Below are 57671 nucleotides of genomic sequence, written 5' to 3' on the forward strand. Positions count from 1 at the left end.
ATTACGGGGTGGATCGTTACAAACGCCCTGCACCGATTTCAGCAGCGGAAGAACAAAATCGCCAAAAAGAACGTGAATTGTATATCCAGCAACACTTGAATGATTTATGGCGTACCTTGCCGCACCGAGGGCGCGAGCGTGATGAAGATAAAGTAGCACGACATTTCCCCGCCGACCCGCAAGAGAACTTACTGTATTTTATCGAGAAAAACTCGCCATCGTTGGAAACGTGGCAGCGTGAAATCATTCGTATTGTGCGGAAGGTGTCGCAATATTTCTACCCACAACGCCAGACGCAGGTGATGAATGAGGGCTGGGCAACCTTCTGGCATTACACCATTCTCAACGAGATGTATGACGAGGGGTTGGTGAACGAAGGTTTTATGCTGGAGTTTCTGAGTTCCCACACCAGCGTAGTAATGCAGCCCGGTTTTGATAGCCCGTATTACAGTGGGATTAACCCGTATGCGTTGGGTTTTGCAATGATGAGCGATATTAAGCGCATTTGCGAACACCCAACGGCGGAGGATAAGCAGTGGTTTCCCGACATTGCGGGCAGCGATTGGCTGACGACGTTAGATCAGGTCATGCGTAATTACCGTGATGAGAGTTTCATCCTGCAATTTTTATCACCGAAAGTAATTCGCGATTTCCATTTTTTCGCCTTGGAAGACGATGACCGCAAGAACACCATTGATGTGACCGCGATTCATAACGATGAAGGCTATCGGCGCGTGCGCGAAAAGCTCTCGCAGCAGTACAACCTTAGCCAGCAAGAGCCGGATATTCAAATCTATAACGTGAATGTGCGCGGGGATCGTTCGTTGACATTGCAGCATGTGTTGAATGAGCGTCGCCCGCTGAGTGGTGAGGTGAACGAAATGCTGCGTCATGTGTATCGCTTGTGGGGCTATGATGTACATCTGCATTCAGTTGAGACGGAAGGGCGGACGGTGCGTAGTTACCATTTGGTGAGTGAATTCCAGCACTAGTGCAACTTGGGGCTGGCATGTTATTTGCACGACTTTGGGGCATAACCCTTATTCCTCAAGGTACACATGTACAAACTTATGTTGGTCGATAACGACTCCGAGCGCACCGACAGCCTCGAATCCGCCCTTGCGGCTATTGGTTACGCGCCCATTATCCGCGTTGGGCAGCACGACAACCTGCTGAATGCTGTCCGCACGCACCAGCCCGACATTATTCTCATTGACATGCAAAGCCCTGACCGCGACACGCTTGAATCGCTGCGCAATGTCAGCCGCGAAACCCCCAAGCCCATCGTGTTTTTTGCCGAACAAAGCGACCTTGAAACTACCCGTGCCGCCATCAGTGCTGGTGTCAGCGCCTACATCGTCGATGATTTGCCGAATAAGCGCTTGAAATCGGTGCTAGAAGTGGCGATTGCCCGCTTCCAAGACCACCAAAAGCTCAAAGAAGAACTCGAAGACTACAAATCGCGCTTGCAAGACCGCAAAGACGTGGACAAAGCCAAAGGTATCCTCATGCAGCACCGCAACCTGACGGAAGAAGAGGCATACCAACTCCTGCGCAAAATGGCGATGGATCGCAATATGAAAATCGGTGAAGCTTCTCGCAATTTCGTTGCCGCAATGGCATTGTTAGGAGGGAAATTCTGATGAAACAAGACCTACGCATCGGCTTTTTGCCTCTCACCGATTGCGCCGTATTAGTAACGGCGTTGGAGCGCGGCTTCTTTGAAAAATATGGCTTACATGTCACCCTGCAACGCGAAGTGTCATGGGCAAATATCCGCGACCGTGTGGCGTTTGGCGAACTGGATGCCGCGCATATGCTTGCCCCCATGCCCTTGGCGGCAACCTTGGGCATCGACGGTTTGGGGATTCCCATGCAAGCTGCGTTCAGCCTTGGTCTGAATGGCAGTGCCATTACTGTCGCCAGTCCGTTGATGGAAGCCATTCGGGAACATTACCCGCAAGAACTATGCACCGCGCCAGTGCGGGCGCATGGTCTCAAACGTTTTTTAAGTGCGCAAGCCCCGCGCAAATTGGTATTCGGTTGCGTCTACCCTTTTTCGCAGCACCACTACCTATTGCAAGCTTGGTTACAAGACGGTGGTCTGGTGTTGGGGCAGGATGTGGAAATCCGCGTCATACCCCCGCCGCAAATGGTTGAGTCCTTGGCGCAAGGTGACATTGATGGCTATTGCGCGGGCGAACCGTGGAATCAGCAAGCGGTCAGCCGAGGCATTGGGCAGGTTGCCGTCACCAGTTACGATTTGTGGAACAATGGCCCCGAAAAAGTGCTGGGCGTAACCCAAGCGTGGGCGGAAGCCAACCCTGAAACGCATCAAGCCTTGCTGTGTGCCTTGCTCGAAGCCGCGCAATGGTTGGATGAGCCACACAACCGCGTGCGTATTGCCGAACTACTGACCCGACCGGAATATTTGGATGTGCCGCTCGCTTTGATCCAACCGCCGTTGTTGGGGCGTTATCGTTACGCGCCGGATGAGCCGGAACGCTTATTGCCCGATTTCAATGTGTTTGCACGGTATGCTGCTAATTTCCCGTGGCATTCGCATGGTGCGTACTTTTTGGCACACATGCACGCAACAGGGCAGTTGACGACGTTGCCTGTTGACCCTGCGGCATTATTGGCGAAGGTGTATTGCACCCATTTGTACCGCTTGGCTGCCGAAACCCTGAGCTTGCCCTACCCAACGGTGGATTATTTGCCATCGACACATTGCCTCGCGCCGTGGGTATTACGTGATGCCAGTCAGCCGATAGCGATGGGGAATAGTTATGTGGCGTTGGAATCGCTCAAGTCGCTTGATTAGTGTTTATCAGAAATCGCGTAAAACCCCGTCGTTCATGGCGGGAATGTAAGCGTCTTCGGCATTCTCTTTTTTTGCTATACTCATTCCCATGAATGTTACCCCACACAGCTTGAAAACCCTCAAAGTCCGCATCAGGGACATTTGGTGTTGGAAGGTGAATTCGGGCTATTGCCCATTGAAATCAAATACAAACTCAATATTCCGTTTAGGTATGTGTAAATGATCGGCATCCTCGGCGGCACATTCGACCCCATCCACCACGCGCACCTCCGCACTGCGCTAGAAGTTGCAGAACACTTCGGCATTACCGACATGCGCCTTATCCCCGGCAACGTCCCACCGCACCGCCCGCAACCGCTTGCCACTCCCGCCCAGCGTTTCGCCATGTTGCAAGCTGCCATCGCTGCCGAACCGCGTTTGCACGCCGATGATCGCGAACTACGCCGCGCAGGGCAATCCTACAGCTTCGACACATTACAAACCTTTCGTGCTGAAAGTGGCGACGAATGCCCACTCCTGTTCACCCTCGGCTTCGATGCCTTCCAGCATTTTCAGCGTTGGCACCGTTGGGATGAAATTTTAACCCTCACACATCTGGTCGTGGTGCAGCGTCCAGCGTATAGTCTGCCCCCTAACGCGTGGTATGAACCTTACCTCAGCACAAACCCCGACGATTTACGCACCACACCCGCAGGCAGGATTTACCTATTACCCGTCACCGCATTGGATATTTCCGCTACACAGGTGCGCGGGCTATTGAAACAGGGTAAAAACCCCCGATATTTGTTACCAGACAGCGTTCTGGACTATATTCAACGACATCAACTTTACTGTGAATAATTAATGGAACTCGAAACACTTAAACAATTAGTGGTTACCACACTGGATGATATGAAAGGTCAAGACATCAAGACGATTGATGTGCGTGGCAAGTCTTCCATTACCGACATGATGGTGATCGTGACCGGTAACTCGAATCGCCACGTCAAATCCCTCGCGGATGCGGTCGAACTGGCGGTGAAACAAGCCGGTCAGCAGCCGTTAGGCGTTGAAGGCGACGCGCAATCGGATTGGGTATTGCTCGACCTCAACGACATTATCTTGCACGTCATGCTCGCCAGCACGCGTGACTACTACAATCTGGAAAAGCTTTGGGAAATGGGCGAAGGCTTGCCGCAATTCCGCCCCGGTATGTTGGATGCCGCAGCGGCTGATCACGACGACTAAATGCGTATCCACCTGCTCGCCATCGGCACGAAAATGCCGAGTTGGGTTAACACAGGCACGGATGAATACGCCGGACGGATGCCGCCACACTGCCAACTGTTGATTCGCGAAATTGCCGCCGAGAAACGCACTAAAAACAGTGATTTAAACCGCATTCGTCAGAGTGAAGGTGAAAAGTTGCTGGCAGCGATTCCCGACGGCAATCTCGTGATCACGCTCGACGTGAAGGGTAAACCGTGGTCAACCGAACAGCTTGCCCAGCAACTCGATAGCTGGATGATGTCCGGTCGGGATGTTAGCTTGCTGGTCGGTGGTCCCGAAGGCTTATCGCCTGCGTGTTTGCAACGTGCCGAGCAAAGCTGGTCGTTGTCACCGTTGACTTTCCCACATCCGCTGGTGCGGATTGTGGTGGCGGAGCAATTGTTCCGCGCATGGAGCATCCTGACCAATCACCCTTACCATCGCGGGGACTAAATGCACGCACCGCAGCTTATTCTCGCGTCTGCCTCACCGCGCCGTCGCGAACTGCTGGCCCAAATTGGCATCCGCTTTGTAGTGCAAACCGCCGATGTCGATGAAACACCGTTGCCGGATGAAACACCAGAAGCCTTGGTGAAACGGCTAGCTATCCTCAAAGCGGAAACGGTTTCCCTTCGACTTCGCTCAGGGAACTTACCCGTCCTCGGTTCGGACACCATTGGCATTCTCAATGGTGAACTCTTGGTAAAACCCCGTGACCTTGTTGACGCTCAGCAAATGCTCCGTAAAATGTCAGGGCAATCCCACGATATTTTGACGGCTGTTGCCCTAACCACTCCTGCAGGGACGCGGGTTAAGGTTAGCCGTAGTATAGTGACATTCCGTACCATCACTGATGCGGAAATTCTGGCATACTGGGCAAGTGGCGAACCACACGACAAAGCTGGGGCGTATGCGATTCAAGGGCTTGGTGCAGTTTTTATCGAAAAACTCGCGGGTTCGTACTCCGGTGTCATGGGGTTGCCTCTGTTTGAAACGGCACAATTGCTGGCAACAGCAGGCATTGAAACTTTATAAAAAAATAACGATTACCACCACAGGCGAATTCATGAGCGCAGAACTGTTAATTAACGTCACCCCGCAAGAATCGCGAGTGGCATTGCTCGAAAACGGCATCTTGCAGGAAGTGTTGATTGAACGCACCTCCCGTAAAGGCATTGTCGGTAATATTTACAAAGGCAAAGTTAGCCGCGTCTTACCAGGGATGGAAGCGGCTTTCATCGACATTGGTTTGGAAAAATCGGCGTTTTTACACGCGTCTGATTTGACACACCCTTCATTAGAAGAATTTCAAGGCGATACCATCCCGCGTCCTACTGTGCAAATCAGTGAATTGCTGTACGAAGGCAAAAAGCTGTTGGTACAAGTGATCAAAGACCCGCTGGGGACGAAAGGCGCACGCCTTACCACGCATGTCACCATTCCTTCCCGCTTTTTGGTCTTGATGCCGGACAATAGCAATGTGGGGGTATCGGGCAAAATCGAAGAGGGGGCGGAGCGTGAACGCTTGCGGGCAACCCTCGAACACTTACGCACCGAATTTGGTAGCCAGCATGGCTATATCGTGCGTACTGCTGCTGAAGGTATTAGTGAAGACGATTTGCGCCGTGACATGATGTTTCTGTGCAGACTCTGGGAAAGTATTTCCAAAGTTTCGCTAGAGTCACCTGCGCCGACCTTGGTGTATGCGGATCTGCCGCTGGTGCTGCGGGTATTGCGCGATATGGTGGGCGAGAAAATCAGCAAAGTGCAGATTGACTCCCGCGAAACGGCGACTAAAGTCATCGAATTCAGCCAGAAATACATCCCTGATTTGGCGGGTGTGATTGATCATTACCCCGGCGAACGCCCGATTTTTGATTTGCACGGCGTGGAAGAAGAAATCCAGAAAGCCTTGCAACGCAAAGTGCCGCTTAAATCCGGCGGCTATTTGATCATCGACCAGACCGAGGCGATGACCACGATTGACGTGAATACCGGTGGTTTTGTCGGCAGCCGCAATCTGGAAGAAACCATTTTTCGCACCAATCTGGAAGCCGCGCAAACCATTGCCCGTCAACTGCGGTTGCGTAATTTGGGCGGCATTATCATTATCGACTTCATCGACATGCTGCAACACGACCACCGCCAACAGGTGCTGAAGTTGCTAGAAAAGGCGTTGGAACGCGATTACGCCAAAACTTACGTCTGCGATGTGTCGCCGCTGGGCTTGGTGGAAATGACCCGCAAACGCACGCGTGAAAGTTTGGAACATATTCTCTGCCAACCGTGTCCTTGTTGTAATGGCAACGGTTTTGTCAAAAGTGCGGAAACGGTGTGTTACGAAGTGTTCCGCGAAATTTTGCGAGCGGTGCGCCAATTCGATGCGCGTGAATTGCTGGTGCTGGCTTCTATGGAAGTGGTGGACTTGTTGCTGGATGAGGAATCCGACAGTCTGGCAGAATTACAGCAATTTGTGGGGATCGGTATTCGCTTACAAGTAGAAGCACTTTACAAGCAGGAGCACTTCGACGTTGTACTTCTCTAGGAGGCAGGGCGGTTTTGTATTACGCCTCACCTACTTGCTACTCACGTTCTTTTTTCACTGGGCTATTTTTCTGGTTGCGCTGTTTGGGCTGGCGCAGCTCTGGTTGCCGATGGTTAATGACTATAAAGGCATACTGGAAAGCGAATTGTCGGATTTCGTCGGCAATCAGATCAATATTGGGCAAATTCGTGTCGATAGTGACGGCGACGGTCTGCTGTGGGTGCTGGAAAACCTGCAATTAACCGAACCTTCTGGGCAATCCCCCATCCAAATCCGCCAGCTCGCATTAACGGTGGATTGGCGCGAAAGTTTGCGCACCCTGCGTTTACAACCTGCCGAGATTAAGTTAGAAGGCGTGGAATTTATTTTGCGTCAGCAGGCGAATGCGTTGCCGGATATTCAGGGCTTACGTTTTCCCTTGCCGGGGCAGAAAAACACAGTACTGAATATTGAACGTCAATCCCCCATCCGTATCAGCATCAATAGTGGCTTTGTGCATTGGATGGATGAAACCAATCACCGCAGTTTGGCGCTGAGCGATTTACAGTTCATGGGCGAGATTTTGCCGAACGAAATTACCTTGCAAGCTGATGCCTTATTTCCGCCTGCGATTGGGGAAACCTTGGGGGTGGATGCGGTGTTGCACCAAGCGCCAGCCCCCGACGGTAAGCCGCAATGGGAAGGGGATTTGCATACCCGTACCCAAATATTCAACCTTGCGGCGCTACCATCCCCCGTGCTCAAGTCCTACGGGGTGACGGCGGGTGGTTTGAAGTTGGATGCCACCATTAGCGCGGTGGCAGGCAAGCCGTTACAGGTCAGTGGCGAAGGGGAGGTGACGCACCTGAGTTGGAGCGGCAATGCCGATGTGCCTGCCTTGCAAGGCGTGAATGCGACCTTTGCTGCCAATAATGCAGGCGGTAAGGTTAAGGTGAACATCAGCGATAGCAGCCTTCAGTACCCGAAATGGTTCGAGAAGCCTTTGCGGGTTGACACGCTAGCTGCTGACCTGAATTGGACGGTGCAGCCGGACGGTTGGCACTGGCAACTAGCACGTCTAAATGCTAAAAATCCTGACATAACCCTACAAGGGTCTGGCAAGTTCGATTTACCTCACCAACAGCCGCCTAACATTGACTTGGCTATGACGTTTGCGACGCAACGTACCGTCGATAATGTACGCGATTACATTCCCGCACTGCTTCCCGATCATACCGAACAGTGGTTGAAAACGGCGATTGTGCAAGGTTACGTGCCGAAGGGGGAATTTGTATTGCGGGGCAATCCGGCGGATTTTCCGTTCCAGCATAAAGCGGGGGTATTCGACATCCGCTTTGATATTGAAAACGGCGTGTTGGCGTATTTGCCGGAATGGCCGCAAGCCGAAGCGGTTAATGGCGAGTTGCATTTTCACAATGCGGATATGAATGCCACGGTACGCAGCGCCACGATTATGGATTTGGATGTGCGGGGCGGCACGGTGGCGATTCCGAATATGCACACCAAGGATAACCATCTCTTGCTCGACTTGCAGACGCAAGGTGATTTGCAAGCGCACATGAATTATTTGCGGGATGCGCCGATTGGGCGCAGCTTGCGCGATTTTATGCAGGTTGCCAGGTTTGCAGGCGACTCTGATTTGCGTTTGAAACTCGATGTGCCGTTGAAAAAATCTACGTTGGATGCGCAAGGCGTGGCGGTGGATGGGCTAGTTAGCCTGCACGGTAATCGGTTTGCGATTCCTGATTACGACCAATCCTTCACCCAGCTCAACGGTCAGGTGCATTTCGATCAGTATGGCGTGAACGTTGAAAATGCTACGGGCGAATATCGGCAACAACCGCTTAAACTTTCGGCGAAAACCGATAAGGCTCACGGCATTATTCGTGTCGGTTTGCAGCAGCAGCAATCCCCTAGCGTATTTTTGCCGGAAAGCCTTGCCAGCCTGAAACCGTATGTGCACGGCAAAACCACGGTGGAGACATTATTGGAATTACCCGCATTCAACGCGGCTAAAGACAAAGCGTTGAGTAGTCTGAGCATACAATCACGCAGTCAGTTAGCGGGCGTGGCGATTGATTTGCCCCCGCCGTTTGGTAAAGCGGCTGAGACGGCACGCGATTTACAGGTGGACGTGGATTTGCCTTTTGATTCCAACCAGCCGTGGCAGGTGGATGTGGATATGGGCAAATACTTAAGCGTAAAAGCGCGTTTGCCCCACAAAGGCAAGCAGCCGACGGCTATTGGGGTGAGCGTGGGCGGCACAGCCGTGACCTTGCCGGAGAGTGGTATTCTCGTTGGCGGTGAGCTTGAGGAGTTGGATTTATTGGCATGGCAAGGATTCGGTGCGGCAATGAGCGGTGGTGCGCCTGATGCAGCTACCCCCCCTAGCGTAATCGCCAATCTTGGTGTCTCTAACTTGATGTTGGGGGCGCAATCCTTGGGCAAAGCCAGCATCAACGTGGAGCAGGGTGACATTCTTAAAGCCCATGTGCGTGCGGAACGGCTGCAAGCGAATGTGTATTTACCCCGCAAAAAGTGGGCGAATGGGCGCGTCAATATCGACTTCAATCACATTGATTTGGATAAGTTCAGTGCCAGCTTGCCGAAACGTTCAACGGGGAAGGCGGGCAGTTTGTCTCCGGCGGATTTTCCGTCGCTGCGCGTGACCTGCCGTGATTGCCAGAAAGACGATTTTCCGATTGAGCAGTTGACGCTTAATCTCAATAAAGTCCGCAATGATTTGCAGATGGATACGTTTGAACTGCGCAATTCGCTGCTTACCTTATCTGCTACGCAAGGGCGTTGGTATAGCACTGCCGCTAGTTCTTCGCAGACGGAATTGACGGTCACGGCGAGTATTCCCGAACCCGGCAAGCTTCTCTCAAAACCTGACAGTGAGGCTGGCTTGCAAGGTGGGGCATTGCAAGCTACCGCCAACCTGCATTGGGACGGTGCGCCGTTTAACTTCGCTTTGCCGACAGTGAAGGGAGATATTCAGGTGCGTTTCGGTAAGGGTAGCTTGAGCGAGGTTGACCCCGGTTTGGGGCGTTTGCTCGGCTTGTTGGATGCGCAGCGTTTGCCAGAGCGCTTAACTTTGGATTTTCGGGATATGATGGCGAAAGGGGTGGCATTTGATGCGATCACCGGCAATTTCAACTTGGAGCAGGGCATCCTTACCACGCACGATACCATTATCGAAGCGGCGGCGATGAATGCGGGAGTTAAGGGTAGCGTAAACCTAGTACGCAAAACCCTTGATCAAACGTTGATAGTGATCCCTAACCTGCGTTCGACCTTGCCCGTGGTAGGGGCGGCGGTTGGGGGAATTGGTGGTGGTGCGGCAATGTTATTGCTCAATTCGCTGACGGAGAAAACAGCGGCGCAACAGTTGCAAACTGCCGGAGGGTTGCGTTACCGCGTCACGGGTGCGTGGGAAAAACCGGAAATCGTCGAATTAAAGCTACCATTCAAAAAGACGGATGTTGATGTTTTAACGCATTGAACAGACAATGACAGCACGTAATCAGTAAGGGGAGATAAGCATGGCGTTAATCGCGGCACTACAGATGGCAGCGGGTCCACAGGTACAAGCGAATCTGATGGAAGCAGGGCGTTTGATCAAGGAGGCGGCTGCGCGTGGCGCAGGCATGGTGGTGCTGCCGGAAACCTTTGCCATGATGGGTGAGGATGAAGCTGATAAAGTAAAAATTGCGGAAACGTTTGGTGAGGGGCCAATTCAAACCTTTATTAGTCAGCAAGCCCGCAAGTACGGGGTGTGGATTGTGGCGGGTACTATCCCGTTGCGTTCTGATAACCCAGCCAAGGTGTACGCCGCTTCCCTGATGTATAATGCCAAAGGCGAGGTGGTGGCGCGTTATGACAAAATCCATTTGTTTGACGTGGTGTTGAGCGAGAATCAAGAAATTTACACCGAGAGCGATACCACCGTGCACGGCAAGCAGCCCGTGGTGGTGGACACGCCGTTTGGGCGCGTGGGCATGTCAGTGTGTTATGACTTGCGTTTCCCCGAACTCTACCGGCGTTTGTCGGAACAGGGGGCGCAAATTTTGCTGATCCCTTCCGCGTTTACTGAATTGACGGGTAAGGCGCATTGGGAAGTGTTGATTCGGGCGCGGGCGATTGAGAATTTGTGTTACGTGGTTGCACCCGGTCAAGGCGGTTATCACACCAGTGGGCGTACCACTTACGGTCATAGCATGATCGTGGATTACTGGGGGCGGGTGCGGGATGTTCGCGAAAAAGGTGCAGGTGTGGTGTTGGCAGAGATCGACCTCGATGCGCTCGAACAAACCCGTAAAACCTTTCCGGTGCTGTCGCATCGCTGCCCCAAAGAGACAACTATGCAAGGAACATTATGAGTACGACAACATCCGCATACGATTTCGCTCGTGAGGCATTTTTTGCCCCGACGGGTTTGAGTGAACAACATTTAGAACACGTTTTCAGTCAGCTTTTAACCAAAGATACCACGCTGGCTGATTTGTATTTCCAGTCCGCCCGTTACGAATCGTGGGGGCTGGAGGAAGGCATTATTAAGAGCGGCAGCTACAGTATTGAGCAAGGTGTCGGAGTGCGTTCGGTGTGTGGTGAGCAAACAGGCTTTGCTTACAGCGGTGAAATTACCCTGACGGCATTGCTGGAATCCGCCAAAGCGGCGCGTGCCATTACGCGTGCGGGGCAATCCGGCACGGTAAATGCGTGGCGTGTTGCTGCGCCGCAACGTCAACTGTATGGCATGGACGACCCGCTGGCATCGTTATCCGAAGACGACAAAATTAGCTTCCTGCGCCAAATTGACAGCATTGCACGGGCAACCAGCCCTTATGTGCAGCAAGTCATGGCAAATATGGTGGCAGTGCATGAAATCATTCTGGTGGTGGATGAAACGGGGCGGATGACGGCGGATGTACGCCCGCTGGTGCGTACCAACGTTTCCGTGATTGTGGAGCGCAATGGGCAAACCGAAAGCGCGACGGCTGGCGGTGGTGGACGTTTTAACCTCGATTTCTTTCTCAATGGCAACAAAGCGCAGGAATACGCGGAAGAAGCCGTGCGCAAAGCCTTGATCAACCTTGATGCCGAAGCCGCACCTGCGGGCAGCATGACGGTGGTGCTAGGCAATGGTTGGCCGGGCGTGTTATTGCACGAAGCCATCGGGCACGGTTTGGAAGGCGATTTCAACCGCAAAGGCACGTCCGCATTTGCAGGGCGTATCGGCGAACAAGTGGCTGCCAAAGGCATTACTGTGGTGGATGACGGCACGTTGGAACAGCGCCGTGGTTCACTGAGTGTGGATGACGAAGGCACACAAACCCAATGCACGACCTTGATCGAAGACGGTATCCTCAAAGGCTATTTGTTTGACCGCCAGAATGCTGCGCTGATGGGGACGCAATCCACCGGCAATGGGCGGCGGCAGTCTTACGCTAATCTGCCGATGCCACGTATGACCAATACCTACATGCGTGCAGGTGCATACGATCCGGCAGAAATCATTGCATCGGTCGAAAAAGGTATTTACGCGGTGAATTTCTCCGGTGGTCAGGTCGATATTACGTCTGGCAAGTTCGTGTTTTCCGCCTCCGAAGCCTACCAAATTGAAAACGGTAAGATTGGTAAGCCGCTGAAAAACGCGACGTTGATCGGCAATGGCCCTGACGTATTGACGCGTGTCAGCATGGTGGGCAACGATTTGCAGCTCGATACTGGCATTGGCGTGTGCGGCAAAGACGGGCAAAGCGTTCCGGTGGGCGTGGGTCAACCGACCCTCAGGATTGATGGTATTACCGTCGGCGGCACGGCGACAGCATAAGGATAAGTATCATGATTGAATTGGCAAACCGTTTTGACGTTGCAACCGAATTTCAAGCAATGGCTGAACGTGTACTCTCGGCAGCGCAAGCGAAAGGCGCAACCGCCGCAGAACTCGACATCGACAAAGGCACGGGACTGTCGGTCGAAGTGCGTATGGGGCAGGTCGATAAGCTGCAATACCACCGTGATCAGGGCATTAACTTGACGGTGTATTTCGGGCATCGCAAGGGCTATGCGTCGACAGGTGATTTTTCACCGCAAGCGTTGGAAGATACATTGGATGCGGCGTGTCGGATAGCACGTTACACTTCTGAAGACGATTTCAACGGTTTGGGTGATGCGGAACGCATGGCGACGTATTTCCCCAAGCTGGATTTATACCATCCGTGGGAATTGGATGCGGATGCGGCGATTGACATGGCGCTTCAGACCGAATCCGTGGCGCGTGAACACGATGCGCGGATTACCAACAGTGAAGGCGCGAGTGTGGATAGCTATGCGGGCATGAGTTTGTACGCAAATTCGCACGGTTTCATGGGCATTACTCATGGCACACGCCATTCCCTGAGCTGTTCGGTAGTGGCACAGGATGGCGATTCTATGCAGCGCGATTATTGGTATAGCGTATCGCGTGTACCGGGTTTGCTGGAATCTGCTGACAGTGTGGGGGCGGAAGCGGCGCAACGCACTTTACGCCGTTTGAATGCACGTTCACTCTCGACGCGTGAAGCACCGGTTTTGTTTGTGCCGCAAATGGCACGGGGTTTGATTGGGCAATTGGTATCGGCGATTAGCGGTAGCTCGCAATACCGCAAAGCCAGCTTTTTGCTGAATTCACTGGGGCAACAAGCCTTCCCTGAGTTTGTGCAATTGCGCGAAGATCCGTTCATGCGTCAAGCCTTGGCAAGTCGTTCCTACGATTCGGAAGGTGTCGCGACGCAAGCGCGTGACATTGTGAAAGACGGCATTATTCAAGACTATTTCCTCGGCAGTTACAGTGCACGTAAGTTGGGAATGCAAAGCACGGGCAGTGCGAGTGGTGCGAGCAATTTGTTGTTGGCGGATACGGGGATTAGTTTCCCCAGTTTGCTGGCGGAAATGGGCACAGGCTTGATGGTGACGGAATTAATCGGCAATGGCATCAATGGCATTACTGGTGACTACTCGCGTGGTGCGGTGGGTTATTGGGTCGAGAATGGTATGATTGTGCATCCGGTGGAAGAAGTGACCATTGCGGGTAATTTGAAGGACATGTTCAAGGGCATTGTGGCGATTGGCGACGATGTGGATGAGCGTGGTAGCATCCGTACCGGTTCGATTTTGATTGATAAAATGACCATTGCAGGTCAGTAATTATCCCCCATCCCTCAACGTTAAAGGAAGTTTATGAGTCAGTTTGAGAATGTCAGCGTTAATAAGACCGCGAATGTGTATTTTGATGGCAAGTGCATCAGCCACACCGTGACGCTGGCAGACGGTACGCGCAAAAGCGTGGGCGTGATTTTGCCCTCCACGCTGAAATTCAACACGGGTGCGCCGGAAATCATGGAATTGCTGCAAGGGCGTTGCAACGTGCGTTTGGCGGGTAGCGATGAATGGACAGCGTATGCAGGTGGTCAATCGTTCGAGGTGGGTGCGAACACTTCCTTCGACATTGAAACCTTAGAAGACCTGCACTACGTCTGCCATTTCGGTTAATTAAGCGCTGAGATGCTGGATGGGACGTGTTAAGGCGTTGCCATCCAGCGTCGCTTGATTGTTTACCAGTTTAAGCCTGCCTTCCACGAACCATTTCACCACTTGCGGATAAATGACGTGCTCTTGCTCTTGTATCCGTTCCGCCAGACTGCTTTCCGAATCACTCGGTAATACCGGCACTTTGGCTTGGATAATGACGGGGCCTCCATCCAATTCTGGGCTGACGAAATGTACGCTGACACCATGTTCATTGCCACCATCTTCTAGCACGCGCCGATGCGTGTGGATGCCTTTGTACAAGGGCAAGAGGGAAGGGTGGATATTCAGCATCCGCCCTTCGTAATGCCGTACAAAGTTGGGGGTGAGGATACGCATAAAGCCTGCCAGTACCACCAGATCCGGCTGGAACGCATCAATTTTGTCTTGCAAGACTTGATCAAAGTTTTCGCGGTTATCGAAGAGGCGGTGACTCACGATGTCGGTGGGTATGCCCGCATCGGCTGCACGGCGCAGACCGTAGGCTTCGGCGCGGTTGCTGATGACGGCGGCAATCCGTGCTTTCAGGCGACCCGTTTCAATCGCTTTGATGAAGGCTTGCAGATTGCTGCCGCTACCGGAAATCAGCACGACCAAGGTTGGCAGTGCTGTGGCGTTATCAATCGACATATTCGACAAAGGGGGTATCGCTATCGGAGGTGTCCATCGTGCCGATTTCCCACGCCTTGATGTTTTCGAGGCGGCAAGTGCTGATGATTTCTTCGGACTTGTCAGCAGGGACAACCAAGATCATGCCGATACCGCTGTTGAAGGTGCGTAGCATTTCTTCGTCAGAAACCCCGCCCTTTTCTTGCAACCAGTCAAAGATGGGGGGGCGTTGCCAGCTACCGCGCTTGATTTTGGCTTTGGTGCGAGCGGGTAGGACGCGTGGCAGGTTTTCGGTAATACCACCGCCGGTAATGTGCGCGACGGCGTGCAGGTCGTAGCGGCGCATTAAGCCGAGGATGGCTTTGACGTAAATGCGGGTCGGTTCTAACAAGGTGCGCCCAAGCGTGCTGTCGCCGAAGGGTTCGTCCAAGGATGCGCCGCTGACTTCGATGATTTTGCGAATCAGGGAATAGCCGTTGGAGTGCGGGCCGGTGGAGGCAAGGCCAATCAGTACGTCGTTACGGTGCACGCGGGAATTGTCTAGGATATTGTCACGCTCAACCACGCCGACGCAGAAACCAGCCAGATCGAAGTCATCGCCGTGGTACATACCCGGCATTTCTGCCGTTTCACCACCGGAGAGTGCCGCCCCTGCTTGCACGCAGCCTTCGGCAATACCGCTGATGACTTGCTCGGCAACGTTCACATCCAGCTTGCCAGTGGCGTAGTAGTCGAGGAAGAACAGGGGTTCTGCGCCACTGACGATGATGTCGTTGACGCACATCGCTACGAGGTCGATACCAATGCTGTTGTAAATGCCAGTATCAATCGCCAGTTTCAGTTTAGTGCCAACGCCGTCCGTGCCGGAAACCAGTACGGGGTTTTTGTAATTGGCGGGGATCGACATCAGTGCGCCGAAACCGCCTAAACCACCCAGCATTTCAGGGCGTTTGGTGCGTTGCGCGAGGGGTTTGATGCGTTCAACCAGATTGTTGCCTGCATCAATATCAACGCCAGCATCACGGTAAGTTAGGGAGGGTTTGCTTGAGTCCATTAAGCCTGTCTCTGTTAGGGCAGCAATAAAGGGGGAATTCTAGCATAGCCACCCTAGGGCTGACACACAGAAAGATAAACCTTTCTTGGAAAAAACACTGGAAATGTTCTGAAAGTTTGCGTATCATTTGCATCCTTCGGAGAGCTGGTCGAGTGGTCGAAGGCGGCGGTCTTGAAAACCGTTGAGGGTTAAACCTCCGGGGGTTCGAATCCCTCGCTCTCCGCCATATTAAAGAACGGTGACGTTCTAAAACATCCTAAAACCCGCATCACAGCGGGTTTTTTTATGCCTGCGATTGTCCGGCTACGTTCTAGATGTACTCCTAGAAACCGCGATTTGATACCCCCAATGGCAACTTATTCAATTTGCGTGCGTGCGCCAAGTATTTAGGCTTATCTGTATTGCTGATTCTGAACGTCAACTTTAGCAACATATTGAGTTCAGCAAGATCTGGCAAATTTAATCCAGCTTCTACTGCTTGTCTGGCAGAGAAATGTTAAGAAATGTTGCGTTCCCTTCAGCCAACCTTCAGTTTGATGATAAATTCGCATGGGTTAATTTTTAACATACGGGAACGTTTCCATGCATATTCTCATTGCTGTTGTGGCACTGGCATCATTGGTTGGTTTAGTGGTTTGGTCGATGAGCCAGCCTAAAGAAAAACTGCAAGCAGTTTGGACAGAGTTGTCCGCCTCCTTTTCTTCCAAACACAAAGACTTGGCAACCCCCTTCCGTGCATGGGTAGAAACCTCCGCCTTGATGGCAAAGGAGCAAGCACTACAGGCATGGCTGTTAGGCTTACCCGCCGAAGGTTTGCAGGCATTGGCGGAAAAAGTCGCCGAATTCTGTGTGGAAATGGATGTGGAGCTGGATTGGTTGTTTGACGCAGACGTTGATGTAGACCCTAATGCCAAAGCTGCTGCCGAAGAAATGGTGATTGATTACTGCAAGATTTGTCTGAAAGCGGTGCAAAACCAACAGATAGCTTCCTAGTAAGTTCCGGTATTTGCTTGCAAGGAGTGTCGCCATGTTGCCACCAACACCCTCTACCCGTTTAGAAGACCTGCGTAACATTTGGGAGCTGGCATTACGTCAGCATCCCGATGTGAGGGATTTGGCGGTTAATCTTCAACTTGTGGGTGAAAGCTTACGCTATCGGCATTTGCATGACGTTCTGCCGGATACAGGCTTGTCTGCGTCGCCAACCCTCCAGGCAACAACGATAGCACCACCAATAGCTAGCAAAGCCGCGTCATCAGATCAGGCAGTGGCTGCGTTATCGTTATTGACGGGTGAACCGCTGGTATTGCCGCAGCAATTGCCAGACACCTTACCCGCGATCCTGCATCAGCAAGCTGCCCGTATCACTGCTGCTTCGTGGATTTTTGTTGATGCGGATGGGCAGGAACAACGCTTTACCTATGCCGACATGCTCAATGCTGCTGAAACCATTTTGGCAGGCTTACGCCAAGCGGGTTTACAGCCGCAGGATAAAGTGATCCTGCAATTGGGGGATAACTACGCCATCTTGACAGCGTTCTGGGGCTGTGTGTTGGGTGGATTTGTTCCGGTGATTATGGCACCACCGCCCAGTTATGCGGAAACCCATAACGATTTGGAACGCTTGCTACATGTGTATCGGCATTTGCAACAGCCGTATCTGCTGACTGATGCAGTTCGCCGTGACAGTATCCAGCAATTAGCACGCTGGGGCGATTTTGCCGCTGATCGGGTGTTGGCATTGGAAGATTGTCAGACCCAAGCGGCGGATACTCGCCATCATGTTGGCAGCCCTGATGATGTGGTGTTTTTTACCCTGACTTCGGGTAGTACGGGTGCGCCCAAATGTATTCCGCTGACCCATCGTAACCTCATCTGCCGAGCAGTGGGTGTGAATCAGGCGAATGCCCATCAAGCCGATGATGTGATCCTGAACTGGTTGCCATTTGACCATATTGGCAGCATTTCCGATTGGCATATTCGCTGTGTGTTATTGGGCTGTACCTTGGTGTATGCGCCTAAAGAATACGTATTGCGCGAACCCTTGAACTGGTTGCGTTTGCTTGACCGTTACCGCATCACTCATAGCTGGGCACCGAATTTTGCCTACAGCCTCATCCTGAATGCGTTGGCAGAGCAGGGTAGGCAAGGTGATTGGGACTTATCTTGTGTCAAAGCCTTGCTGACGGCAGGGGAAGCAGTATCCCCGGCAACCGTGGCTGCGTTTCTGGATGGGGTAGCCCGTTTTGGTTTCCCATCCCATGCGATTTGCCCAGCGTTTGGTATGGCGGAAATGGGATCAGGGGTGACGTATTTCCATGCGAGTGCCGAGTATCCCTTGCGCTTTGTGAGTGTTAGCCGTGCCTCTCTGGATAGCCCTGATGGTGTGGTGGCTGTCTCAGCGGCTGCTGCCGATGCGGTGAGTTTTACCAGTTTGGGGCCGCCAATTCCGGGGATTAGCCTACGCATTGTGGATGCCCACGGCACTTTGTTGCCGATGGGAACGGTTGGGCATTTCCAAGTTAAAGGTACGGCAGTTGCCAATGGCTATTACCAGAACCCGCAAGCCAATGAGCAAGCCTTTCTGGACGACGGTTGGTTTGATACTGGTGACTTGGGTTTCTTTGCTGATGGCGAATTAGTGATTAGTGGGCGTGCCAAGGAAGTCATCATTATCAATGGCGCGAACTTCGCCAATGCTGAAATCGAAGTGGTCGTGGAAAGTGTGCCCGGAGTGGCGGTGTCATTCACCGCTGCCTGTGCGGTACGGATGCTGGGACAGACAGCGGAACAATTGGCAGTTTTCTTTGTACCCAATGCGCCTGCCCGCTTGCCACAGCTTTTGCCCGCCATTCAGGAAACCTTGCTGAAAACCTTGGGGCTAATGCCTGCCTACCTGATTCCATTGCAACGTGACGACATTCCCAAAACTGCCATCGGTAAAATTCAGCGCAAGCCCTTGGCACAGCGTTTGGAAGCCGGGGAAGTGGATAGTACCCTGCAACAAGTTGATGTGCTGTTAGGTAATGAGCGTACTGTGCCGGAGTGGTTCTATCAACGTGCATGGCAACCACTAGCGGCGGATTCCCGCGAAGGGATAATGACTGGGCTGCATGTTATTTTGGCAGATCGTTTGGGGTTGGCGGATACCTTGCGCGGTAAACTGGAAGCCTTGGGTAATGTGTGCGTCTGTGTTTCCAGTAGTACCCATGTTACGCCGCAAGTGTTTGCTCACCCGTCACAGCCACTGGTACACGTTTGGCACTTGCTAGGTTATGACGCAGCGGTGGACGAGCAATCGCCAAGTCAGGAGCAGGCGGTGTGGGATGCCTGTCAGGAAAACAATCTCTACAGTGTATTGGCATTGGCACAAGCCTTGCTGGCCTACACCCGCGACATGCCACAGGTTGAGCCAGTTGGTTTCAGTGTGGTTGCCAGCCATAGCCAGCTAGTTTTGGCTGAGGATAGGCTTGATGCTACCAAAGCGACTGTTCCAGCTCTCCTGAAAAGCCTTGCGGCTGAACAGGTGGGTTTATATTGCCGTCATATTGATTTGCCGTTATCACCATTGGCTTATAAGACGGCATGTTTGGTGGCAGAGAGCAGCGACCGTGCTACCCATAGCGGCAGTGAAGTAGCGTGGCGAGATGGGATGCGTTATATCGCCGGGTTGCAAAAGACAGCATTGGCACCAGCGGATAAGGGCGCGGCGCGGCTGGCACAGGGCGGTTTGTACGTGCTGACAGGCGGTCTGGGGGGGATGGGTGTAGAACTCGCTACCTTCCTGCTGACAAATTATCAAGCGCGTTTGCTGTTATTGGGGCAAACCGCGTTGCCGGTTGCTGGTGCTGATGTTTCCTTTAAAACCGTAGCCCGTTTAGCCACATGGCAACAACTGGAAGTACTTGCGCTGCAATCTGGCGGGGCGGTGCAATACGTAGCGTTGGATGTTGGTGGTGCGCACGCTTTGCAACAAGCCGTGATTGCAGCGGAACAATACTGGCAAGCCCCACTGGACGGGATTTTCCATTTGGCGGGTACATCGCATGAACAGCCGATTGCCAACGAATCACGCGCTGGCATGGCAGCCATTCTTTACCCGAAACTGGCAGGTGCATTAGCCATCCAGCCCTTGCTGGTGCAACGTCCGCAAGCCTTTGTGGTCTACAGTTCCTCCGCCGCCGGTTTCTTTGGTGGGGCAAACATTGCCGCGTATGCCGCTGCGAATGCTTATCTGGATGCATTTGCAGTCCAGCAACGCCAGCAAGGTTTGCGTAGCTACAGCCTTGCGTGGAGCATGTGGGACGACGTGGGTATGAGCCAAGGCGCAACGGTGCAAGCCCTGTTTGCGGCGAAAGGCTATTGCCTGATCAGCTCAGCAGAAGCGATGCGTTCCTTGTTGGTGGCCTTGGCGCAAAACCAGCCGAGCCTGTTGGTAGGGCTGGACGGTGGCAAAGCGCATGTGCGCCAGTTCCGCACCGATGTGCAAGCCGATGCCAAGGAACTGGTTACTTACTGCGTCTTGGCGGAAGGCTGCACGACTGCCCCAGCCCTCCCGCAATGCAGTACCGACCTGCCCGTGCCGTGCCGGATGGAAGTGGTCGAAGTCATCCCGCGTTTGGTAGACGGTACGGTTGATTTTGAAGAATTAGCCCAGCAAACCCTGCCTGATAAACGTTATAGCAGCCGTTACCTTGCGCCGCGCAATCCGCTGGAAATCCAGCTTGCGACTATCTGGCAAGAAGTGTTGAAAAAGCCCAAGGTAGGGGTGCAAGACAATTTCTTTGCCTTGGGTGGTGCATCCTTACAGGTTATCCAGTGTGTGGCGCGGCTGAATCAGGCATTGGGGCTGGAGTTGTTGCCCGGTGTGCTGTTTGCCCACCCGACGCTTGAAGCTTTGGCACAGCAGGTGGCAGGTTTAACACCTTCTGCAATGGCGGAAGTGATTGTCCTGCGAGCCAGTGATGCGCCCTTACAGGCATCGTTTGCCCAGCAGCGTCTGTGGTTTCTGGATGAGCTGGAAGCGGGAGATGCTTATAACATTCCGGTGGCATTACGGTTGTGCGGTGTGTTTGACATGGCAGCCTTTCAGCAAGCCTTCGATGCCATCATCCAGCGTCATGAGGCGTTGCGTACCCAGTTTGTTACTGGCGACAGTGCGCCAATATTGGCAGCTTTCAGCCCGGCACTGATCCGACAGGTGGATTTAAGTGCCTTACCCAAGGCAGCGCGTGAGGCCGTGGTGTTACGTCATGCGCGTGCCGATGCGCAACGTCCGTTCAATCTGGCAATGGATGTGCTGTTACGTGCCACGGTATTGCGTTTGGCGGCGGATGAACATGTGCTATTGCTGAATCTGCACCACATTGCCGGGGATGGTTGGTCAATCAGCATCTTGGCGCGGGAACTGCAAACGTTGTATGCAGCCTATCGTGAGGACAAGCCTGCTGCCTTGCCGAATCTGCCCATCCAGTATGCCGATTTCGCAGCTTGGCAACGTGCCACCCTGCAAGGTGAACGGCTGGCAAACCTGCTGGCTTTCTGGAAACAGCAACTCAGTGGCGCACCGGAATTGCTGCAATTACCCACCGATTTCCTGCGCCCGGAAGTGGAAAGCTATCAGGGCGGGCAGCAAGCTATCCATGTTCCCCAAACGGTGGTGGATGCGCTGCAACCCTTGGCGCAGCAAGCCGGGGCAACGTTATACATGACCCTGCTGGCAGCTTTCAATGTGCTGCTCTACCGCTACAGCGGGCAAGATGATCTGGTCGTTGGTTCACCTGTGGCGTGCCGCAACCGTTCCGAACTTGAACCACTGATCGGTTTTTTTGCCAATACGCTGGCATTGCGTACCCAGATGGATGCGTCGGCGAGTTTTGTCGAGGTGTTAGCGCAAGTACGCTCCACGGCACAAGCCGCGTTCGACCATCAGGATGTGCCGTTTGAAAAGCTGGTGGAAGAGCTGCAACTGACCCGCACCCTAGCGTACAACCCACTGGTACAAGTGTTATTTGCTTTGCAAAACGTATCCGCTAATGAATTTGCGTTTGCCGGTATACAAAGCCAGCCATTGGATATACCCGCCGAACGCTCGCTGTTCGATTTGGAACTGCAACTGTGGGAAACCCCTAATGGTCTGGAAGGCTTCTTCCTGTACAAAACAGCGTTGTTCCGTGCGGAAACGGTGCAGCGCATGGCGGGGCATTTTCTGACCTTGTTATCGGGTATTGCTGCCCATCCACAACAAGCCGTAGGGCATTTGCCGCTGCTACCTGAGTGCGAACGCCAACGCTTATTGGAAGATTGCAGCGGGATTGCAGCATTACCTCTGGCAGATACTGAGCCAAGTGTGATGGGTTTGATTGCGGCACAAGCGGAATATACCCCCAACGCTGTTGCAGTGGTGGATGCCGCTACAGGTCAACAACTGACTTACCGCGAACTCAATACCCGTGCCAACCAGTTGGCTCATTACTTACGCACCCAAGGCGTTGGGGCTGAAATGCCGGTGGGTTTGTGTGTGGAACGTTCCGCCGACATGCTGGTGGGTTTGCTGGGTATCCTCAAGGCTGGGGCGGTGTATTTGCCGATAGACCCGACATACCCCGCCGAGCGTATCCATTTCATGCTGGAACAGGCACAGGTCAGGCTGGTATTGAGCCAGCAAGCGGTGCTGGAACGGGTATTCACCCCTCAGGTATTGCCAGCGGATACTGCCCTGTTTGCGCTGGATAGCCAGTGGTTTGCCCTGCTGCAACAGCCGCTTGATAATCCGGCGTTGGTAGTTACTGCCACGCAACTGGCTTACCTCATCTATACCTCCGGCTCGACCGGACAGCCCAAAGGGGTGATGGTGGAACAGGGTGCACTGGCAAGCCATACCCGCACCATGCAGCAACAGTTTGGTTTGGGCGCAAATGACCGGGTATTGCAGTTTGCGTCGATGAGCTTTGACGTGGCGCTGGAACAAATCCTGCCCGCCCTGATCAGTGGGGCAAGAGTAGTGATTGCCCAACCCCATTGGTCGTTGGATGAATTCACCACACACCTGCAAGCACAGCAAGTCACGGTCTGTGATTTACCGCCTGCTTATCTGCATCAGGTCTTGGCGCATTGGCAAACGCAACAGTGGCAAGCCTTGCCTGCCAGTTTGCGCTTGATGATTGTGGGCAATGATGTTTTACCGCCGGAAACCGTGGCGTTGTGGCGTGAGATGGAGCGCGGGATTCGCCTGTTGAATGCTTATGGCCCAACGGAAGCCACCATTACCGCCACTTGCCACGAACTTAATGCTAATGCGATTCCGACGTGCAAAGTGCCAATTGGTCGCCCGTTATCCGGCAAGACGGCTTATGTATTGGATACCGCATTGCAACCCTTACCCATCGGTGTGCCGGGTGAATTGTATCTGGGCGGCAGTGGCGTAGCACGCGGCTATTGGCAACGTGATGACCTCACAGCCGAACGCTTCCTTGCCAATCCGTTCGGGGCAGGGCGTTTGTACCGCACGGGCGATCTGGCGCGGTGGTTGCCGGATGGCACGCTGGAATTCATCGGGCGCGTCGATCATCAGGTCAAACTGCGCGGCTTCCGTATCGAACTGGGCGAAATTGAAACGGTGTTGAACCAATATCCCGCCGTACATGAAGCGGCTGTGATTGTGCGCGAAGATCAACCGGGGCAGAAACGTTTAATCGCTTACTGGACTGCCAAACCGTTTGCGGATGCCAGTAACACCGACATCATGCAACACCTGCAAGCCGCCTTGCCTGCCTACATGGTTCCGGCGGTGTGCGTACTACTGGAAGCCATGCCGCAAACCGCCAATGGCAAAATCAACCGTAAAGCCCTGCCTGTTCCCACTGAAACGGAAGCGGCTAACGATACCCAATATGCTGCGCCTACCCAGCCAGTTGAACAGCAACTGGCGGACATCTGGGCGAATGTGTTGGGACGTGAGAGCGTCGGTATCCACGATAATTTCTTTGCATTGGGCGGGGATTCCATCCTCAGTTTGCAAGTGGTGTCACGGGCGCGGCAGCAAGGTTTGTTATTCCAACCCAAGCAGTTATTTCAGTACCAAACCATTGCAAAACTGGCAAGCGTGGTTGAACAGCTTACCCCTACCGCCACCCTGAATACGCAAAGTCAGGTCAGTGGCAAGGTGGAACTTACCCCCATGCAACACTGGTTCTTCGCTCAGGATTTTGCCGAAGCACAGCACCATAACCTCGCCTTCCGTGCCGAAATCGCCGCCGGGCTTACCCCGGAAATGCTTACCCAAGCATGGCAGCAGGTGACATTACACCACGATGCCTTGCGCAGCCGTTTTGTGCAGCAAGAGGGGCAATGGCAACAAGACTGTGCAGCAGAGGCGGGTGAACTGACACTTGCCGTCATCGACTTGAGCGATTTGTCACCGGAGGAACAGCGAGCACGTTGGGAGCGCGAATGCTGTCGCCTGCAAGCCAGCTTGAATCTGGCAACGGGTGAACTGCAACGCATGGCTTTGTTCCGTTTGGGTGAACAGCAACCCGCCCGCCTGTTCTGGTGCATTCACCATCTGGTGGTAGATGGGGTGTCATGGCGTGTATCGCTGGAAGATTTGCAGACCGCTTGCGTGCAGTTGCAGCAAGGGCAGGGGATCAAACTACCTGCTAAAACCACCGCTTTTCAAACATGGGCAGCGTGGCTGGCACAGGATGCCGTTCCCTACGTAAAAGCGGAATTGGCGTATTGGCAGGGTGTGTGTACCAACCAGACTGCGATCTTGGTTGCCGATTATCCCGCCAATATCACCGCGAATACGGTAGCGTCGCAAGCGCATATTGTCCGGCAATTATCCGCTGTCGATACCCGCAGCCTGCTGCAAGACGCACATCAGGCATACCACACCCAAGTCAATGACCTGCTGCTGACGGCGTTATTGCAGGCTTACCAGCAACGTACTGGTCAAAGCCAGTTGCGCCTTGATCTGGAAGGGCATGGGCGCGAAGTGCTGGATACTCCGCCGGGTGGTGTGGCAGTTCCCGCGTTTGACTTGTCGCGCACGGTGGGATGGTTCACCAGCCTTTATCCGCTGGCATTGACGCTGCAAGGCAAGGATGCGGCGAGTGCCATCAAAGCAGTCAAGGAACAGTTACGTGCCATCCCCAATCGGGGCATGGGCTACGGCATCCTGCGCTATTTGGGTAAGGCAGACGGGTTGGCAGGGCAAGCCGAGTTGTGCTTCAACTATCTGGGGCAATTCGATGCCAGTGCTGCTGACACTGCCGTGTTGCGTCATGCCATGCTGGATATGACGACACAGCCACACAGCCCGCAACAGCAACGCCCTTACGTTTGGGAAATCAACTGTTTGGTGGTGGATGGGCAGTTACAAGTTGATTGTGCCTACAGCACAGCCTTGCATAAACCTGCCACCGTGGAAGCCTTCGCGGATGCCTTCATGAGTGCTTTGCAAGCCGTGCTGGCGCATTGCCGTGACCCGCAAGCAGGCGGTTATACCAGCAGCGATTTCGCCCAAGCCAAACTCAAACAAAACCAATTAGATCAATTGTTGAACCGCATCAAGGTCAACAAAAGGAAGTGACCATGCAAGACAATCTGGAAAACATCTACGAACTGACCCCGTTGCAGCAAGGCTTGCTGATCGAAACCCTGAGCAAGCCGGACAGTGATGCTTACACCATCCAGTTCATCCTCACGCTGGATGCGGCAAAGCTGGATGAAGTTGCTTTCCGCCAAGCGTGGCAGACGGTGTTGGATCGTCATGCAGTGTTGCGGTCTGCCTTTTATTGGCAAGACCTCGACAAGCCAGTGCAGGTCGCTTTACTTGATGTGGATTTGCCTTGGCAGGTACTGGATTGGCAGCATCATGAAGCGGTTGAGGCGGAATGGGCGCAGTGGCAGGTTGCCGATTTGCAGCAGCCGTTTGCGCTGGAGGATGCGCCGCTGTTCCGTTGTACCCTGATCCGGGTGGATGCACTAACCACGCGCTTTGTTTGGACAATACACCACCTGATCAACGACGGCTGGAGTTACCCCATTCTGTTGAATGAAGTGCTGGCGTTTTATCAGGCGGCTACCGCAGGGCAAACGTTATCATTGCCCTTGCCGCGCCCGTTTGTGGATTACATCGACTGGTTGCAACAACAGGATAGGGCGCAAGCCGAACGTTTCTGGCGTGGGCAATTGGCAGGGTTCAATACCACCACGCCTTTGGGAGCAAGCAAGCCTACGCCTACCGGGCAAGCCGATTACCAGACGCAACACCTGCTATTGTCACCCGAACAGACCGCAGCCTTACGCGCTTTTGCCCAACAACATCGCCTCACCCTGAATACGCTGCTGCAAGGTGTTTGGGCAATCGTGCTGGCACGTTACAGCAACACCGATGACGTGCTATTTGGCGGGATTGTGTCCGGTCGACCCGCGACACTCGCCGGAGTGGAAAGCATGGTGGGCATGTTCACCAATACCTTGCCAGTGCGGGTCAAGGTCGATGCTAATACCCGCTTACTGCCGTGGCTGCAAACCTTGCAACAGCAACAAGTGGAACAGGAACAGTATGCCCATTGTTCGTTGGTGGATATTCAGGGTTGGAGTGAAGTGCCACGCGGTTCGCCGCTGTTTGAAAGCATTTTTGCCTACGAAAACTACCCGCTGGATGCGCGTTGGGAACAACTGGGGCTAATCCGTGACATGCAAGCGGTGGAGCGCGTGCCGTATCCACTCAGTTTCGTGGCCATGTTGCGCGGGGTGATGGAACTGCATGTGCATTACGATGCTACTCGCTTTGCGCCTGTCCTGATCACGCGCCTGTTGGGACATGTGCAAACCTTGCTGGCAAATATGGTGACAAAGCCAGACACGCTGTTACGCGATGTGCCGCTGCTGACGACTGTTGAAGTGCAGGATGTGTTGGTAAATCTGAATACGACGACCGCGCCTCACCCTACCGATGTGTGCATCCACGAACTGTTTGAGGGACAAGTAGCCCGTACCCCCGATGCCATTGCGTTGGAATTTGCGGATACCCGTTTGAGTTACCGGGAATTGAATGCCCAAGCCAACCAGTTGGCGCTGTGGTTGCGGGAGCAGGGCGTACAGCCGGATATGCCGGTAGCCTTGTGTTTGCCACGTTCACCACAACTGGTGGTGAGTGTATTGGGTATCCTCAAAGCGGGTGGGGCGTGTTTACCGCTTGATCACAGCTATCCGGCGGAACGTTTACAGTACATGCTGGCAAATGCGCAAGCCTGTTTGCTGCTGACTACATCCGAATTGCAGGCGCAATTGCCACTCACTGCGAACCTGCAAGTCTTCACCGCATGGGAAACCTTGTCCGGTTTGCCGACGGATAACCTGTCTTGCCAAACCCAAGCGCAGCATTTGGCGTATTGCTTGTACACCTCCGGTTCGACCGGGCAGCCCAAAGGGGTTGCGATGCCACATCGTGCCATGGTCAACCTGACTTTGTGGCAACAGGCGGATGCTCGCTTGGGGCAAGCAGCACGTACCTTACAATTTTCGCCGATCAGCTTTGACGTGTCGTTTCAGGAGATTTTCACCACACTGTGTGGCGGCGGTACGTTAGTGTTGATTGCCGAAAACCTGCGGCGTGATGCATCGGCGTTGCTGCGGTTTGTCGATACTGCCAAGGTGGAACGCCTGTTTCTGCCGTTTGTAGCCTTGCAGCAATTAGCAGACGTGGCAATGGGCTGGATGCCGCCGAGCTTGCGTGATGTGATTACCGCCGGGGAGCAATTACGCCTGACGGACGCATTGAACGCATGGTTTACGGATACGGATTGCGCTTTGCACAACCATTACGGCCCGACCGAAACCCATGTGGTGACGGCGTATACTTTGCAGGGTGAGGTATCGCAGTGGTCGGTATTGCCGCCCATTGGCAGACCGATTGCCAATACCCGCCTGTATTTGCTGGATCGTCACGGGCAGCCCGTGCCACGCGGCATTCCGGGGGAATTGTCTGTGGCGGGTGACTGTCTGGCGCAGGGTTATCTCAACCGCCCGGAACTGACGGCGGAACGTTTCCTGCCCAATCCGTTTGGGGATGGTTTGCTGTACCGCACCGGCGATCTGGCGTATTGGCGTGAAGATGGCAATGTGGAATTTTTGGGACGTGCTGACAACCAGCTCAAGATTCGCGGTTTCCGCATTGAGCCGGGTGAAATCGAAGCGGTGCTGAACCAGCATCCTGCGGTGCAGGACGGCGCAGTGGTAGTGCATGAAGCCAAACCGGGCGATAAACGGCTGGTGGCTTACTGCGTACCGAAAACGGGCACGCCAGATTTGGCAGTGCAAGTGCAGCATTTCTTGCAGGAAAAACTGCCGGATTACATGGTTCCTGCCGCCGTGATGGTGTTGGAGGCTTTCCCAATGACCCCCAGTGGCAAGCTCGACCGTAAGGCATTGCCTGTCCCGGCTTGGGGTGGTGGTGTCAGTGCACAAGCGCTGCCGTCCACCCCAACCGAACAGCAGCTTGCCGACATCTGGCAGGAAGTACTGGGGCTGGAAGCCGTGGGTGTTCGTGACAGTTTCTTTGCTTTGGGTGGGCATTCGTTGTTGGCAACGCAGGTGATTTCGCGGGTCAGTCAGGCATTCGGGCTGGATGTGCCATTCCATTACCTGTTTGAACACCCGACTATCGCAGGGCTGGCGGTGCAGGTGGAACACTTGCTGCGCAACCAGTCTTTGCTGGCGGATGAGGATGATGCTGAGGAGGAGATGGAATTGCTCTGATGCTAAGGCCGCACAGATGACACCGCACATTTGCCTGTATGCTAAACTGAAACCCTCGGAGCAGTCGGCAGCAGGCATCTATGAACCTCAAAATTCCTTACGGCGAAAGCAATTTCAAAAAAGTGATCAGTGAAGGTTTCGTCTACATTGACAAGACCTCTTACATTCCTCTGCTGGAGCAGGCAGGTAGTCACCTGTTCCTGATGCGTCCGCGCCGTTTCGGTAAAAGCCTGTTTCTGTCGATGCTTGAATACTATTACGATATTGCTTACCGCGATGAATTTGACACGCTGTTTGGCACGCTCCACATCGGGCGACACCCAACGCCACTACACAACAGCTACCCCATTCTGTTCATGGATTTCAGCGGTATCGACACCGATAGTGGGCATGACGGGATTTATGCAGCCTTCGACCGCAAAATTGCCAATGCCTTGCTGCGTTTTCTGGAACGTTATGACTATCCATTAGCCGCTCAACAACAGATACAAGATGAAACTAGCCCGCAAAGCCGCTTGGAAGCATTTCTGCGTATCCTTGACAACGCTAACCAGAAACTCCTGCTGCTGATCGACGAATACGACCACTTTGCCAACAGCATTCTTGCTGATGATCTGCAACTGTTCCAGAAAATCATGGGCAAAGGCGGGTTTGTGCGCAGTTTTTACGAGGTGCTGAAAACCGCCACCCAGCGCGGCACTCTTGACCGGCTATTTGTCACCGGAGTCACGCCGGTAATGCTCGACAGCATGACCAGTGGTTTCAATATTGGCGTGAATTTGTCGCTGCATGAGGACTTCAATGAGGCAGTTGGCTTTACCGAAGCAGAAGTTATCACCCTGTTGCAGCCATTGGCAGATGTCTGCCCATTATCGCTGGAGCAACTGCTTGGCGATGCCCGCGCCTGGTACAACGGCTACCGCTTCAACCTCAAGGCGCAGACCCGTGTCTACAACGCTAATATGCTGCTGTATTTCGTCAAGAACTTTGACCGCAAACGCTGTGAATACCCCGAACCGATGCTGGATGAGAACATCGCCTCGGACTACGGCAAAATCATGAAGCTGTTCACTATCGGCAATCGTGATGACAATTTTGCGGTGCTGGATGAGTTGTTGAATGCAGGGGAAGTACAAGCCAGCCAGCGGCGCAAATTTGAGTTTGACAAGGGTTTCGACCGCAATGACTTTATTAGCCTGATTGCATACATGGGGTTTACTACGCTGGTACGAAAATCGCTGGCGGGAGAAGTGTTTGCCATCCCCAATCACGTGATGCGCGAGTTGTATTTCCAGTACTTCAAGGTGGAGATCGAGCGGCGCAACCAGATCACCATTTCCGACCGCACCTTGCTATTGGCAGTGGAAAAACTGGGATTGTATAGCGACATCCAGCCGCTGGTCGCAGAGTTGAAACGGGTGCTGCAATTGCTTTCTAACCGCGATTCACTGTATCTGGATGAGGAACACATCAAGACGATTCTGCTGGCGTTGCTGTACCAGTCTCCGGCGTATTTTATCCTGAGTGAACGCGAAATGGATAAGAAATACCCCGACATTTTGCTGCTGGAGCGTAGCCCTTATAAGGTCAATTTCCAGCATTTGATTGAGCTTAAATATTGCAAGAAAGGCGACAAGCAAGTGGGTTGGGAAGCGCAAAAGCAAAAAGGTATTCAACAGGTGGAGGAATATCTGCAACTGCCGAGCATTGCCGCCCTGCAAAACTTGAGCGCGTGGTTGCTGGTGACGGATACCACGCGGGTGGAAGTGATTAAATTAGCCTGATTTACTTGACCATTACACTACTGGGATGGCGTTGTATTACTTGGGTGCAGTGGCTGGCGTGGGGGTATCGTTGCGCCCGTTGGTCAAGCATCAGCAGACGCTGGCAGAGTTGCCTGCGCCTGTTACCCACTGAATGGCTTGCAGTGCTGCCATGTTTCACCCAGAAAATTGTTAAGAAATGTTAAGTTCGGGTTCATGGTGGCAATTCCTGTGATAATTTCGCGCATCTACTGTGCGGAAATGGAACAGCTATGAAAACGATTCAGGCATTGCTGGATGAAATCCAAGCCTTAGGTATCAAATTCCGTCTGGAAGGTGACAAGCTCGGTGTCAAAGCCGCCAAAGGCGTGCTAACGGATACCTTGCGCAGCGAATTGTCTGCCCGCAAAGCCGAGATCATCGCGTATTTGCAGCAGTTACAAGCCCCAGCAGCAGCGACAAGTATTCCGCTGGTAACACGCAACCAGCCGTTGCCGCTATCGTTTTCCCAGCAACGCCTGTGGCTGCTGCATCAGTTGGCAGACCAGAAACAGGTGTACAACATCCCCTGTATCTGGCGTTTGCAGGGCGAACTCGTTATCGCTGCACTGGAAACCAGTATCAACCAGATCGTGGCGCGGCATGAAAACCTGCGCACCGTGTTTGTAGAGCAAGATGGCACGTTGCGGCAAACCATACTGCCAACCGTGCATGTGCCGTTGCAGGTGTTGACAAGCAGTAGCCCCGCACAGGCGCAAGCTCAGGTGCAACACCTGATTGATACGCCATTCCGTCTGGAGCGTGCGCCATTATTGCAGGCGCATTTGCTGTGTCTGCCCGCGCACGAATACCTGTTGGTGTTGAACCTGCATCACATCATTGCAGACGGTTGGTCACTGGATGTGTTGGTGACAGAGCTAGCAAGCCTGTACAGCGCCGCTGTGCAGGGAAGCGTGGCGGAATTACCTGCCTTACCGATCCAGTACGCCGATTTTGCCTATTGGCAACGTCAGGCGATGCAACGGGGAGAATACGCCCGCCCGCTCGAATACTGGCAGCAACAACTTACCGACGTTCCGGCGCTACTGAATTTGCCGACGGATCGCCCACGCCCACCCCTGCAAAGCAATCAAGGTGCGGTATACGATGCGGTGTTATCGCCAGATTTGTTGGCGAAGCTGAAAACACTGGCGATGCAAACCGATACCACCCTGTTTATGGTGTTACAGGCAGCGTTTGCGGTATTGCTGGGGCGGTATGCGGGGCAGGATGATGTGCTGCTGGGTTCGCCGATTGCCAACCGCAACCGCTTGGAAACCGAAGGGCTGATTGGCTGTTTCATCAATACACTGGTATTGCGCACCCGCTTGGAGGGTAATCCGAGCTTTACGGAACTGCTGGCACAGGTGCGCAAGACCACGCTGGACGCTTACCAACATCAGGATTTACCGTTCGATGTGCTGGTCGAAACCCTGCACCCGGAACGTACCACCAGCCATTCACCGCTGTTTCAGGTCATGCTGGTATTGCAGAACACCCGTGCCGAAAGTCTACAATTGCCCGGTTTGCAAACTACCTTGCAAGCAGCGCCTAGCGATGTGTCCGCGTTTGATTTAACCCTTTCTTTGCAGGAAAGCCCTGAAGGGTTGGTCGGCTCGTGGGAATATGCCACCGCTTTGTTTGATGCCGACACCATTACCCGCATGGCGGCGCATTGGCAGGTCTTGCTGTCAGGGGTAGCGGCTAACCCGCACTTGCTCATCTCACAACTGCCCTTGCTGACGACTGTTGAGCAACAGCAATTATTGGTGGACTGGAATGCCACCACGACGGCTTACCCGCGAGATGTCTGTTTGCACGAATTGTTTGCCCAGCAAACCGCCCAAACCCCGGATGCACCCGCCGTTATTTGTGCGGGGCAACAACTCAGCTATCGGGAACTCAATGCCCAAGCCAATGCTCTGGCCTTCAGCTTGTTGCAACAGGGCGTACAACCGGATGACCTGATCGGTATCTGTGTGGAGCGTTCGCTGGAAACCAGTGTTGCGGTGTTGGGTGTGTTGAAAGCCGGAGCTGCCTATGTACCGCTTGACCCCCATTACCCGCCAGAACGGCTCAGCTATATGCTGGAACACGCCAAGGTCAAGGTATTGCTGACGCAAAGCCCGTTGGCACAGCGTTTTACCCAGTACAGTGGCTTGCAAGTGCTGTGTCTGGATCAGCTTGGGCTGGCAGCGATCCCGCTGGATTGCCCTGAACCGTATACCGCCGTGCGCCCGGAACATCTGGCGTATGTGATTTATACCTCAGGCTCAACCGGCTTACCCAAAGGAGTGATGATTCCGCAACGCGCCTTGCTCAACCGTGCCTTGGGTTTGGCGGATAGTTATGCACTGAAGGCCGCCGACCGCGTGTTGCAATTTGCGGCTTTCAGTTTCGATGTGGCGGGGGAGGAGCTGTTCCCAACGTGGTTGCGTGGTGGCTGTGTGGTGGTTGCGCCGCAGGATTGCACCCATTCCGTCGCCGAGTTGGTGAAATTCGTCAGTCAGCAACACATCAGTGTGCTGAACCTGCCAGCCCCTTACTGGCATGAATGGGTGGCACAATTGCTAACCCACAACGTGCCGGACAGCGTGCGTCTGGTGGTTGCAGGCAGTGATAAGGTACTGAAAACCCGCTTGCAACGCTGGCAACAGCATACCCAAGGGCGTGTACCGGTGTATTGCGGTTATGGGCCAACCGAAGCCACCATTACCGCAACGTTGTATACGGGGCAAGATACGCAGCGTGGGCTGACCGATAGTGTGTTGATCGGGCGACCTTTGCCGGATACGCAAGCCTATATTCTTGACCGTCACCAGCAACCCGTTCCCGTCGGTGTGCCGGGGGAATTGTATCTCGGTGGCGTTGCCTTGGCGCGTGGCTATTTGCACCGTGACGATTTGAGTGCGGAAAAATTTATTGCCAACCCGTTCCTGCACGGTGCGGATAGCCGTTTGTACCAAACCGGTGATCTGGCGCGTTACCTGCCCGATGGCAATATCGAGTTTTTGGGGCGGATGGATGCACAGGTGAAAATTCGCGGTTTCCGCATTGAGCTGGGCGAAATTACGGCGGTATTGCAGCAACATGTAGCCGTGCGTGAAGCGGTGGTGCTGGCAAAAACGGCTGCTAACGGTCATGCCTATCTGGTGGCGTATGTAGTGGCAGGGCAAACCGCCGAAGTGATTGCGCATCCAACCTTTGCGGATACGGTCAGTGTGGCTGACCCGTCTGCGTTGCAACAGGTATTGCGTGAATTCGCCCGCCAACATTTGCCGGATTACATGATACCGACCGCCTTTGTATTGCTGGATGCCATGCCGTTAGCACCGAGTGGCAAGTTGGATGTACGTGCCTTGCCCGAGCCAGAACTGCAAACCGGGCTGGTATACGTTGCCCCGCGTACTGCGACCGAACAGGTGGTGGCGGGTATTTGGCAGACGTTATTGGAAGTTGCCAGCGTCGGGGTACAGGATAATTTCTTCGAGTTGGGTGGGCATTCGCTGCTGATTACGCATTTGTTGCATCAGGTAACGCAAGCCTTTCGGGTGGATTTGCCGGTGCGTAGCCTGTTTGATTTCCCCACATTGGGCGCATTTGCTGAACACATTGATCATGCACGTCAAGGTTTGCCGGGGACGGTGAAAGCGGTGGATTTCCATGCGGAAGTGCGGCTGGATGACGACATTGTGCCGCCAACGGCTGAGTTCAAGGTGGAACGTGAGACGTGGCAAGCGGTATTCCTCACCGGCGCAACCGGCTTTGTGGGCGCATTTTTACTGCACGAATTACTGCAACAAACGCAGGCAGATATTCATTGTCTGGTGCGTGCCAGCGATACCGCGCAAGGCTTACAGCGTTTGCAGACGGCACTTACCGCGCATGGTTTGTGGCAGGAAACGTACCGCAGCCGTTTGATTCCAGTGTTGGGGGATTTGGGTTTGCCGCGCTTTGGTCTGGAGGCTGCTGCTTTTGATACCTTGGCGCAGCAGGTTGACGTGATTTACCACAACGGCGCGTGGGTAAATCATGTGTACCCGTATTCGGTGTTGAAAGCAGCAAACGTGGGTGGTACACAGGAAGCCTTGCGTTTGGCGTGCCGTATTCGCACCAAGCCTTTGCACTTTGTTTCCAGCCTGTCGGTGTTTGCGCCGGAAGTGACCGAAATGTATGAGGATGCGGATCTTGGTTCACCCGAATTGCTGGAAAACGGCTACGTGGAAACCAAGTGGGTGGCAGACAAGATCGTCAGTCTTGCTGGGCAACGCGGTTTGCCCGTGACCATCCACCGGGTCAGTGGGGTGGCGGGGATGTTGGCGAATGGTGGTTTTGCGTTCGTCAAAGACAATTTCTACCGCGCTGTTTTGACGGCGGTGCAATTGGGGATAGGGCTGGATAGTCCTTTGGGTGAGGATAATTTTGTACCCGCCGATTATGCCTGTCGTGCGATTGTGTATCTCTCCAGCCAACGCTATTTACAGGGTACAACTTTCCATGTGGGCAATCCGCAGAATACCCGTGCCAATCTGGCTTACCAAGCCTTGCTGGGTTTGGGTTACAGCATTCGCTTGTTAGCACCGCAGCAATGGCAGGCGGAACTGTTACGCCGTGCCAAGGATGACCCTGAAATCGGCTTGCATCCCCTATTATCACTGTTCACCCACTACGATTTTTCCCGTGAGCCGGAACATATTTTGTTTGATGAGCGCAATACACAGGCGGGATTAGCGGGTTCGGGTATTGATTGCCCTGTGGTGGATCAGCAGGCTTTGGCAAACTATTTCGCATGGCTGGCACAACAGGGGCATTTGCCCTTGCCGCAAACGGGGTTACGTCAGCCTTTGGCGGGCAAACGGCACATAAGGGGCGACGCATGATTCTGGAACTGGCGGCGGTGGGTGGCGCAAGTTATGTGGTCAGACGGGTGCGTCGCCCGCGTTTAATTGACCGGCTCGTGCCCAACCATCGGCGCGATTGGACAACGCTGAAAAAACAGACGGAAACCATGAGTGAGGAGGAGCGCGAAGCCCGTCAATACTTCCTGCAAACCTCGGTGATGATGGGCAGCGCGGTGATCAGCATGGTGGTATTCCCTGCGTCCCTGTATCTGCTGATTCCCGGTATTGCCTACACCACGTACCCCTTGCTGCGTGATGCCTGGCGCGATTTACGTGAGGAACACCGCCTGACCGTGGTGGGGGTAGATGTAATTCTCACGGCATTAACCCTGATGTACAGCGTGATCAACCCGCAAGTATTGGCACTAACCACGTTCAGTAATTGGTTGTATTCGTTCTTCCTCAAAGTGATTGCCACCACTAAAAGCAACGCACAGAATCAACTGGCGCATTGGGAGGTTGCCGAACCTGAACAAGTATGGGCAGCAGAATTGCGCCATGTGTTTGATAACAGTGCGCTGTATGCCGCCGATGTGGAATTGCGTGGCAAAGCCTTGGCTGACCGTTTTGCCTTGCCCGGCGTGGCATTGAGTGTGTTGGCATACCCGGTGGGTGGCTTGAATGCGGTGCTGGCAGTGATGATGATGAGCCCTTGCTACAATATGCGCCTGTTTGGGTTGCTGACGGTGATGGAGTTCCTGCAAGCTGCCGCGCAGGAAGGCATTCTGATCAAGGATGGGCGGGTGCTGGAGCAGGTCGACAAGATTGATACCGTAATCCTCGATTTGGCGTCACTACTGGTGCTGGATGAGTCCGGTGAGATAACGCTGCGGGAAGGTACGCTGGAAGGTGTTAATGCGTTGCACACCCAAGGATTGACCCTGTGGTTAGTAGCGGCTGAAGCGGTGGAAGTGGCTGAACAGTGGGCAACGCATTTGGGGATTACCCATATCGTCAGCGACGCCATGCCGCACGATAAAACCGCCTTGGTGCAACGTTTACAGGCAGAAAACGGCTTTGTGGCGTATGTCGGTGACGGTATCCGTGATGCTGTTCCCATGAAGCTGGCGCAGGTGGCGATTTCGCTCAATGGCGTTAGCACCCTGACACACGATACCGCACACGTAATTTTGCTGGATCAAAACCCACAACATTTACACAACCTGTTTAGCCTGTCGCAGCGGTTTGAAGCCAGTATGCAGCGCAGTTTGTGGCTCACGACTGCTCCCAATGCTGCCAGTATCGGTGGCACGTTCCTGAATGTGGTGGGGTATGCTACCTCCATCGGTATTTTCTATTCCGCGATGGGGGTAGGGCTGTTGAATGTCTTTTGGCCGCAATTGCGCCGTCGTTACGCTGCCCTGACGGCGGCTAACCAACCCACTATGATCAATAATAATTCAGTACCAAGGATAACCCCATGATTCCTGTCGTCGTTGGTGTATTTGCGGGTGGCGCTGCCTTCATCGGCGTCAACTCCACCGCCAGTAACCGTAAACGTTTCAAGAAACGCCGTCTGGTCGAAGCCTTGGCGGGTAAGCCGCTGGAGGAAGATAGTACCACCCTCACGCAACGTTTCATTGCCAAGGTTGCCGAACAATCGCCAACCTTGGCTCAACGGCTGACGGAGGCGGGTCTGTCGCTGGAAAAGCTGGATAACCAGTACCAACGGTGGGTCAAACGCCATCTTGACCCGCGTTTGGCAGGCAGCGCCCGCGAGCAGTATTTGCAGGAACTGTCAGCGGGGCGTGAGCTGTATCTGTCGGCGGAGGAAAAGTCCATCAACCGCCAAATGGCTCTGGGTGCGGGGGCGCTGGGTTTGCTGGGTGTGGGTGCGCTTGCTGGGTTGGGGGGGATTGTGCCAGTGGTGATTGCTGCCGGGTTATACCTCACCTTACCCATTTACCGCGTTGCCTATGAAATCGCTGTCAAGGAACGCCGTTTGAGTACCGCGCATCTGATGGCAGTGTATTTCTCTGGCATGTGGCTGGGTGGCTTCTATGTGGTGGGTATGTTCGGCGCGATCATCGGCAGTATTGCCCAGAAAGTGATGATGGTGTGCGAAGACGTATCGCGCTATGAACTGGTGAATATTTTCCAGCAGCAACCGCGCTCGGTGTGGGTGGTGGTCGATGGCACGGAAATGGAAATCCCTTTCGCACAGCTAAAAGCGGGTGACGTGCTGGTAATGGATGTGGGGCATACCATTCCGGTGGATGGCGTAATCGTGGACGGGATTGCTTCGATTGATCAGCACATGCTCACTGGCGAATCGCAGCCAGTGGACAAAGGCGTGGGTGATATGGTACTTGCCGCTACCATTGTGTTGGGTGGGCGTATTTTCGTGCAAGTGGAAAAGACTGGGGAGGAAACCAGTGCCGCACAGATTGGCGAAATCCTCAACCGCAGCACCGAATTTCAGTTGTCGATGGAAGCGCGTGCCATGAAGATTGCTGACCGTTCCTTGTGGCCGATGCTGGGCTTGGGGGCAATTAGCTTGCCAATGGTGGGAATGGCGGGGGCAACGGCGGTATTGGGTTCCAACTTTACCCTGAACATGGTGTGGTTACGCTTGCTGACCATGCTCAATTTCCTCAATGTGGCCTCCAAACATCGGATTCTGGTCAAGAATGGTGATTCGCTCGAACGCCTGAAGCAAATTGACACGGTGGTGTTCGATAAAACCGGCACATTGACCATTGAACAGCCGCATGTGATTGCGGTACATCCGGTTGGCGAGCACAGTTCCGCCGAGGTATTGACACTGGCGGCGGCGGCGGAACACCGTCAGTCACATCCGGTTGCCCAAGCGATTATCGCCGCCGCTGCCGAACAGCAGTTGGCATTACCCAGCATTGATGATGCGCAATACGAAGTCGGCTTCGGGATCAAGGTCAAGCTGCAAGGGCAGTGGATTGCAGTCGGTAGCCGCCGTTTCATGGATGCCGAAAATATCGCGATTCCGGCGGACATGCAAACGCTGGAAACCTCGTGCAGTGCCAATGGGCATTCACTGGTATACCTCGCGGCGGATGGCGAATTAGCCGGGATTCTGGAACTGAAAGCGACTACCCGCCCGGAAGCGGCTGAGATTGTGCGTAACCTGCATGAGCGTGGTTTGCAACTGTACATTATCTCCGGCGATAGCGAATTGCCCACTAAAGCGCTGGCAAATGAACTGGGGATTGATGGTTACTTTGCCAATACCCTGCCGGAACGCAAAGCCGATTTGGTCAAGCAGTTGCAAGCCGAAGGGCGCAATGTGTGTTTCATTGGTGATGGCATTAATGACGCGATTGCGCTGAAACAGGCGGATGTGTCGGTGTCCTTGAGTGGTGCAACGACTGCCGCCACCGATACTGCGCAAGTGGTGCTGATGGATGCTGATCTTCAGCAATTCATTACCCTGATGGATTTGTCACACGCGCTGGACGACAACATCAACAAGAATTTCAACACGGCGGCGGGTATGAGTCTGGCGAGTGTCGGGGGGGTGTTGTTTTTCCATGGTGGTTTCTTGTTGGTGGAAGTGTTGGCGGCGTTGCAAATCTTGGTGGGTGTGGGCATTGCCAGCGAACCGTTGTTGGACAAGGATGACACACTACCGTCTAAACAACCCGGTTTGCTGGGTAGACTGTTACCTCATAAGGATGAGCATTAAGTGTCAACACCGGAAAAGCCCCCTTTGCTGGCAATCTTGTTGAGCAAAAATCGTTTCAAACTAGGGCTGACGTATGGCCTGAGTTTGAGTGAACAGTTGTTGGCCTTGTTAATGCCATTGGCAATTGGTGAAGCCATCAATGGCTTGCTGGGGCATGATTACTGGCCTTTGGGCTTGTTCATTGGTTTGTGGCTGGTGCTGGCAGTAATGACGGCAGGGCGCAAGATGTATGATACGCGGGTATTCATGGGTATTTATGTGGCAGTTGTTACCCAAGTGATCAAACAGCAACGCGCTGTCGGCACGCCGACCAGCAAACTGGTGGCGCGTTCCATGTTGATCCGCGAAGTGGTGGATTTTCTGGAGCGTGACATCCCGGATATTTTTGCCATGGTCATCACCTTCATCGGTTCACTGGTGATGTTGTTTCTATTTGATTGGCATATAGCCAGTGCCGCCTTGTTGCTGTTGATTCCGGTGTTGCTGTTGAATGGGTGGTTATGGAAACCGATCAACCGCCTCAACCGCAGCATCAACAATAATCTGGAACGCCAAGCGAGGGTCATTAATCAGGGTTCCTTGCTGCGGCTGGGGCAGCATTTTAATTTCATGCGTTTCCTGCGGGTCAAAACCTCGGATATTGAAGCCAGAACTTGGGTACTGATTGAGCTGTTTGTGGTGGCAGCAACCATTTACGTGTTTGTTTATACCGCGCAAACGCCGGGAATTGAGGCAGGGACAATCTTTTCCATTGTCACGTATTTCTGGAATTTTCAGGGCAGTCTGGATCGGTTGCCGATTCTGATGCAGTCGGTGTCGCGGGTGAAAGATATTCTGCGGCGGATTCGGGAAACAGTGTAGGGTAACTGAACAGTCCCCCCTTACCCAAACGCACTAAATTTGCGACACTCCCCCGATGACCCAACAACTGAAAGACCACAGCCTCAAACAGCTTAACAGCCAGTACCTTGCCAAGCTCACGCCGGAGGAACTGCTGCACCTGTCGACCAAGTTGTTGCATGACCTGAAAGAAGCGCGGGAACAGATCAACCAAAACTCCAACAACTCCTCCAAACCACCCAGCAGCGGTTTCCCGTGGGAAACGTCACCCAAAACGGTGGCTTTGCCCGAAACAGAAGGGGTGGGTGCAGCCAGAGGAAAGCCAACCCCGGAACCAGAAGCTGTGGCGGGCACAAAGCCAGCCCAACCAGCCAAACGCAAAGCGGGTAAACAACCCGGCGCACCGGGTTATGGTCGGGTATGGCATCCGCCCATCAATGCAGACGAACACCATTACCCCAGCCGATGTGAAGCCTGTGGCAGGTCCCTGGATGCGGCTGTCTCCCGTATTTATACCGCCTATGACAGTGTGGACATCCAGTTTGGCACGGATGGGAACCCCGGACTGACCGTCATCACCACCCGCCACCACCTTCACGATAGCGTATGCACCTGCGGTCATGTGAGCCGCCATATCCCGCATCGCCAAGCTCCCGACCCGTTATACCCGGAGGTTGATGTGGGCGAGTGGCGGCTGATTGGGGGCAATCTGGCGGCACTTATTGTCCACCTACGGCTGCGCTCACGCTTGTCACTGCGTGGCACACAAGAACTGTTGCGGGAGGTGTTGGGCATTCCCCTAAGTGTCGGGGTGTTGCAGCAATGTTTTGAGGAAGCAGCCGCGAGTGCTTCTCCATTGGAAGATGCCTTGGTGGAAGGGCTGTTGGCAGAAGCCACCGCTGACGGCGGGGTGCTGTATATTGATGAAACCTCTTGGAAAGAGCGTGGCGAAGCCCTGTGGCTATGGACATTCGTCACCACCCTCAGCGTTTGTTTCTACGTAGGGCAGCGCACCATTGAAATGCTCGACAACGTGATTAGCCCCCACTTTGGGGGCTGGCTGATGAGTGATGGCTATGCCGCTTACCGCCACCACCCCAAACGCTTGCGTTGCTGGGCGCACCTGATCCGCAAAGCCCGTGGGCTGGCAGAATCACTGGACAAAGACGGGCGGACGTTTGGCAACTTCACCCTCGCTTGGCTGAGGGTATTACAGGACGACATTTACGCTTGGCGGGCAGCAGGCGGCACGGTGGGGACGCAAACCGACGTGATCCGTCAACGCCATCAGGCAAAACTCCTGGAATTCAGGGCATTATGCTTGATCCATGCCGTATCTGCCCATGACAAGACGGCGGCACTGGCGAAAGAGTTCATCAATGATTGGGATGCCATTTTCCGAATCCTTGACCACCCGTGGCTTCCCTTGACCAATAATGAGGCTGAGCGGGCGTTGCGCCATTGGGTGATCCTGCGCAAAACCAACCATGGCACAAAGAGTGCTACGGGGAGCCGTGCGTTTGCCATGCTGGCCAGCATCATCGGTACTTGCCGCAAACGTGGACAGTCTGCCTTGGCTTATCTTGCCAGTGTTATTACCGCTGCCCGCGCTGGCTTTGCCCTGCCCGCTTTACCGCAAGGGGTGGGGATGTGATCAATTACAGTGTAGGTGCTTTATGCTAACGATTAATATGCCGCTCATGCGTTTTATCGAACGGGAAAACCGCAGTTCTTACTGGCAGGTTTTGCTGATTGCGACGATTTCTGGTATCGCCAACAGTTTATTGCTGGCGATCATCAATCATGCAGCAGAGGCTGTTACTAAAAACGCAGATCTGACCCAGTATTTTTTACTGTATATCACGGCTTTTGTGCTGTTTCTGTATGGGCAGTGGTATGCCTTTGGGCAAGCTATCCAGATGGTTGAAGAAGCCATCTTTAATACCCGTAGCCGTTTGACGCGCAAAGTACAGCAGGTTGATTTGGCATTCATCGAAACACAGGGTAGCAATGAACTGTATAGTCGTTTGACGCAAAGCGATACGCTGATCTCGCAGTCGATTCCGCAAGTGATTGGTGCATTTCAGATGTTTGCGCTGATGGTGTTTTCATTGCTGTATTTGGGGTATGTATCGGTTGCCAGTTTTGTGATTACCTTGCTGGCGATTGGGTTAGGGGTGGTATATTTTCTGATGCAATCCCAAGCGATTCGTGCAGCTTTGAATACGGTGAAGCAAAAGGAGGAGTCTTATTTTGCCTCTATTTCACATTTGGTGAATGGCTTCAAGGAAATTAAAGTAAATGAGCAAAAAGCGAAGGATTTGCTGAAAGGGATCACCGCCGCTTCTCATGATGCTCAATTGATTAAGTATGAAGTGGGCAAACTGGAAGCGACGATTTGGGGGTTTGGGCGTTTGTTTATTTATGCGCTGTTACCCATTATGGTGTTCATTCTGCCCAACTTGTTGCATGAGCAAACGCAAGATATTTTTAAGATTGTGGCTACACTGCTGTTTTTAACCGGTTCAGTGACTGCATTGGTTAATATTATTCCGATACTGAATCGCGTGAATCTGGCTGTTGAGGATGTGTTTGCATTGGAAGCGACAATGGATAATGCAATTACCCGTTCTCAGGTTATTCCTTCTAGTACTGCTAGTTTTAAGGACTTCAATACACTCAGTGCTGATAATATGCAATTTAGTTATCCATCCTCTAATAGTGCAGCATTTGGCGTTGGACCATTTAATGAAAAAATCCAACGGGGTGAGTTACTGTTTATTATTGGTGGTAATGGTAGTGGTAAATCTACTTTTTTGAAATTGCTGGCGGGTTTGTATTATCCGCAAGAGGGCGGGTTATCAGTGGATGGTACGATAATTGAAACTGGCAATTATGCGGCTTACCGCCGCCTGTTTTCGATTATATTCACAGACTTTCATCTGTTCGACAAGTTTTACGGCGTGCCGGGTGTGGATGCGCATAAGGTGAATGAATGGCTGGAAAAAATGCAGATACAGCATAAGGTTGAATATAAAAATGGTGGTTTTACCTCGACGAATCTTTCAACCGGGCAACGTAAGCGTTTGGCATTCATTGCGGCGATGCTGGAAGACCGCCCCATTTTGGTCATAGATGAGTTTGCAGCAGATCAAGACCCGCAGTTCCGCCAGTATTTTTACGAAACGCTATTAAGCGAAGTGAAAAACATGGGTAAAACCATTATTGCCGTCACGCACGACGACCATTATTTCCATGTGGCGGATCGGGTGTGGAAGATGGATGAGGGGTGGATTGAAAAACATTCGCTAACTCAGTAGACAGGAGTGCAGGGTTTGAAGCAGCTACCACAAAACCCACCCAAACTTCTCCAATCTTTGTCATTTTGGAGAAGTTGTAAGGCACAGACTACCGTTCATCTGTCGATAGCAACATCAAAAACACCCACCCCTAGACACAAAACCTGCTGTATTGCATCCTATCCCTCATGATTATCAGCCACAAAATCCGCCTTGACCCTAGCAATAAGCAAGCCACGTACTTGGCGAAAGCCGCAGGTACAGCTCGGTTTGCTTACAACTGGGCGTTGGCGGAATGGCAAACCCAATACGCCGCGAGGAAAGACGACAACACCCAGCCCAAACCCAATCAAATGAGCTTGCGCCGCCAATTGAACGCCATCAAGCGTGAACAATTCCCGTGGATGCTCGAAGTCACCAAAAACGCTCCACAAATGGCGATTATCCAACTGGGGCAAGCGTTCAACAACTTTTTTGCCGGACGTGCCCAGTACCCGCAATTCAAAAAGAAAGGCAAAAGCCGTGACAGCTTCACCCTCACCAACGATCAATTTTCGCTTGATGCTTCCCGCATCCGCATTCCCAACCTTGGGTTAGTACGGATGCGGGAAACGTTACGCTTTTTCGGCAAAATTCTTTCTGCCACGATTTCCCGCACCGCTGACCAGTGGTTCGCCAGCATCACCGTGGATACGGATCAAAACCACCTCCCGCCTGCCGAAAACCAAAGCACGGTGGGGGTGGATTTGGGCGTATCCGCACTGGCAACGTTATCAACGGGGGAAAAAGTTACAGGAGCAAAGCCGCATAAAGCCTTGCTTTCACGCCTAAAACGGCTATCCCGCAGCCTGTCGCGCAAGGTCAAAGGCAGTGCCAACCGCCACAAAGCCAAGGCAAAACTGGCAAGGCTTCACGCCAAGATAGCCAACATCCGCCAAGACAGTTTGCACCAACTCACTACGGATTTAACCCGCCGTTTCCACACCATCGGCATTGAAGACTTGAACGTATCGGGCATGGTGAAAAACCGCCATTTATCCCGTGCTATCAGTGATATGGGATTTTTCGAGTTCCGGCGGCAACTGGAGTACAAGGCGGGAATGCGTGGTTCGGTGGTGGTCATCGCTGATCGGTTTTTTGCCTCCAGCAAGACTTGTTCTGCCCCCGACTGTGGGCATAAAGTGGACAAATTACCACTATCGGTACGCGAATGGACTTGCCCCGTTTGTGGCGCAGTTCATGACTAAGTTTAAAGGAACGGATGTGTGCTTACGCCCTTGCCTTGCGCCTCATGCTGCTGTATCCGGTGGTGGCAGTGGGTTGGTATTGGTGGCATGGTAGTGGGCAAGCAGCCACTGTCCATCCATACGTTGGAACATAACCGTTTCGACGAATTCCAAATCCATGGGTGGCTCAGCGTCATTAGGTGTCCACACTTCGCAGTTCCGCAAGGTTGCCCATGCAAAATCACCGTGGCTTTGCGCTTTGAAATCCACCAGTTTTGAGGATTGTGTGCCGTAAGCCATGCCATCTTCCAGCCGTGCCAGCAGCTCGGCTTTGTCCAGAACTTCAGTGTGTTCCACAATCCTGAAGTCAGGGGTAAGCATAGTGGCGACGGTTTGTAGGTCATGGCGATGAATGGCTGCGTACCAATCACGCAGGGTGTTACGCAAGGTTTGTTCCAGTGCGGTGGTCATGCAGCAGTTTGCTCCGGTTTTCCAAGTGTTTCTTTGAAGGCTTAGTTTAGAATCCGATCACCAAATTGACGCTAGTATTGGTGTCGGTCTTTTTGGTGTCGGCAAATACCTTGCTATTATTGGTATAGCCGTAATTGAGTTTGAGGGATGTTTTTTTGCTCATACCCACTTCCAAAGCGGTGTCAGACATGGTGAAAGTATTTTCTGAGCCGGATTGGATGACAAAATTTTCAGTCAACTTGGTGTTGTCAGTCAATTGCAGGCTATAGTCTGCGCCCAAATGCCCGATGGCTTCATTCTCTTTGCCAAAGTCTTCTGTAAAAGTGCTTTGACGTGCGCCCAGCCCAAGCTCCATGCCCAAGGTTTGTTTAGGAGTGTCGATGACATTCATACCATAACCGGCAATTTCCACGAAGCGTTTGTCGATGCCTGCAAATTTGTTAGCATCGTACCCGGCATAACCAAACCAGTAGTTTTTGTTGGGCAACACATAGTCGGCTTGGAGGTCAAGTAGATAGCTTTCAGAGATACGTGTGTCACTAACATCCATTGCATCCGCTTTGGCGGCAACCCGGTAGCGCCACGGCAGGGTTTCGCGGTTTAGTTGCAATCCCATGTTGGCACTTTTGGTGTCTACGTTACCACTCATGCTGTTGACACCGAAACTGAGTTCACCCGTCCAGCCGCTATTGGCTGCTGGGGTTTCCGCCGGGGCTTTGCCGGTAGGGGCTTCTTTGTCAGCAGCCAATAATGTCGGGCTAGCACCGAGTGCGCTGACCAGTAGCAGGGTGGTGAAAAGTTGGGAATGCTTAGGCAACATCTTGATAAACCTTGTCGAGTAATGGCGGGAAGCCAATGGTGGCACGAGTTTGGCTGTTTTTGAACCAAACTTAACATTTCTTAACATTTTTCTGGCATGGTGCAATGATTGATTTTTTTGCCCGCCGTTCGGGTTGGGAAAGTAGCGGGAATTGATGTGTCAATGGTTGTAAGGCTGATATTGCTGTGGTGCTTGTGGGTAACGGTTGTTTTTGCGGGTGAGTCGGTCATGGTCTTGGACGACACCCAATCTAGCTTGTCTGCTGCCGCTTTTATGGAGGTATTGGAAGACCCAAGCAGAGTCTTGCGTCTAGAGCAGGTGGTGGCATCAGCGTCCCAGTCTTTTGAAGCTAATACACAAACCTTGCCAAGTTTTGGTAGAACTCGTTCAGCGTATTGGGTGCATTTTAAACTCATGGCAACCTCTCAGCAGCCGTGGTACTTGTTGTCAGATTCATTATTAGAAGATGAGTATGACCTGTTTGTTTGGGATGGTATTGCCGATGTAACCGCTCGCTATGCGAAAGAACTAACCGATTATCGGCGTCCTGCTTGGATCTTACATTTGCCACAGCAGCAGACGTTGGATATTTATATCCGAGCTACTAACGGTGATGCTGTATTTAATCTGCCGGTAGAGTTATTGACTGCTGAGGCGATGCTCACACACAGCAATCAAGCGTATCGTCTATACGCTAGTGTTTATTTTGGTATGGTAATACTGGCTATTTATAATTTGTTCTTATTTTTTATAATTCGCGAGAAAAGTTATTTAATTTTAAGTGTGCATATTATGGCTATGGTTATTACGATGCATATTTCTAATCCGGTTTTTGATGGTATTGATTTTTTGCGTGATACCGGTTCTCATTTTTTTACTGCTCCAGCTTATATAGCGATTATTTCGCTAAGTTTATTCGTGAGGCAATTATTGCAGACCCAGCAGTGTGCGCCGGTGATGGATCGGCTTTTACTGATGGTTGTCTGGCTAGCGGTCGTTTTTTTGCCGATAACAGGGTGGATTCCGGGAGGAACATTATTAACGAATAGTTTGGCATTATTGACGATTTTAGTGGTTTTCTTCGCCAGCATTAGCGTGATGCGTCGTGGAAGCCGTGTTGCTAACTATTTCTTTGGCATTTTCTTGCTGGTTTTTCTGTTTATTGTGCCGAATTTATTGGTGCTGGTGTTTCAGGCTTCAGCGTGGAATCTTCAATCCTTCTATGTCAAAGGTATGCCGCTTGGGCATTTAGTATTTATTTTATTGTTGTCATTGATACAAGCAGAGAGGGTGCGTCATTTACGTGAAGATAACGAGCGTGTTCAAGCAGCGAATCAAGCAAAAACAACATTTATTGCCACGATCAGTCATGAATTACGCACGCCCTTGAATGCAATTGTGCAATTAGTCAGTTTATTGAAACAAGAGTCTTCCGTGCCCCAGCAGCAAGATTATGTAAGCAAACTAGCTGTCTCTGCGACACACATGCTACGCCTGATCAATAATGTGTTAGATATATCAAAAATTGATCGTGGCGTGGTGAATTTGGTTGTCGCCCCTTTGCATCTGTCACAAGTCGTGCGGGATATTCAAACGGTGTTAACAGCGCAAGCGTCTGAAAAAGGGTTGAAATGGACGGTGGATTGTGAACCTGCCTTGTCGGAAATGGTGTTAGGTGATGCCACCTGCTTGACACAAGTTTTGTTGAACTTGACACACAATGGTATTAAATACACCCAATCTGGATACGTTAGTCTTACGGTAGAGCGGTCGTACTGCGATGATGATACTCACGTCGCCGTACTATTTAAGGTGAAGGATAGCGGACACGGTATTTGTCCTGAGCACTTGATACAGATTTATGAGCCTTTTGTTCAAGTTCACTTGGGGGCAAATTATTCACAACAAGGGGTGGGGTTAGGTTTGGCGATCTGCTACCGCTTAGTGCAAGCAATGGGTGGAGAACTGCAAGTTGAAAGTGAGGTGGGTAGTGGTAGTTGTTTCTACTTTACCTTACGCTTCAAAAAACAGGACTCTACCTATAATGCTCAAGAAACACTGATTACACCATTCCCTGTATTACTAGATAACTCACCGAAGCGCATCCTGTTGGTGGATGATGATGAAATTAACCGCTTCGTTACCCGTCGTTTGCTGGAAGTCAAGGGTTGTGCTGTGGCCTTGGCAGCGGATGGTCAAGCGGCATTGGATGTGGTGCATCAGCAAGCGCAGCCGTTTGATCTGGTGCTGATGGATGTCAGTATGCCGTGTATGGATGGTTACGAAACAACCCGGCGCTTACGTGCGTGCGGTTATCAGTTCCCTATTGTTGCTTTGACTGCCCATGCAGTGAGTGGCGAACGCGAACGTTGTGAAGCCGCTGGGATGAATGATTTTTTCACCAAGCCGTTTGAGTTGCACGAGCTGGAACAGATGGTGAGTCAGTGGATACCGAACAAGGAGAGGGGATAGCATGATTTGGTTGCCCGTGTTGCTAGCAGGTGGGGTTTTGTACGCCGGTAGCAAAGCCTTGCCGTCGTTTGATCAGTCAGCAAAAACATGGTTTGGACTCAAGCGTGCCAAAGCCCGTGCCACCGATAGCGCACAAGCTGAGCGTGAGTTGGCGGTATCAGCGATTTCGCTGGGTGTTGCAGCAGCGGGTAGCTTGTTGAAACTGCCGATGCTGGGGTGGCTGAGTGTGCCGGTCACGGTCTATTTGCTTGCGCCAGTGGTGCGTGAAGCGGGGCAGGTGGTGGTGCAAGAGCGACGGGTGAATGATCAGGTGCTAACCAGTGCGCGGCTGGCAGTGTGCATGACCATGAGTTACACCTTTATTGCCGCACTGGATGCCAGTTTGCACGTCGTGACCCACTGGCTGCGGGTGCGTAATGCCGAACGTTGGCAACAGGCATTGCAGCAGCGTTTGGGGTCACAAGCACAGCCCTGGCTACAACACTGGGATACGCTGGCAGAACAATCGACGCATTGGCAACGGGTGGGGGAACGCAGCGGCGCAATCGCTGCCCCGCTGATGTTGGTGACGTGCGTGCTGGCAACGCCTGCCCTGGGGATTAACCGTTCCTCTGCCTTCCTGACCACGTTTTTTGGGGCGCATGTACGCAAACTGGGGCCGTATACCACGCGGGAAACCCTACATCAGGCATTGGATCGTGGTTTGCTGTTGACGCACCCACAAGTGCTGGAGCGTGCAGTAAACATGGATACGGTGGTGTTCGATGGGCGACTCTTGCATGACACTTGTGTGGGTGGGCAGTTTGCTGCCAGCGTACAGGCATTGCAGCAACAAGCCCGCCGCGTCTATGTATTCACCGAAGCGGATGATGCGTTGTGTGCGTTGGCGGGAGTGGATGAGTGTTTTAATGCTGTCACTGCCGATGAACGGGTGGCATGGATTCACCAATGGCAAGCCGCAGGCAAACAGGTGTGTTACGTCGGTAGTGGGGCGGGGGATAGTGCCGCTTGCCAAGTGGCAAACCTCAGTGTAGTGGTGCAGGCAGTGTTACCGGCAACTTTACCCACGGAGGATTTGCCGGATGCCTTCTTGCTGGGAACCGATTTGCAGGCAGTGCCGCATCTGTTTGCCTTGGCGGCAGCCTTTGGTGATTGCCAACGCTTCAATTTGCTTGCCCCGATGGGGGTGGATGTGGTGGATATTTCGACCACCTTACTGCTGGATTTCGGGCTGGTGTATTCGGTGATGTTCACTTATGTTGGGTTGCTGCTGGGGATGGGCAGGACTCACTGGCGGAAGCCGCAGGCATTGCCAGCCAATAGGCAATCTTTGCCAGCAAGTCTTCCAGCCTGAAGGGTTTGCCCAGAAAATCGTCCATGCCAGCTTCAAGGCAACGTTCGTGGATATCGGGTATGGTATGGGCAGTAAGGGCAATAATCGGCGTGGTGTGGAATGCTGTGTGTGTGCGGATAGCCCGCACAACCTCATAGCCACTTTGGTCGGGCAAGCTGACATCCATCAGGATCACATCGAACTTCTGTTGCTGGCATTGTGCCAGTGCTTCAGCACCGTTCGCCGCCGTCACCACCTGTATGCCGTGTGTTTCCAGCAAGCGTTTCCCGACGAATAAGCTTATTGCATCATCATCCACCAGCAGGAGGTGGGCATGTTGCAATAACGTCAATGGGGTTTCTTGAGTGCCAAGTTGTGGTGTTTCTGTGGTGGTTGCCAAGGGGAATGTCAGGGTAAGGTAAAAGTGGCTGCCTTGCCCTAACTGGCTGGTGACATGCAGATTGCCGCCCATGCGCGTGACCAGCTTGTGGCTGATGGCAAGCCCCAGACCTGAACCCGCGTGTTGCTGCTGTCTGGAAACTTGATAGAACGGTTCAAACAGATACGGCAAGTGTTCCGGGGCAATGCCTGTGCCGGTATCTGTGATAATAAAACACAAAGTGAGGCTGTTTGTATCGTGGTTTTCCAGACGGGTAGTTAGGGTCACTACGCCTGTTGGGGTGTACTTGATGGCATTGCCCAGCAAATTACCCAGCACTTGTGCAAGGCGGGCAGCATCACCCAATAAGGTGGTCGCGTCCTCAGATGCAGGTAGGACATGTAACGCCAGCCCTTTGTGTTCTGCCAGCACGCTGAACATATGCCGGAGTTCATCTAGGAGCGTATTGAGTTGAAAGGGGGCAGGGCGCAGTTCGATAGCACTTTGCTGCATCCGTGACAAATCCAGAACTTCATCAATTAGCGGAGCAAGTGTGTGGAGGAAGCATCCAGTTTGCGCACGTAGTCCTGTTGTTCTGGGTTTAGCGGGGTCATTTGCAGCAGGGCATTGATGCCTACTACCGCATTCATCGGCGTGCGCAACTCATGGCTCATGGTGGAAAGGAATTCATCTTTGGTTTTGTTGGTGACTTCGCTGCGTTCTTTAGCTTCACGCATCCGGTGAGTTTGCTGAGCGTGCGCAAATGACAGCAGCAGTAGTGCAATCAGGACGGCGATTTGTGCTCCGTACACATACAGACGGTCATACATTAGCCAACCTGTTTTCACCAAGAGGTAAGGGATTATGCCAGTGGCGAAGATCAGTGCTGCCCAGTAATTATTCCGGGTGGAGTGATGCCCGTTTAGTGCTGCCTGAGTAATTAAAAAAAGCACAATAGGGGCAAGGATCAGGGTAATAGTCAACAGGAGTTGTTCCGCGAAAAACACTAGCCCTGCCAACGGTATGACGCCAAGGAAAAGAATAGGTATCCAGTGGCATAGTATTTCTAAGGTACGGCTGTAACCCGCATTGATGTAACGCCAATAATGAAATGCACTCCCAACAGTCAGCAAAAATGGTGTAGTGGAAAAATAGCTATCTGTTCTATATACCCAGAATAATGCCGGGAATAAATGACTTTCCTGTAGGAACACCCCGCTCATGCTAAAGGTAAACACAGTCAAACTTAGATAGGATAGTTCCCGTAAGCTAATGAATAACAGCAGGTTATAGAAACCCAAGACCATAATGCCCGCAAACAACATCCCGAATATGAGTGTTTGCAGATAAGTATTGGTAAGTAACGGTTCTGTTGTCACCAACTTCAGTGGCAGGGCTAATAATCCTTGGTGGTTAGTGACCCGTATGTAAACGGTCAAGGGTTCATGTAAGGCAGGTTTTACCTGATAGACGGGGGTGGTCCGGTTAACCACCGGCGAGAGTTGTATAGGATGGGGTGCTGTTTGTTGGAATACCTGCATATCACCACCCAACGGGTAATCCAGCAGCAAAAACCAGTCTTGTGTGTGGTCTGTCTTGAGTTGAAACTTCACCCACCATGTTGAGCGTGTTCTCCCCAAGCTCGGTACGGTGGCCGTATTGGTTTTAAACTGTTCGGCAGGCATAGCCATGATCTCGTCGATGCTGAACGTACTCTGGGGGTCTTCCAGCAATTCCAGATAGGGGGCAAGGTTGACAGTGTTCTGCTGCTTGTGCAAGGTCAAGACAGGTGCGGCGGAAACGCTGTTTCCCCAAACAAGCAACAAAATGAATAACACCCGGTATGGCAATGGAAGTCCCTCATGTGCGGCCTTGACACGTAGGGAGGGGACATTGCCTGATAGAACAGGCGTTGTCCAGCTATGATGCAGTGGTTAGCGGCTCTTATTAAATCCCCCCGCTGACTTCCACAATCTGCCCTGTCAGATAACTCGCCGCTTCCGATGCCAAAAACACCGCCACTGCCGCCTGTTCTTCCGGGGTGGAAAGTCGTCCCACCGGTATCGACTCCAGCACCTCGTGCTTTTCAGTATCAGAACGCACTTGCCAAAATTTTTCGTCAATGCGTTCAGTCAGGGTAATGCCGGGGGCAACCGCATTGCAGGTAATGCCATACGGGGCAACTTCCCGCGACAGTTTGCGGGTGAAACCATCCACCCCAGCTTTGGAGGCGGCATACGCGACCGATACCTTGTCGCGCCGCCCATGACTGGCAATCGAGGAGAAGTTGACAATACGCCCATATTGATGGCGTTTCATCAACGGCACAGCAGCACGGCAACACAAGAAAATGGAATCTAGGTTTAGATGGAGCAGTGTCTGCCATTGCGCCAAGCTCATGTCTTCCAGTTTTGCACCCGGTGGCCCGCCCGCTGTGCCGCCGCCGACCGCATTAATCAGAATGTCGAGCCGCGCATATTTGTCAGCAATTTGCCCGAATACCGCGTTGACCGCCATTTCTTGCGTGACATCCAGCAAATACGTATCTACCCGTAACAGGCTATGTTCTGCGTTCAGTTGAGTTTTCAGGTCAGCGAGGGTGCTGGCATCGGTATCCATTAACACCAGTGTCTGTAAGTGTTGCGCCAGCAAGAATGCAGTGGCCTTGCCAATGCCGCTACCTGCACCAGTAATGATCGCTAGCCGTGGAGAATTGCTCATGTTTACCCCACTTTGCGTACTGGTTGCTGAGAAACTGCGCCGGACAAGGTAGCCAGCATCGCGGACATTTTCATACGGATTTCCTCATTTTCCTGCGCCGGAATGGATTCTGTCATCACCCCCGCCCCGGCTTGCACAAACAGGCGGTCAGCGTATTTGTACATGCCTCGAATAGTTAAGGCAAAACGGCAATCACGTCCAGATACCCAGCCGACAGTACCCGCAAACAAACCACGCGGAAATTGCTCCAGTTCGCGGATGAGCTGGATAGATTCGGCTTTCGGTACGCCGCTAACCATCGCGCTGGGGAATAGGGACAGCATGGCATCAACGCAATGTTTGTCTTCGGCGAGTTCGCCGCTGAGTTCTGAACTCAGGTGCATCACGTCTTTTTGTTGAATGACATCCAGCAGGCGATTGACTGCCAGTGTGCCGGGTGCACAGTGTGGATGCAGTTCACCCATCATCTGCACCAACGCCAAGGTATGTTCGGCCAGTTCCTTGCGGTCACTGAGCAAGGCTTGGGCTATACGTTGGTTCTCTGCCGGATTATTGCTGCGGGTTTTCGTACCCGCTAAAGGATTGGCGGCGACTTTGCCCGCATCCACACGCACCAGTAATTCCGGGGAGGCAATCGCAGCACCCACGCTGCCGAAATCCATCAATACCGCATCGGCATACTTTTGATGCAAGCAATAGGCGGCAAACAAATCCAGCAGATCGGCGTCGTCATCAAAGCCCAGATAGCGCGACAGCACCACTTTGGTCAGATTGCCGCTGAGGGTTGCGGTAGCGGTTTCTACGGCTTGCATGAAATGTTGTTCGCAATAGCCGCAATCTGGAGCAACCGCATCCAAGACAGGCAACGGGGCAGGCGGGGCTTGTAAAGCAAGATCTAGCAAACGGGTATCCGAACCGAAGTATTCGACTTGCCCATCTTGTATGCACAGCCGGTGTTCGGGGATGAAGAATTGCACCAGCGGGAACGTGCTGCTACGGTCGGGTGCATAACCTTGGTTGCTATCCCACGCATCAAAACCGACGTAACCGAAAGCTTTATTGTTTAAGGCTTCCGCTTGATCACCGAGTTGTTTGAGGGCTGTGACCCAATCACTATCACTTTCTCCGTCGAGTAGGGCAATCTGTGTCTTGGCCTGCCAGCCAATTTCTGCCCTACCTGCGTGAATGTGCAAATAGTAAGGCTGTTGGATAACCCCTTGCTGGCGCAACCAATGCAGGATGGCAACCGCCTCGTTGGGGGTATCGGCTTTGCGGGCTTTATTGGTACGTTGGTAAGCCTCGTAATCAAGAATCTTGCTCATGGTGTTACCTCTATTGGCGCGTTACCCGGTGGATAAGTGATGGTTTGGTGTTGGTTTTAGATAATTGACGTAACGGTGACAGGGCTTTGCTCATTGCTGCTGTTACCCCGCCGCCATACAGCACAAGGGCTGCGGTCATGCCAAAGTGCAGCAGGAAGACCCCGCCGATCAGTACCGTGCCGGGGATGTAAGCCATGCGCATGGTCTGGTCGAGGTTTTTATTGAAGCCATACGCAATTTCGAATAACTGATCCAGTTGTTGCAAAGATTGGGTCATCAGCACGATCTGCGCACTATCGGTAGCCACGGACGTTGCCCCACGCAACGATACCGATACATCGGCTTGTTGCAGCGCAATCGCGTCATTGATGCCATCACCCACGAAACAGACAGTACGTCCGGCTTCCTGTAATTCGCGGATCTTGTCGGCTTTGCCTTCGGGGAGGACTTCGGCAAACACATCGTCAATGCCCAGCCGTTTTGCCAAATGCTCGGTAGGTTGACGGTGGTCGCCGGAAAGGATGCACAGTTTCAAGCCGCGTTGGTGCAGTTTGCGCACCATGTTTACGGTATCAGGGCGTAGTTGCGCCTGTAATTCGAGTGCGCCGGCCAGTTGCCCATTGACTGCGACGAAAATCAGCGAGTTGCCGCTTTCCTGACAAGTCGCTTTGACTGTTTCCATCATGGGGGGGATGGCAACCTCGGCTTGCTGCATGAAACGCTGGCTACCGACCTGAATCGTCTTGCCCTGATGGTTGACTTGTACCCCAAAGCCGACGGTGTAAGCAGCGTCATCCGGCACAGTGAGTTCCAGTCCATGTTGTTCGGCAGCAGTAAGAATGGCTTTGGCAACTGGGTGGCTTTGGCGGTATTCGGCGAGTGCCGCAAACGTGAGTATGTCGGTTTCCTGCCAGTCAGCGCAGCAATGGATATGGCTGACCTCGGGTTGTTCCAGCGTGAGCGTGCCGGTTTTGTCGAAGACGACGGTATCCACCTCGTGCAGCTTTTCGAGTGAACGCCCGTCCTTGACCAGAATGCCGTGGTGGGAAGCTAGGTTCAGGTGACTGAGCATACTCACCGGGCCTGAGAAAAACATGATAGAGCCAAAGCCGCTGTTCATGATGGCGGCTGCTCCGGCTGGGCCAATCGTTACCATCGCCAAACCGCTGGCAGCCAAGACAGGAAATGTCAACTTGTCAGCTAGACGTTCGCTACGGGCTTCGTGTTCCAGCCGTTGCGATGTCATGTTGCCCAAAATGTTACCGATTTGTGCGGCTGCCGTATCATTGCCGGTTTGTTCGACTCGCACGTAGATTTTACCCGTCAACACCAGTGTATTGGCGAGAACGGGGTCATCCAGCGTTTTTTCCACCGGCTGGGCTTCGCCTGTCAGTACATGTTGGTCAATGGTTGCTGCGCCTTCGGTGATATGCCCATCAACCGGGACTGTTTGTCCAGCAGACAGGACGATGATGTCCCCAATCTGTACATCGGCGAAACTGATTTCAGTTTCCACCCCAGCTACTTGTACCCACACAGTAGCTGGGGGTTGTAAGGCAAACGTGTTCATCAGTGACGCTTGGGAATAGGCTTCGGTGCGGGCAGCGAGTTTGAAGGCGGAAAATACGACGACAGACAGCAGACTGCTAACGACGTAATAGCCCGCCGCTAAGCTGCTCAACACCGACAAAGCACCTACAAAACGGTATTTAATGCGCCGTTCACGCAACATGGTGTGCAGGCTACGTTTGAACAGTGGTCCCATGATGAATAGCAAACCTGCGGCACTCACCCACGAAAGGGGTTGGTAAACCAGTGCGCCTAGCAGGGCAAGTTTGGTCGTGACAAGAGACATACCAATGCGTCGGTTAATGTCAGCTTCTTTGTCGTTGTATTGACCAGAAAACTCCTGCATTTGTTGGCTGCGTTGTTCTGTTCCGAACAGCGTGTCTATTTTAGTCTGAAACAAGTGCTGGTAACTGGCATCAACCCGCTGCCACAGTTTGGGTGGCTGTGGTATGCGAGGATCGAGCCGCTTAAGTTTGCCTACGGTTGTTTCACGGGAAAGCAGTTTTTTGGCTAGTTTTTTGCCTGCCAACGTACCGCCGCCCATCACCAGCAACATCTCCAGCATTACTTCGTTTCCACCGTAAACAGGTTGAGGCTGTAGAGGGCTTTACTATCAAACCATTGCTGTTGCAGCGTTAACCCTGTGGCTTTGCCAAGTTGCAGAATGTCATCTTGATCATATTTGTGGGCAAAATGGAGACGGATAAGTTCTTCCGCTTGGAAATCGAAGGTTTGTTCTATCGCTTCCAGCGTGACTTGCTGATCTAGCAGACTTTTCAGGTAAATTTCCACCCGTCCGGCAACGTCATTGTAGAAACAGTGACGTTGGAAATGATCCGTAACAAAATTGCCGCCCAGTTGTTGATTAATACGGCGCAGGGCGTTGCAGTTGAATTGATAGCGCAAGGGGTCATCATATTCACCGCAACAGTAAGCACGGTGCAGAATGTCGGTATCTTTCTTCAGGTCAATGCCCAGCAAGAGTTTGTCGCCGGGCTTGAGGGCGGTCAGCATTTTTTCCCGTAACAACTGCGCCGCACTGGCAGGGTCAGCATGACCAATGTCTGAACCCAACCACAGCAACAGTTTAGGTTGGCGGATTTCGTCAGCCAAAGCCGCTAACCCTACGTAGTAATCAGCAATCACACCCAGAATAGCGAGATCGGGATAATCCGCACTCAAGCGTTTGACATTGGCTTGCAGGAAATCCCCGGAAATGTCGATGGGGCAGAACAGCGTTTTGCCTTGATGTTGCTGCATGGCTTCCAGCAAATGGCGGGTTTTGACAGAGCTACCACTGCCCAGTTCAATCAAGGCGGTGTTGTCTGCCAGTATTGCCGCGATAGCGGGGGAAAAGCGGGTGAGAATTTCGGTTTCGGCATGGGCGGGGTAGTAGTTTTTGTCTTGGGTAATGCGCTCAAACAGGTCAGAGCCAGCCGCATCATACGCATACTTGTGTTGGATGTATTTGGGGCTAGCAGCCAAACCCGTGCCAATGTCGCTGGCGAAGGTATCGGGGGCATCCTTGTCTACCAAATTAATGAAACGGTAAGCAGCAGGGGTAAGCTGGGGTTGGGGCGTTGACATACAGCAATCCATCGTCCGGTTGGGTAATTGTGGATAAAGCTTAAGCATTGCAATGTGCCAAGGAAAGCGGTTTATTGTTAAGAAATGTTAAGCAGCATGGGACAGTGATCACAGCTTGTGATTGAATACTCGCCTGACTTCCCATGACAAGGCCAACCATGCAACCGATTAATTTTATGCAGCGTGCTGTTAGCAGCGTGCAAACACTGCAACCCTACCAACCCGGCAAGCCTATCGAAGAAGTGGAGCGCGAACTGGGCATAACCAATATCCTCAAACTGGCCTCCAACGAAAACCCGCTGGGTACTAGCCCCAAGGCACAAGCAGCACTCGCCAACCCCTTGCAAACGTTGGAACTTTATCCCGATGACAGCGGTTATAGCCTCAAACAGGCAATTGCCGACAAGTTTGGTCTGCAACGCAACCAAATTACCTTGGGCAATGGTTCTAACCAAGTGCTAGACACCATTGCCCGCGCTTTTCTCGACCACAATCGGGCAGCGGTATTTTCGCAATACGCTTTCGCTGCGTATCCACTTGTCACCAAGATGGTCGGGGCGGCATTGCAGGTTGCCAAAGCCAATCCAGCCGATCACCCGACCATGCCTTACGGTCACAATCTGGCGAACTTGCTGGCACGGATAGATG

37 protein-coding genes and 1 tRNA gene (2 of these 38 only partly in view) are annotated in these 57671 nt (G+C 52.9%); 28 read left to right on the top strand and 10 right to left on the bottom strand.

Going from position 1 to position 57671, the window contains the following annotated elements; genetic code table 11:
- From J1836_RS20085 to ppnP, 13 genes are all read left to right on the top strand, one after another.
- Positions 1-992: the 3' portion of a SpoVR family protein gene (locus J1836_RS20085; RefSeq protein WP_207252918.1), read on the top strand. 535 nt of this gene lie to the left of the window's left edge; 992 of the gene's 1527 nt are visible here — the last part of the coding sequence; its start codon lies beyond the left edge, outside the window; the stop codon is at positions 990-992.
- A gap of 66 nt (positions 993-1058) precedes the next feature.
- The gene (locus J1836_RS20090) at positions 1059-1643 is read left to right on the top strand and encodes an ANTAR domain-containing response regulator (protein WP_207252919.1); all 585 of its coding nucleotides are present in this window, start codon (positions 1059-1061) and stop codon (positions 1641-1643) included.
- Positions 1643-2824 carry a CmpA/NrtA family ABC transporter substrate-binding protein gene (locus J1836_RS20095; protein WP_207252920.1) on the top strand — a complete coding sequence of 394 codons (1182 nt, stop codon included), beginning with the start codon at positions 1643-1645 and terminating at the stop codon, positions 2822-2824. Before J1836_RS20090 ends, J1836_RS20095 begins: the two co-directional genes overlap by 1 nt.
- 219 nt (positions 2825-3043) lie before the next feature.
- The gene (nadD, locus tag J1836_RS20100) at positions 3044-3664 is read left to right on the top strand and encodes a nicotinate-nucleotide adenylyltransferase (RefSeq protein ID WP_207252921.1); all 621 of its coding nucleotides are present in this window, start codon (positions 3044-3046) and stop codon (positions 3662-3664) included.
- Positions 3665-3667: 3 nt separating this feature from the next.
- Positions 3668-4051 (top strand): ribosome silencing factor, encoded by a 384-nt coding sequence (gene rsfS, locus J1836_RS20105; RefSeq protein WP_207252922.1) that lies wholly within the window; start codon positions 3668-3670, stop codon positions 4049-4051.
- On the top strand, positions 4052-4525 hold the full coding sequence (gene rlmH / locus J1836_RS20110) for a 23S rRNA (pseudouridine(1915)-N(3))-methyltransferase RlmH (RefSeq protein ID WP_207252923.1): 474 nt from the start codon (positions 4052-4054) through the stop codon (positions 4523-4525).
- On the top strand, positions 4526-5107 hold the full coding sequence (locus J1836_RS20115) for a Maf family protein (protein WP_207252924.1): 582 nt from the start codon (positions 4526-4528) through the stop codon (positions 5105-5107). It begins immediately after the preceding gene.
- Between the two features lie 31 nt (positions 5108-5138).
- Positions 5139-6617, top strand: a complete 1479-nt coding sequence (gene rng / locus J1836_RS20120; RefSeq protein ID WP_207252925.1) for a ribonuclease G — start codon at positions 5139-5141, stop codon at positions 6615-6617.
- Positions 6604-10122: a YhdP family phospholipid transporter gene (locus tag J1836_RS20125; RefSeq protein WP_207252926.1), complete on the top strand. Its 3519-nt coding sequence runs from the start codon at positions 6604-6606 to the stop codon at positions 10120-10122. Before rng ends, J1836_RS20125 begins: the two co-directional genes overlap by 14 nt.
- 40 nt (positions 10123-10162) lie before the next feature.
- Positions 10163-10999, top strand: a complete 837-nt coding sequence (locus J1836_RS20130; protein ID WP_207252927.1) for a carbon-nitrogen hydrolase family protein — start codon at positions 10163-10165, stop codon at positions 10997-10999.
- The gene (tldD, locus tag J1836_RS20135) at positions 10996-12453 is read left to right on the top strand and encodes a metalloprotease TldD (RefSeq protein ID WP_207252928.1); all 1458 of its coding nucleotides are present in this window, start codon (positions 10996-10998) and stop codon (positions 12451-12453) included. The genes J1836_RS20130 and tldD overlap by 4 nt, the downstream gene beginning before the upstream one ends.
- Positions 12454-12464: 11 nt before the next feature.
- Positions 12465-13808 carry a metalloprotease PmbA gene (pmbA, locus tag J1836_RS20140; protein ID WP_207252929.1) on the top strand — a complete coding sequence of 448 codons (1344 nt, stop codon included), beginning with the start codon at positions 12465-12467 and terminating at the stop codon, positions 13806-13808.
- 33 nt (positions 13809-13841) lie between these two features.
- Positions 13842-14153, top strand: a complete 312-nt coding sequence (ppnP, locus tag J1836_RS20145) for a pyrimidine/purine nucleoside phosphorylase (protein WP_207252930.1) — start codon at positions 13842-13844, stop codon at positions 14151-14153.
- Here the strand turns inward: ppnP and purN are convergent, their stop codons facing one another.
- Together purN and purM are read right to left on the bottom strand one after the other, a co-directional pair.
- On the bottom strand, positions 14154-14819 hold the full coding sequence (gene purN, locus J1836_RS20150; RefSeq protein ID WP_207252931.1) for a phosphoribosylglycinamide formyltransferase: 666 nt from the start codon (positions 14817-14819) through the stop codon (positions 14154-14156).
- On the bottom strand, positions 14809-15852 hold the full coding sequence (gene purM, locus J1836_RS20155) for a phosphoribosylformylglycinamidine cyclo-ligase (protein ID WP_207252932.1): 1044 nt from the start codon (positions 15850-15852) through the stop codon (positions 14809-14811). The genes purN and purM overlap by 11 nt, the downstream gene beginning before the upstream one ends.
- 138 nt (positions 15853-15990) lie before the next feature.
- Here purM and J1836_RS20160 point away from each other — a divergent pair.
- The 12 genes from J1836_RS20160 to J1836_RS20215 all read left to right on the top strand — a co-directional run bounded on the left by J1836_RS20160 (position 15991) and on the right by J1836_RS20215 (position 44370).
- Positions 15991-16078, top strand: a tRNA-Ser gene (locus J1836_RS20160).
- A gap of 356 nt (positions 16079-16434) precedes the next feature.
- On the top strand, positions 16435-16845 hold the full coding sequence (locus J1836_RS20165) for a hypothetical protein (RefSeq protein WP_207252933.1): 411 nt from the start codon (positions 16435-16437) through the stop codon (positions 16843-16845).
- A gap of 34 nt (positions 16846-16879) precedes the next feature.
- Complete coding sequence (locus J1836_RS20170) at positions 16880-25444, top strand: non-ribosomal peptide synthetase (RefSeq protein ID WP_207252934.1); 8565 nt, start codon at positions 16880-16882, stop codon at positions 25442-25444.
- A 2-nt stretch (positions 25445-25446) separates the two neighbouring features.
- Positions 25447-28620, top strand: a complete 3174-nt coding sequence (locus J1836_RS20175) for a non-ribosomal peptide synthetase (RefSeq protein ID WP_207252935.1) — start codon at positions 25447-25449, stop codon at positions 28618-28620.
- Between the two features lie 80 nt (positions 28621-28700).
- Positions 28701-30404, top strand: a complete 1704-nt coding sequence (locus tag J1836_RS20180) for an AAA family ATPase (protein WP_207252936.1) — start codon at positions 28701-28703, stop codon at positions 30402-30404.
- 251 nt (positions 30405-30655) lie between these two features.
- Complete coding sequence (locus J1836_RS20185; RefSeq protein WP_207252937.1) at positions 30656-35302, top strand: non-ribosomal peptide synthetase; 4647 nt, start codon at positions 30656-30658, stop codon at positions 35300-35302.
- Positions 35212-36747 carry an HAD family hydrolase gene (locus J1836_RS20190; protein WP_207252938.1) on the top strand — a complete coding sequence of 512 codons (1536 nt, stop codon included), beginning with the start codon at positions 35212-35214 and terminating at the stop codon, positions 36745-36747. Before J1836_RS20185 ends, J1836_RS20190 begins: the two co-directional genes overlap by 91 nt.
- The gene (locus tag J1836_RS20195) at positions 36744-38984 is read left to right on the top strand and encodes a heavy metal translocating P-type ATPase (protein WP_207252939.1); all 2241 of its coding nucleotides are present in this window, start codon (positions 36744-36746) and stop codon (positions 38982-38984) included. The genes J1836_RS20190 and J1836_RS20195 overlap by 4 nt, the downstream gene beginning before the upstream one ends.
- Positions 38985-39845 (top strand): ABC transporter six-transmembrane domain-containing protein, encoded by an 861-nt coding sequence (locus J1836_RS20200; RefSeq protein WP_207252940.1) that lies wholly within the window; start codon positions 38985-38987, stop codon positions 39843-39845.
- A 55-nt stretch (positions 39846-39900) separates the two neighbouring features.
- A complete protein-coding gene (gene tnpC / locus J1836_RS20205) occupies positions 39901-41478 on the top strand; it encodes an IS66 family transposase (protein WP_242632653.1) in 1578 nt (525 codons plus the stop codon).
- A gap of 22 nt (positions 41479-41500) precedes the next feature.
- The gene (locus J1836_RS20210) at positions 41501-43144 is read left to right on the top strand and encodes a cyclic peptide export ABC transporter (RefSeq protein WP_207252941.1); all 1644 of its coding nucleotides are present in this window, start codon (positions 41501-41503) and stop codon (positions 43142-43144) included.
- 167 nt (positions 43145-43311) lie between these two features.
- Positions 43312-44370, top strand: a complete 1059-nt coding sequence (locus J1836_RS20215) for an RNA-guided endonuclease InsQ/TnpB family protein (RefSeq protein ID WP_242632936.1) — start codon at positions 43312-43314, stop codon at positions 44368-44370.
- Between the two features lie 42 nt (positions 44371-44412).
- Here the strand turns inward: J1836_RS20215 and J1836_RS20220 are convergent, their stop codons facing one another.
- Together J1836_RS20220 and J1836_RS20225 are read right to left on the bottom strand one after the other, a co-directional pair.
- The gene (locus tag J1836_RS20220) at positions 44413-44820 is read right to left on the bottom strand and encodes a YybH family protein (RefSeq protein WP_207252942.1); all 408 of its coding nucleotides are present in this window, start codon (positions 44818-44820) and stop codon (positions 44413-44415) included.
- 46 nt (positions 44821-44866) lie between these two features.
- Complete coding sequence (locus J1836_RS20225; protein WP_207252943.1) at positions 44867-45640, bottom strand: DUF481 domain-containing protein; 774 nt, start codon at positions 45638-45640, stop codon at positions 44867-44869.
- A 108-nt stretch (positions 45641-45748) separates the two neighbouring features.
- On the opposite strand from J1836_RS20225, the gene J1836_RS20230 reads away from it, so the two are divergent.
- A complete protein-coding gene (locus J1836_RS20230; protein WP_207252944.1) occupies positions 45749-48112 on the top strand; it encodes a hybrid sensor histidine kinase/response regulator in 2364 nt (787 codons plus the stop codon).
- Between the two features lies 1 nt (position 48113).
- The gene (locus tag J1836_RS20235; RefSeq protein ID WP_207252945.1) at positions 48114-49466 is read left to right on the top strand and encodes an HAD family hydrolase; all 1353 of its coding nucleotides are present in this window, start codon (positions 48114-48116) and stop codon (positions 49464-49466) included.
- On the opposite strand, the gene J1836_RS20240 is transcribed toward J1836_RS20235, so the two are convergent.
- The 6 genes from J1836_RS20240 to J1836_RS20265 all read right to left on the bottom strand — a co-directional run bounded on the left by J1836_RS20240 (position 49363) and on the right by J1836_RS20265 (position 57023).
- Positions 49363-50337 carry a response regulator gene (locus tag J1836_RS20240; RefSeq protein WP_207252946.1) on the bottom strand — a complete coding sequence of 325 codons (975 nt, stop codon included), beginning with the start codon at positions 50335-50337 and terminating at the stop codon, positions 49363-49365. The two genes, J1836_RS20235 and J1836_RS20240, sit on opposite strands and share 104 nt — an antisense overlap.
- A gap of 26 nt (positions 50338-50363) precedes the next feature.
- Positions 50364-51650 (bottom strand): sensor histidine kinase, encoded by a 1287-nt coding sequence (locus J1836_RS20245; protein WP_207252947.1) that lies wholly within the window; start codon positions 51648-51650, stop codon positions 50364-50366.
- A 121-nt stretch (positions 51651-51771) separates the two neighbouring features.
- Complete coding sequence (locus J1836_RS20250; RefSeq protein WP_207252948.1) at positions 51772-52545, bottom strand: SDR family NAD(P)-dependent oxidoreductase; 774 nt, start codon at positions 52543-52545, stop codon at positions 51772-51774.
- Between the two features lie 2 nt (positions 52546-52547).
- On the bottom strand, positions 52548-53867 hold the full coding sequence (locus J1836_RS20255) for a chorismate-binding protein (protein ID WP_207252949.1): 1320 nt from the start codon (positions 53865-53867) through the stop codon (positions 52548-52550).
- Positions 53868-53877: 10 nt separating this feature from the next.
- Complete coding sequence (locus J1836_RS20260) at positions 53878-56001, bottom strand: heavy metal translocating P-type ATPase (protein WP_207252950.1); 2124 nt, start codon at positions 55999-56001, stop codon at positions 53878-53880.
- Positions 56001-57023 carry an L-histidine N(alpha)-methyltransferase gene (locus J1836_RS20265; RefSeq protein ID WP_207252951.1) on the bottom strand — a complete coding sequence of 341 codons (1023 nt, stop codon included), beginning with the start codon at positions 57021-57023 and terminating at the stop codon, positions 56001-56003. Before J1836_RS20265 ends, J1836_RS20260 begins: the two co-directional genes overlap by 1 nt.
- Before the next feature lie 158 nt (positions 57024-57181).
- On the opposite strand from J1836_RS20265, the gene hisC reads away from it, so the two are divergent.
- Positions 57182-57671 carry the 5' portion of a histidinol-phosphate transaminase gene (gene hisC, locus J1836_RS20270; protein ID WP_207252952.1) on the top strand. Its footprint extends 662 nt past the window's final position, so the window shows 490 of its 1152 coding nt (coding positions 1-490); the start codon lies at positions 57182-57184; its stop codon lies beyond the right edge, outside the window.

It is taken from the genome of Thiothrix fructosivorans (assembly GCF_017349355.1).
Lineage (GTDB): Bacteria > Pseudomonadota > Gammaproteobacteria > Thiotrichales > Thiotrichaceae > Thiothrix > Thiothrix fructosivorans.

Bases quoted from the DNA above. Each gene is read 5' to 3' on its own strand.
- J1836_RS20265 (WP_207252951.1), bottom strand. From the start codon at position 57,023: ATGTCAACGCCCCAACCCCAGCTTACCCCTGCTGCTTACCGTTTCATT.
- J1836_RS20240 (WP_207252946.1), bottom strand. From the start codon at position 50,337: ATGCAGCAAAGTGCTATCGAACTGCGCCCTGCCCCCTTTCAACTCAAT.
- J1836_RS20130 (WP_207252927.1), top strand. From the start codon at position 10,163: ATGGCGTTAATCGCGGCACTACAGATGGCAGCGGGTCCACAGGTACAA.
- rng (WP_207252925.1), top strand. From the start codon at position 5,139: ATGAGCGCAGAACTGTTAATTAACGTCACCCCGCAAGAATCGCGAGTG.
- purM (WP_207252932.1), bottom strand. From the start codon at position 15,852: ATGGACTCAAGCAAACCCTCCCTAACTTACCGTGATGCTGGCGTTGAT.
- nadD (WP_207252921.1), top strand. From the start codon at position 3,044: ATGATCGGCATCCTCGGCGGCACATTCGACCCCATCCACCACGCGCAC.
- J1836_RS20095 (WP_207252920.1), top strand. From the start codon at position 1,643: ATGAAACAAGACCTACGCATCGGCTTTTTGCCTCTCACCGATTGCGCC.
- J1836_RS20250 (WP_207252948.1), bottom strand. From the start codon at position 52,545: ATGAGCAATTCTCCACGGCTAGCGATCATTACTGGTGCAGGTAGCGGC.
- J1836_RS20165 (WP_207252933.1), top strand. From the start codon at position 16,435: ATGCATATTCTCATTGCTGTTGTGGCACTGGCATCATTGGTTGGTTTA.
- J1836_RS20195 (WP_207252939.1), top strand. From the start codon at position 36,744: ATGATTCCTGTCGTCGTTGGTGTATTTGCGGGTGGCGCTGCCTTCATC.
- rlmH (WP_207252923.1), top strand. From the start codon at position 4,052: ATGCGTATCCACCTGCTCGCCATCGGCACGAAAATGCCGAGTTGGGTT.
- J1836_RS20180 (WP_207252936.1), top strand. From the start codon at position 28,701: ATGAACCTCAAAATTCCTTACGGCGAAAGCAATTTCAAAAAAGTGATC.
- J1836_RS20175 (WP_207252935.1), top strand. From the start codon at position 25,447: ATGCAAGACAATCTGGAAAACATCTACGAACTGACCCCGTTGCAGCAA.
- tnpC (WP_242632653.1), top strand. From the start codon at position 39,901: ATGACCCAACAACTGAAAGACCACAGCCTCAAACAGCTTAACAGCCAG.
- J1836_RS20255 (WP_207252949.1), bottom strand. From the start codon at position 53,867: ATGAGCAAGATTCTTGATTACGAGGCTTACCAACGTACCAATAAAGCC.
- rsfS (WP_207252922.1), top strand. From the start codon at position 3,668: ATGGAACTCGAAACACTTAAACAATTAGTGGTTACCACACTGGATGAT.
- J1836_RS20225 (WP_207252943.1), bottom strand. From the start codon at position 45,640: ATGTTGCCTAAGCATTCCCAACTTTTCACCACCCTGCTACTGGTCAGC.
- J1836_RS20215 (WP_242632936.1), top strand. From the start codon at position 43,312: ATGATTATCAGCCACAAAATCCGCCTTGACCCTAGCAATAAGCAAGCC.
- J1836_RS20190 (WP_207252938.1), top strand. From the start codon at position 35,212: ATGGCTGGCACAACAGGGGCATTTGCCCTTGCCGCAAACGGGGTTACG.
- pmbA (WP_207252929.1), top strand. From the start codon at position 12,465: ATGATTGAATTGGCAAACCGTTTTGACGTTGCAACCGAATTTCAAGCA.
- J1836_RS20260 (WP_207252950.1), bottom strand. From the start codon at position 56,001: ATGCTGGAGATGTTGCTGGTGATGGGCGGCGGTACGTTGGCAGGCAAA.
- purN (WP_207252931.1), bottom strand. From the start codon at position 14,819: ATGTCGATTGATAACGCCACAGCACTGCCAACCTTGGTCGTGCTGATT.
- J1836_RS20115 (WP_207252924.1), top strand. From the start codon at position 4,526: ATGCACGCACCGCAGCTTATTCTCGCGTCTGCCTCACCGCGCCGTCGC.
- ppnP (WP_207252930.1), top strand. From the start codon at position 13,842: ATGAGTCAGTTTGAGAATGTCAGCGTTAATAAGACCGCGAATGTGTAT.
- J1836_RS20185 (WP_207252937.1), top strand. From the start codon at position 30,656: ATGAAAACGATTCAGGCATTGCTGGATGAAATCCAAGCCTTAGGTATC.
- tldD (WP_207252928.1), top strand. From the start codon at position 10,996: ATGAGTACGACAACATCCGCATACGATTTCGCTCGTGAGGCATTTTTT.
- J1836_RS20170 (WP_207252934.1), top strand. From the start codon at position 16,880: ATGTTGCCACCAACACCCTCTACCCGTTTAGAAGACCTGCGTAACATT.
- J1836_RS20220 (WP_207252942.1), bottom strand. From the start codon at position 44,820: ATGACCACCGCACTGGAACAAACCTTGCGTAACACCCTGCGTGATTGG.
- J1836_RS20090 (WP_207252919.1), top strand. From the start codon at position 1,059: ATGTACAAACTTATGTTGGTCGATAACGACTCCGAGCGCACCGACAGC.
- J1836_RS20210 (WP_207252941.1), top strand. From the start codon at position 41,501: ATGCTAACGATTAATATGCCGCTCATGCGTTTTATCGAACGGGAAAAC.
- J1836_RS20235 (WP_207252945.1), top strand. From the start codon at position 48,114: ATGATTTGGTTGCCCGTGTTGCTAGCAGGTGGGGTTTTGTACGCCGGT.